The organism is Vibrio sp. Vf1514 (genome assembly GCF_052076135.1).
Taxonomy (GTDB): domain Bacteria; phylum Pseudomonadota; class Gammaproteobacteria; order Enterobacterales; family Vibrionaceae; genus Vibrio; species Vibrio furnissii.
The window spans coordinates 1,152,932-1,210,029 of sequence record NZ_CP197268.1; the positions used below are offsets into that span (position 1 = coordinate 1,152,932).

The 57,098-nt window shown below is 47.7% G+C and carries 57 protein-coding genes and 1 pseudogene (2 of these 58 running past the window's edge); 21 read left to right on the forward strand and 37 right to left on the reverse strand.

Annotation, left to right across the window (positions count from 1 at the left end):
- From ACS18Q_RS20045 to ACS18Q_RS20100, 12 genes are all read right to left on the reverse strand, one after another.
- Positions 1-1,545, reverse strand: the 5' portion of a protein-coding gene (locus ACS18Q_RS20045) for a phage portal protein (protein WP_441257749.1). Its footprint begins 12 nt before the window's first position; the window shows 1,545 of its 1,557 coding nt (coding positions 1-1,545); the start codon lies at positions 1,543-1,545; its stop codon lies beyond the left edge, outside the window.
- Positions 1,545-1,754, reverse strand: coding sequence for a gpW family head-tail joining protein (gene gpW / locus ACS18Q_RS20050; protein ID WP_154179654.1), 210 nt, complete (start codon positions 1,752-1,754; stop codon positions 1,545-1,547). The genes ACS18Q_RS20045 and gpW overlap by 1 nt, the downstream gene beginning before the upstream one ends.
- On the reverse strand, positions 1,751-2,728 hold the full coding sequence (locus ACS18Q_RS20055) for a terminase gpA endonuclease subunit (protein ID WP_441258200.1): 978 nt from the start codon (positions 2,726-2,728) through the stop codon (positions 1,751-1,753). Before ACS18Q_RS20055 ends, gpW begins: the two co-directional genes overlap by 4 nt.
- A gap of 66 nt (positions 2,729-2,794) precedes the next feature.
- A complete protein-coding gene (locus tag ACS18Q_RS20060) occupies positions 2,795-3,661 on the reverse strand; it encodes a phage terminase large subunit family protein (RefSeq protein ID WP_441257750.1) in 867 nt (288 codons plus the stop codon).
- Complete coding sequence (locus tag ACS18Q_RS20065; RefSeq protein WP_432581851.1) at positions 3,630-4,211, reverse strand: hypothetical protein; 582 nt, start codon at positions 4,209-4,211, stop codon at positions 3,630-3,632. Before ACS18Q_RS20065 ends, ACS18Q_RS20060 begins: the two co-directional genes overlap by 32 nt.
- Before the next feature lie 128 nt (positions 4,212-4,339).
- On the reverse strand, positions 4,340-4,819 hold the full coding sequence (locus ACS18Q_RS20070; RefSeq protein ID WP_441257751.1) for a lysis protein: 480 nt from the start codon (positions 4,817-4,819) through the stop codon (positions 4,340-4,342).
- Entirely contained in the window at positions 4,777-5,280 is a 504-nt protein-coding gene (locus ACS18Q_RS20075) for a lysozyme (RefSeq protein WP_044363435.1), read from the reverse strand. Before ACS18Q_RS20075 ends, ACS18Q_RS20070 begins: the two co-directional genes overlap by 43 nt.
- Positions 5,267-5,458: a hypothetical protein gene (locus tag ACS18Q_RS20080; protein WP_044363433.1), complete on the reverse strand. Its 192-nt coding sequence runs from the start codon at positions 5,456-5,458 to the stop codon at positions 5,267-5,269. Before ACS18Q_RS20080 ends, ACS18Q_RS20075 begins: the two co-directional genes overlap by 14 nt.
- 125 nt (positions 5,459-5,583) lie before the next feature.
- Positions 5,584-6,249, reverse strand: a complete 666-nt coding sequence (locus ACS18Q_RS20085) for a hypothetical protein (RefSeq protein ID WP_441257752.1) — start codon at positions 6,247-6,249, stop codon at positions 5,584-5,586.
- A 132-nt stretch (positions 6,250-6,381) separates the two neighbouring features.
- Positions 6,382-7,032 (reverse strand): hypothetical protein, encoded by a 651-nt coding sequence (locus ACS18Q_RS20090; protein WP_441257753.1) that lies wholly within the window; start codon positions 7,030-7,032, stop codon positions 6,382-6,384.
- Between the two features lie 133 nt (positions 7,033-7,165).
- Entirely contained in the window at positions 7,166-7,489 is a 324-nt protein-coding gene (locus ACS18Q_RS20095) for a hypothetical protein (RefSeq protein ID WP_441257754.1), read from the reverse strand.
- Positions 7,479-7,859 carry a hypothetical protein gene (locus ACS18Q_RS20100; RefSeq protein ID WP_441257755.1) on the reverse strand — a complete coding sequence of 127 codons (381 nt, stop codon included), beginning with the start codon at positions 7,857-7,859 and terminating at the stop codon, positions 7,479-7,481. The genes ACS18Q_RS20095 and ACS18Q_RS20100 overlap by 11 nt, the downstream gene beginning before the upstream one ends.
- A 364-nt stretch (positions 7,860-8,223) precedes the next feature.
- On the opposite strand from ACS18Q_RS20100, the gene ACS18Q_RS20105 reads away from it, so the two are divergent.
- Positions 8,224-8,799 (forward strand): SOS response-associated peptidase, encoded by a 576-nt coding sequence (locus tag ACS18Q_RS20105; RefSeq protein ID WP_441257756.1) that lies wholly within the window; start codon positions 8,224-8,226, stop codon positions 8,797-8,799.
- A gap of 132 nt (positions 8,800-8,931) precedes the next feature.
- Positions 8,932-9,672, forward strand: a complete 741-nt coding sequence (locus ACS18Q_RS20110) for a DNA/RNA non-specific endonuclease (protein ID WP_441257757.1) — start codon at positions 8,932-8,934, stop codon at positions 9,670-9,672.
- A gap of 123 nt (positions 9,673-9,795) precedes the next feature.
- Here ACS18Q_RS20110 and ACS18Q_RS20115 read toward each other — a convergent pair whose 3' ends face one another.
- Positions 9,796-12,240, reverse strand: a complete 2,445-nt coding sequence (locus ACS18Q_RS20115; RefSeq protein ID WP_441257758.1) for a UvrD-helicase domain-containing protein — start codon at positions 12,238-12,240, stop codon at positions 9,796-9,798.
- A gap of 713 nt (positions 12,241-12,953) precedes the next feature.
- On the opposite strand from ACS18Q_RS20115, the gene ACS18Q_RS20120 reads away from it, so the two are divergent.
- Complete coding sequence (locus tag ACS18Q_RS20120; protein WP_441257759.1) at positions 12,954-14,048, forward strand: hypothetical protein; 1,095 nt, start codon at positions 12,954-12,956, stop codon at positions 14,046-14,048.
- 166 nt (positions 14,049-14,214) lie between these two features.
- Here the strand turns inward: ACS18Q_RS20120 and ACS18Q_RS20125 are convergent, their stop codons facing one another.
- The 8 genes from ACS18Q_RS20125 to ACS18Q_RS20160 form a co-directional block, all read right to left on the reverse strand.
- The gene (locus tag ACS18Q_RS20125; protein WP_441257760.1) at positions 14,215-15,213 is read right to left on the reverse strand and encodes a DUF968 domain-containing protein; all 999 of its coding nucleotides are present in this window, start codon (positions 15,211-15,213) and stop codon (positions 14,215-14,217) included.
- Between the two features lie 226 nt (positions 15,214-15,439).
- Positions 15,440-15,646, reverse strand: a complete 207-nt coding sequence (locus ACS18Q_RS20130) for a hypothetical protein (RefSeq protein ID WP_441257761.1) — start codon at positions 15,644-15,646, stop codon at positions 15,440-15,442.
- Positions 15,636-16,631 carry an ATPase gene (locus ACS18Q_RS20135; RefSeq protein ID WP_441257762.1) on the reverse strand — a complete coding sequence of 332 codons (996 nt, stop codon included), beginning with the start codon at positions 16,629-16,631 and terminating at the stop codon, positions 15,636-15,638. The genes ACS18Q_RS20130 and ACS18Q_RS20135 overlap by 11 nt, the downstream gene beginning before the upstream one ends.
- Positions 16,624-16,911, reverse strand: a complete 288-nt coding sequence (locus ACS18Q_RS20140; RefSeq protein ID WP_044363401.1) for a hypothetical protein — start codon at positions 16,909-16,911, stop codon at positions 16,624-16,626. Before ACS18Q_RS20140 ends, ACS18Q_RS20135 begins: the two co-directional genes overlap by 8 nt.
- On the reverse strand, positions 16,911-17,432 hold the full coding sequence (locus ACS18Q_RS20145; RefSeq protein ID WP_441257763.1) for a DNA methyltransferase: 522 nt from the start codon (positions 17,430-17,432) through the stop codon (positions 16,911-16,913). The genes ACS18Q_RS20140 and ACS18Q_RS20145 overlap by 1 nt, the downstream gene beginning before the upstream one ends.
- A gap of 156 nt (positions 17,433-17,588) precedes the next feature.
- Positions 17,589-17,840 (reverse strand): hypothetical protein, encoded by a 252-nt coding sequence (locus tag ACS18Q_RS20150; RefSeq protein WP_044363395.1) that lies wholly within the window; start codon positions 17,838-17,840, stop codon positions 17,589-17,591.
- Complete coding sequence (locus ACS18Q_RS20155) at positions 17,837-18,289, reverse strand: YmfL family putative regulatory protein (protein WP_222730575.1); 453 nt, start codon at positions 18,287-18,289, stop codon at positions 17,837-17,839. Before ACS18Q_RS20155 ends, ACS18Q_RS20150 begins: the two co-directional genes overlap by 4 nt.
- Before the next feature lie 23 nt (positions 18,290-18,312).
- Positions 18,313-18,546, reverse strand: coding sequence for a helix-turn-helix domain-containing protein (locus ACS18Q_RS20160; protein ID WP_441257764.1), 234 nt, complete (start codon positions 18,544-18,546; stop codon positions 18,313-18,315).
- Between the two features lie 107 nt (positions 18,547-18,653).
- Here ACS18Q_RS20160 and ACS18Q_RS20165 point away from each other — a divergent pair, with 107 nt between their 5' ends.
- From ACS18Q_RS20165 to ACS18Q_RS20190, 6 genes are all read left to right on the forward strand, one after another.
- Positions 18,654-19,316, forward strand: coding sequence for a LexA family protein (locus tag ACS18Q_RS20165; protein WP_441257765.1), 663 nt, complete (start codon positions 18,654-18,656; stop codon positions 19,314-19,316).
- A 135-nt stretch (positions 19,317-19,451) separates the two neighbouring features.
- Positions 19,452-19,847 carry a hypothetical protein gene (locus tag ACS18Q_RS20170; protein WP_172559214.1) on the forward strand — a complete coding sequence of 132 codons (396 nt, stop codon included), beginning with the start codon at positions 19,452-19,454 and terminating at the stop codon, positions 19,845-19,847.
- A gap of 39 nt (positions 19,848-19,886) precedes the next feature.
- Positions 19,887-20,705 (forward strand): DUF2303 family protein, encoded by an 819-nt coding sequence (locus tag ACS18Q_RS20175; protein ID WP_154179636.1) that lies wholly within the window; start codon positions 19,887-19,889, stop codon positions 20,703-20,705.
- A gap of 48 nt (positions 20,706-20,753) precedes the next feature.
- Complete coding sequence (locus ACS18Q_RS20180) at positions 20,754-20,966, forward strand: hypothetical protein (protein WP_044363390.1); 213 nt, start codon at positions 20,754-20,756, stop codon at positions 20,964-20,966.
- An 81-nt stretch (positions 20,967-21,047) separates the two neighbouring features.
- Positions 21,048-21,233 carry a hypothetical protein gene (locus tag ACS18Q_RS20185; RefSeq protein WP_044363388.1) on the forward strand — a complete coding sequence of 62 codons (186 nt, stop codon included), beginning with the start codon at positions 21,048-21,050 and terminating at the stop codon, positions 21,231-21,233.
- A complete protein-coding gene (locus tag ACS18Q_RS20190) occupies positions 21,212-22,429 on the forward strand; it encodes a tyrosine-type recombinase/integrase (RefSeq protein WP_441257766.1) in 1,218 nt (405 codons plus the stop codon). The genes ACS18Q_RS20185 and ACS18Q_RS20190 overlap by 22 nt, the downstream gene beginning before the upstream one ends.
- A gap of 270 nt (positions 22,430-22,699) precedes the next feature.
- On the opposite strand, the gene ACS18Q_RS20195 is transcribed toward ACS18Q_RS20190, so the two are convergent.
- From ACS18Q_RS20195 to exaC, 6 genes and pseudogenes are all read right to left on the reverse strand, one after another.
- Complete coding sequence (locus tag ACS18Q_RS20195; protein ID WP_441257767.1) at positions 22,700-25,660, reverse strand: AAA family ATPase; 2,961 nt, start codon at positions 25,658-25,660, stop codon at positions 22,700-22,702.
- A 1-nt stretch (position 25,661) separates the two neighbouring features.
- Complete coding sequence (locus ACS18Q_RS20200) at positions 25,662-26,255, reverse strand: ABC-three component system middle component 1 (RefSeq protein ID WP_233952828.1); 594 nt, start codon at positions 26,253-26,255, stop codon at positions 25,662-25,664.
- A 1-nt stretch (position 26,256) separates the two neighbouring features.
- Positions 26,257-28,152 (reverse strand): ABC-three component system protein, encoded by a 1,896-nt coding sequence (locus ACS18Q_RS20205; protein WP_441257768.1) that lies wholly within the window; start codon positions 28,150-28,152, stop codon positions 26,257-26,259.
- A gap of 567 nt (positions 28,153-28,719) precedes the next feature.
- Positions 28,720-29,751, reverse strand: a complete 1,032-nt coding sequence (tdh, locus tag ACS18Q_RS20210) for an L-threonine 3-dehydrogenase (RefSeq protein WP_004727000.1) — start codon at positions 29,749-29,751, stop codon at positions 28,720-28,722.
- Positions 29,752-29,830: 79 nt separating this feature from the next.
- Complete coding sequence (locus tag ACS18Q_RS20215) at positions 29,831-31,024, reverse strand: glycine C-acetyltransferase (RefSeq protein ID WP_441257769.1); 1,194 nt, start codon at positions 31,022-31,024, stop codon at positions 29,831-29,833.
- Between the two features lie 255 nt (positions 31,025-31,279).
- Positions 31,280-32,799: pseudogene (gene exaC, locus ACS18Q_RS20220) on the reverse strand (acetaldehyde dehydrogenase ExaC).
- A 295-nt stretch (positions 32,800-33,094) separates the two neighbouring features.
- Here exaC and ACS18Q_RS20225 point away from each other — a divergent pair.
- From ACS18Q_RS20225 to gloA2, 3 genes are all read left to right on the forward strand, one after another.
- Positions 33,095-34,843, forward strand: a complete 1,749-nt coding sequence (locus ACS18Q_RS20225) for a sigma-54-dependent Fis family transcriptional regulator (protein WP_441257770.1) — start codon at positions 33,095-33,097, stop codon at positions 34,841-34,843.
- Positions 34,844-35,277: 434 nt separating this feature from the next.
- Positions 35,278-36,207 carry a LysR family transcriptional regulator gene (locus ACS18Q_RS20230; RefSeq protein WP_004727005.1) on the forward strand — a complete coding sequence of 310 codons (930 nt, stop codon included), beginning with the start codon at positions 35,278-35,280 and terminating at the stop codon, positions 36,205-36,207.
- A 3-nt stretch (positions 36,208-36,210) separates the two neighbouring features.
- Entirely contained in the window at positions 36,211-36,594 is a 384-nt protein-coding gene (gene gloA2 / locus ACS18Q_RS20235; protein ID WP_441257771.1) for an SMU1112c/YaeR family gloxylase I-like metalloprotein, read from the forward strand.
- A 59-nt stretch (positions 36,595-36,653) separates the two neighbouring features.
- On the opposite strand, the gene ACS18Q_RS20240 is transcribed toward gloA2, so the two are convergent.
- The 5 genes from ACS18Q_RS20240 to ACS18Q_RS20260 all read right to left on the reverse strand — a co-directional run bounded on the left by ACS18Q_RS20240 (position 36,654) and on the right by ACS18Q_RS20260 (position 40,577).
- Positions 36,654-38,099, reverse strand: coding sequence for a PepSY-associated TM helix domain-containing protein (locus ACS18Q_RS20240; RefSeq protein WP_441257772.1), 1,446 nt, complete (start codon positions 38,097-38,099; stop codon positions 36,654-36,656).
- Positions 38,100-38,207: 108 nt separating this feature from the next.
- Positions 38,208-38,564 (reverse strand): hypothetical protein, encoded by a 357-nt coding sequence (locus tag ACS18Q_RS20245; RefSeq protein WP_055465740.1) that lies wholly within the window; start codon positions 38,562-38,564, stop codon positions 38,208-38,210.
- Between the two features lie 106 nt (positions 38,565-38,670).
- Entirely contained in the window at positions 38,671-39,057 is a 387-nt protein-coding gene (locus tag ACS18Q_RS20250; RefSeq protein WP_004727008.1) for a cytochrome b562, read from the reverse strand.
- 115 nt (positions 39,058-39,172) lie between these two features.
- Positions 39,173-39,928, reverse strand: coding sequence for a phosphatase (locus tag ACS18Q_RS20255; RefSeq protein ID WP_004727009.1), 756 nt, complete (start codon positions 39,926-39,928; stop codon positions 39,173-39,175).
- A gap of 199 nt (positions 39,929-40,127) precedes the next feature.
- On the reverse strand, positions 40,128-40,577 hold the full coding sequence (locus ACS18Q_RS20260; RefSeq protein ID WP_441257773.1) for an SRPBCC family protein: 450 nt from the start codon (positions 40,575-40,577) through the stop codon (positions 40,128-40,130).
- Positions 40,578-40,930: 353 nt separating this feature from the next.
- On the opposite strand from ACS18Q_RS20260, the gene ACS18Q_RS20265 reads away from it, so the two are divergent.
- The 5 genes from ACS18Q_RS20265 (at position 40,931) to ACS18Q_RS20285 (ending at position 48,036) form a co-directional block, all read left to right on the forward strand.
- On the forward strand, positions 40,931-43,807 hold the full coding sequence (locus tag ACS18Q_RS20265; protein ID WP_441257774.1) for an HD domain-containing phosphohydrolase: 2,877 nt from the start codon (positions 40,931-40,933) through the stop codon (positions 43,805-43,807).
- Positions 43,808-44,099: 292 nt separating this feature from the next.
- Positions 44,100-45,602 carry a glucose-6-phosphate dehydrogenase gene (gene zwf, locus ACS18Q_RS20270; RefSeq protein WP_004727013.1) on the forward strand — a complete coding sequence of 501 codons (1,503 nt, stop codon included), beginning with the start codon at positions 44,100-44,102 and terminating at the stop codon, positions 45,600-45,602.
- Positions 45,599-46,315, forward strand: a complete 717-nt coding sequence (gene pgl, locus ACS18Q_RS20275) for a 6-phosphogluconolactonase (protein WP_441257775.1) — start codon at positions 45,599-45,601, stop codon at positions 46,313-46,315. The genes zwf and pgl overlap by 4 nt, the downstream gene beginning before the upstream one ends.
- 14 nt (positions 46,316-46,329) lie before the next feature.
- Positions 46,330-47,778 (forward strand): decarboxylating NADP(+)-dependent phosphogluconate dehydrogenase, encoded by a 1,449-nt coding sequence (gene gnd / locus ACS18Q_RS20280; protein ID WP_143679949.1) that lies wholly within the window; start codon positions 46,330-46,332, stop codon positions 47,776-47,778.
- 120 nt (positions 47,779-47,898) lie between these two features.
- Positions 47,899-48,036 carry a hypothetical protein gene (locus ACS18Q_RS20285; protein WP_004727016.1) on the forward strand — a complete coding sequence of 46 codons (138 nt, stop codon included), beginning with the start codon at positions 47,899-47,901 and terminating at the stop codon, positions 48,034-48,036.
- Between the two features lie 88 nt (positions 48,037-48,124).
- Here ACS18Q_RS20285 and ACS18Q_RS20290 read toward each other — a convergent pair whose 3' ends face one another.
- The 3 genes from ACS18Q_RS20290 to ACS18Q_RS20300 all read right to left on the reverse strand — a co-directional run bounded on the left by ACS18Q_RS20290 (position 48,125) and on the right by ACS18Q_RS20300 (position 51,326).
- Entirely contained in the window at positions 48,125-48,367 is a 243-nt protein-coding gene (locus tag ACS18Q_RS20290; RefSeq protein ID WP_441257776.1) for a CG2 omega domain protein, read from the reverse strand.
- A gap of 182 nt (positions 48,368-48,549) precedes the next feature.
- A complete protein-coding gene (locus ACS18Q_RS20295; protein ID WP_441257777.1) occupies positions 48,550-50,289 on the reverse strand; it encodes a methyl-accepting chemotaxis protein in 1,740 nt (579 codons plus the stop codon).
- Positions 50,290-50,423: 134 nt separating this feature from the next.
- Positions 50,424-51,326 carry a LysR family transcriptional regulator gene (locus ACS18Q_RS20300; RefSeq protein ID WP_238809942.1) on the reverse strand — a complete coding sequence of 301 codons (903 nt, stop codon included), beginning with the start codon at positions 51,324-51,326 and terminating at the stop codon, positions 50,424-50,426.
- Between the two features lie 108 nt (positions 51,327-51,434).
- Here ACS18Q_RS20300 and ACS18Q_RS20305 point away from each other — a divergent pair, with 108 nt between their 5' ends.
- From ACS18Q_RS20305 to ACS18Q_RS20320, 4 genes are all read left to right on the forward strand, one after another.
- The gene (locus tag ACS18Q_RS20305) at positions 51,435-52,295 is read left to right on the forward strand and encodes an MBL fold metallo-hydrolase (protein WP_441257778.1); all 861 of its coding nucleotides are present in this window, start codon (positions 51,435-51,437) and stop codon (positions 52,293-52,295) included.
- Positions 52,289-52,918 carry a DsbA family protein gene (locus ACS18Q_RS20310; RefSeq protein WP_441257779.1) on the forward strand — a complete coding sequence of 210 codons (630 nt, stop codon included), beginning with the start codon at positions 52,289-52,291 and terminating at the stop codon, positions 52,916-52,918. Before ACS18Q_RS20305 ends, ACS18Q_RS20310 begins: the two co-directional genes overlap by 7 nt.
- Before the next feature lie 178 nt (positions 52,919-53,096).
- Positions 53,097-54,017 carry a homocysteine S-methyltransferase family protein gene (locus ACS18Q_RS20315; RefSeq protein ID WP_283513973.1) on the forward strand — a complete coding sequence of 307 codons (921 nt, stop codon included), beginning with the start codon at positions 53,097-53,099 and terminating at the stop codon, positions 54,015-54,017.
- Positions 54,018-54,021: 4 nt separating this feature from the next.
- A complete protein-coding gene (locus ACS18Q_RS20320) occupies positions 54,022-55,353 on the forward strand; it encodes a basic amino acid/polyamine antiporter (RefSeq protein ID WP_394625059.1) in 1,332 nt (443 codons plus the stop codon).
- Here ACS18Q_RS20320 and ACS18Q_RS20325 read toward each other — a convergent pair.
- Together ACS18Q_RS20325 and ACS18Q_RS20330 are read right to left on the reverse strand one after the other, a co-directional pair.
- Entirely contained in the window at positions 55,350-56,249 is a 900-nt protein-coding gene (locus ACS18Q_RS20325; protein ID WP_394625058.1) for a DUF6279 family lipoprotein, read from the reverse strand. The two genes, ACS18Q_RS20320 and ACS18Q_RS20325, sit on opposite strands and share 4 nt — an antisense overlap.
- Positions 56,250-56,418: 169 nt before the next feature.
- A protein-coding gene (locus ACS18Q_RS20330; RefSeq protein WP_143679941.1) for a radical SAM protein crosses the window boundary here: on the reverse strand, positions 56,419-57,098 show its 3' portion. It continues 205 nt past the right edge of the window; only the last 680 of its 885 coding nucleotides appear in the window; the start codon falls outside the window, past its right edge; the stop codon is at positions 56,419-56,421.

Sequence of the window (57,098 nt, forward strand, 5' to 3'; positions counted from 1 at the left end):
ACTCTCAGTTGGGTTATCAGGAGCCAGCGCCTGCAGCTTCATCCAGCTTGGCGGCGGCAGTCCTTTGGATTTACGTTCATTCATCTCAGCTACTTGCTGTTCGAAGATCTCTTGATAATCTTCACCCAGCAGGGCCAGCTCTTTTTCGTAAGTCGACAAACTGCTATCGATACGGAGCACCGCTTCTTTCACCTCTTTCAGACCATCAATGGCCAGTCGGCCAGAGCCGATCCAGTCGCTTTTGGTCCACGCGTAGCGACGTTCGTAAAAGTTAAAACGTGCATTGCGAGGCAGAGTGATGTAACCACGCAGCAGCATTTCTTCGAAAATGAGCGCGAAGATCTGGCTGGCGAAACGGTTGGCGATGATTTTTCGGCGCCCCATGAAATAACGCCATGAATCGTTATGAGCGGCGCGAATGGTGCTGTAAGACATCTGCGAATAGTTACGCGACAGTTGAGCGTAATCCACACCCAGCCCCGCCGCGATATAACGCAAGATGGACTGCTCTAAGGCAGAAAAACCGTTGTCAGCATTTCCGGCCGTATGCAGGTTGAGCTTATCCCCCGGCATCAAGTGTGGGAGTTTGACGCCGTTGAACTTGATTTCGTTAGCGGCGTAGTAGTCGCCATACGTCATCAGCATCTTTTCTATCGCGCCATCTTGTGATGCGCCAAAGATGTATTCCATCGCTTCATTCGTACCGAGTTCGGATTCGATGCTGGCCGCATACATCGCATTCACGACCGCGCGTTGGAGCGTGGTGTTTTGCAAGGTATCGAGCATCTTGAGCTGCTCTAAACTCGACATGAATCGGTTCACGCCGCGCGTCTGTCCACCTTCACAGGGTTCAAAAATGTGAATGAATCCCGTGCGGCCAGATGGGTTGGTCTTTTCAACGCGACGCCAAGTGCGGCTCAGCCCGAAGTTATCCGCCCCTTCTTCGACGTAATAAGCCACCGCTGCGCCATGGCGATTGAGTTCTACCCCGCCGCGACGGTCGGGTTTATCCATGCCGTGATTTGGGTTGGTAACTTTGCGCGGTGACACCATGCGAATCGCGGTAGCAAACGGCGAGTGGCGATCGTTAATCCACTCTGGTTTTGCCATGATGTCACCTGTCATCGCGTGAGTTTCCACGGATTCGCGCATCAGCATGGTGAACGTGCGGCGACGCTCGGCGTCAATAAAGCAACCCGGGTCTTCGGCAATGTCACGGAATATCGCTTCCACATCCTGCACAAAGCCTTTGTCCGGCTTAATGCCCAGCAGACGCCAGTTGGGTTTGTAGCTCAGGCGAAATTCAGACCCAATAATGTGGTCCTTATGCAACTGAATCCCGTTGGCGGCGATGCCGTTATTGCGTACCACATCATCCGTTCGGGCATTAGCAAGTTTTCTTACTGGCAGGAAGGCTGCATCGACCGATTGCGCCGGTGGCGACCACCCGCGCAATTGACCACCGAACCCCGCACCGCCAGCTCTGAACACCGCCTCTCGAAGTGGTGTCTGGCCATCTGCGGCCAGAAGTCCAGTATGTTTCATTAAAACCCTACCCTTGCCGGACGGCGACGACGCGTATTAGACAAACCCAGCTGCGCTTTCAGGTCTTCAATGTAGGCGCGTAATTCGTGAATGTTCGCTCGGTTATAATCGACCTTGCGATCCCCTTTCTGAATAGAAACCGCCATCGTGCCTGTCTGCAACTTGTGATAGGCGGCTTCGGCTTCTTGCAGCATTTCTTGTGTTGTCATGATCTTCCACCTTTGAGGCGTTCTGCCAGCGCAGCTATACTACTGCTGGCTGGTTTGCTGACGGTTTGAATAGGTTGAGGCTCATCCAGAGCCAAACCGAACTTCTGAACAAGAATGTTGAGCGCGGCATAGGCATAGTTCCAACCATCCAGCGCTTCATCGAAGGCGTGGTACTGCTTTATCCAGCGCCAGACCTCACGGCCACTCTTGTCGTATTCCAACTTCTTCGCGGCTGAACACAACTGTTTGAAAAACTCGTCGTTGGCCAACTCATCATCGAGCGGAAAGTGAATACAACCGGGAACCGGCTCTGTGCCGTTTGGCATCAGGTTCAATCGGCTGTAAAGCCTTTGTTTAATGCCATCGGTACCCAAGCGGGTCAGGTACACTTTTTTGTTGTTCTTCTTGCGCGGGAAGTTTTGGATTGGCTTTCCATATTGGTTTTCACCCTGAATCGGGATCACCCACATGACGCCATAGCGGCGGCTCATTTCGTACACGTCATCGGTCTTGTGACCCATGGCATCCCAGCACCACAATTTAACGTCCATGGCTTCGCCACTGCGTTTTTTGTAGGTCTGGTAAAGCATACGGCCAGCCGTATCCTTCAGAACCTGCGTCGATAAATCGCCCAGAAGCACAATGTGTGAAACCAACCAGCACTCTTCGCCAGCGCCCCACGCCCAGACGAACATTTCAATCCGGTCATCCTGCGTATCAATGCCACCCGTGAGAACCACGGCGCGATCCGGTACCGGGTTATCCACCCGCTTGCCTGACCACCATATCTCGCGGCGCAATTTGAGCACTTCCCAATCCAGCTTGTCGCCGTTCTCCCCTTCCCACAATTCACCAAGGGAGAGGTTCACGAACGTTTTCAGCCGTGTCGGATCGTCTTTCTTCTTCAGAAACTCTTTGACGATACCGCGCCAGCCTTCACTCAGTTTGGTGTTGTAACCAGACCAAATGTGTATGCCGACAGAAGTCGGAGTGGGGGCTGGATTTCCGGGTTCATCAAAGAAGGCATGGCCATCTTTGGTTCACGTACCATCTTCGGCCATCCAGCGGCCAGCCAGCTCCATTTTGTACAGGTGCTGATATAGGATGGGGTCATCACAACCGATGCACTCGTAATAGACCGATTTGGCTTTGGTATTGAGTGTGGCTTGAGAGTGATCCCACTTAAAACCGTATTTGGTCTCTTTGCTGCCCCATTCCAGCACCTGTTCAGTGCCGCAATGTGGACAAGGTAAATAGAATCGAAAGGTCAATTCCATGCGCGCCATCAGGCGCTCAATGTGAGACTCACCTTTATTAGTTGGCGTGGTTCCCCACCGGGCCATCGGGAAGGCGGCACCTTCCAGACGCTTGTATGCTAGGTCAATTGGGTTACCTTCTTTACCGACTTCCCAATCCCAGCCATCAATCTCATCTCCGAACAGCGCCCCTTTGGTTAAAGCGCGCATGTTGCGGGGGGTCGATGTGCCTAAGATGTGCAGCGCCCAGCCGATACCCTTTTTATAGGTCACGGTGTTGTTCTGATCTTTGGCAAACAGAGCAGGAAATATCCGATGCATGATGGGCATTTCCTGCCAAGCTGCATCGATTTCCGAGACCGAGAGGTTTTTTGCGTCACTCTCGGTCGGGACGTAAATCACCGAGTTGGTCTTGAACTGAGCATGCAGGCAGCTATCAGCCGCAACAATCAGTTTCGTCCAGCCAACACGCGCCGATTTCTGAAAAGCGATTTCCGTGATGGCTCGGTTACACATCATATTGAGCGGAACCACCTGAAGTGGCAGCGTTTCCCAAAAGCCCTCTTCCTGAGAAGAACCGGCTGCTAACCGGAAATGCTTGTTCGCCCACTCTGAGGCTTTAATCGGCGCTGCTCTCCTCAGTGCTGCCAAGCCAATCCGGACCTTCTTCCGGATCGCTGTCCATGTAGTCTGAGAGATTGGGTTGGACATCGGCACACTCATTCAAGACAGCAGCAATCACGGTCTCCAACACTTCCACCGCTTCCGGCGGTAAGTCGGGCCATGCGTTTTTGAGTTTAGGGAGAAGGGTATCGAGGCGTGTACTGACTCTCGCGGCAACTTGCTCAAGTGCATCAATGATAACTTCTAGAGGTGCATAGCTCTTTTCGAATAGCACCCGCTTGGCTTTCATCATGAACACTTTTTCGCGCCGCTCTTCGAGTTTGAGGTCACGTTCGATTTTGGCGTACGTTTCCTCATTTTCACGGTCGGTTTCCGGATCTTTTTCAGCCGGATTTGACTGGCGAAGGAAGGCTGCGTAGCCGTGAATACACGCCAATGGATTCATGCCTTGCTTACCAATGGCAGCAGGCACAACGCCTTTACTGATAAGGTTTCGGACTTGTCTATCGGATATCCCAAGAAGCTCGGCTATATCCGACTGCGTGAACTTCTTGTCTGGATTGAATAGCTGATTCATTCATGGTTTAAAACCGGAAACCGGAAACCCCCAAAAGTAAAAAAAATTTTAACGAGCGACTTCGTGCGAGGTAGAAACCCCGTGGTATCTCAGGGCGCCGGAAAGGACCCATTAAATATCCATATAAATCAATCAACTAAGCATTGCTCTCTGATGTAATCCTGCAGGTACTTAGTCTGCTGCAGGTTCTCCGCCATCATTCGCTGGAGGCGTAGATAATCTTGTTGAGCTGCTTCGGTAAGTCGTGGGGAGACTTCATCGCCCATGCTTCTGGCGCTGGTGGTAAAGGGCATTGAGGCTGGACAGACTGCTTTGACGCGCAGCCTGACATTGGCAGAGCGCAAACTAGCGCCAAGACGATCAATTTCTTCCTGTGCGGCTGATAGTTCTGCTGCATGTTTTATCCCCAGTTCGTTGTAAATTTTGATTTGAGCGATTTGTTTGCTGTTGAGTTCGATAAGTGAGTTACGTTGTGCGACTACCTGATTCAGTTCGAGCTCTGCCGACTGGCGGCGCTCTCGCTCGATAGCGAACAGACCGGATAACGACGCGATAATTGCGGCGATTACTCCGATGACAATGACTTTCCAATAAGCTGCAGTTGGCATACTTCTTCCTCAATCTCTCTACGAGTAATCAGGCCCTTCCACTTTTTCCCACCAGCGTAAATCCATCGTCGTAGTTGCTCACATGCCGATGCGTATTGGTGGCCATTTAGCAACCTGAGAAGCGTAGAACGGGAGAAATTGCCGATACCGACGTTGTAAGTGAATGAGTAAAGCGCTGCACGAGTAGCTTTAGGTATATCTACATGAATCAAAGGATCAACCTGAGCCTGTACTTTTTTAAGGTCAGCATCGAGCAACTGTTTACACTCCAATTGGGAATAGTTTTTTTCCTTTACGATGTCATCGCCTGTATGCCCGTAACAAACGGTAAGAACACCAACCACATCGTAATAAGGCTTATATTCAACTCCTTCAAAAGGAATCACCATTGCAGCTGCGATAGCGATAGTGGACGCTCCCGCGGCTAGCAGGTTCTTAACCGTGCTGTTAATCCTGCTCATCACCAAACTCCGCAGTGAATCGCTTTTTCTGCCAATAGTTGTTGATAAATGCCGTGAGTAACATACCAACAAGTGCGATGATCACCATATAGGCATCTGTCGATATTGAGCCAAATACACCAATGACTGCATTCCACCAATAAGATAGAGAGCTGGAGACTTTTTCATTCATACGCATACCCACCCCCTGCAGGAGTGTCCTGATTATTTAGAGTGAGAGAAGAAATTTGAAGCATAAAAAAACCGCCTTGAGTGGCGGCTTTTAAATTCTGGATGCATTAATCCAAACTAGGAATTTATAGGTTAATTTGTTCCCATTTTGTTTTCAAGTTCAGCTCTGAACCTTACTTGTGCGGCTACATCATAACCTACGAGGATCGTACGAATACACTCAATGTGCTCTTCCCAGCGTTCCCAATGCGTCTGATAATAGCGAGTTCGTTTCTTCTTGAAACCTTCACTGTTCTCTCCTTTTTGCTGGCAGTCATAATCCACCAGCAAAGCAATCAGATGGGCCTTAGGTACCAAGGGTAAGTAAACTGGGTGATCATTCTGTTGTTGTACGGATGGTCCTGATAGTTGTTCTAAAGCCATCCCACCAGCAATGAAAGGAACGATTACGGAAAACTTCTCGAATGTCCTTTTCTGAATCGTAACGCCTTTCAGACTTTGGGCGATTACCCAATCATTCATCAAACACTTAATCAAACGTTCTTTGTTGGAGTTAGCATTCCAACCAGGTGACGCGTAGGCAAATAAACTCCAATCAACTAAATGCCTCTCTCTACGCTTTATCCGCTCGAGAGCCGCTAAAACTTTTGCACCGTCTAACTTTGAGCCAATTTCTCTGTCAGCAGCGCCAAATCCACCACCGCCAACACCAGAATTGTAATTTGCTTTAACCCCTTCGGTCGCAAGCGCTATTGCCGCCGACATTGGCCAATGTTCAATCGAAACGACTAAGCCCATATTGTTACCTATCGTAAATGAAATAGAAGGAATTATAGGTTACTTAATATGGGCTTAAAGAAAGCTTATTGTTACAGCCGTAATGGCATTCATAAATGCTGGGCTATAAGCAAAAGTGGCCAATGCAAATAGCTATTCAGCGACGAATGCAGAATGCCCTCCTGCAACCTTCAATTGCCCTTCTACGATCCGCCAAGAACTTGGAACAAAAGAAGGGTCAGCTCGAACATCGGACTCCAAACGGAACTCAGTTTTTCCATTGACAATAACGGAGACATACTCTGGAGGTAGCTTAGTGAACATATGTTGATCGCTATGGCCATGTATCAAGGTCAATCCTAAACCTTCAGGAGCAAGAGCATCAAGTAAATCACGTTTATGTTCTATTTCACCAACAGCTACAGAGTAATCAAGTTCCGGTGCATCTAAAAGAGAGGCAGAACTACTTTGAGGGTGTGTGCAATGTCGACAAGCACCAGAATGACCCGTACAGTGGCTGCAGCTGTCCGTCCCTCCATGAACGCAACTACTATCTTTTCCATCAACTCGACCAAACCACCCTATAGGCAATGCATCATCAGTGTTTTCAGTTGGACTAATAGAAATAACAAGATCACGCTCAACCTGCGAGTATCCCTCAAGCATCATTTTAATTGTTCCTTGATCCTCAAATACTGGGACATGAATGCCTATGTCACTGCCATCAAGTTGACTGAGTATGTCATTCAACTCACCAGAGTTAATTCTGTTAATAATATTTTTAACTTTACTTTCGACTTGCATATTTATTTACCTGTTTGTTTTTAACATACTATACAGTTAATAACGCGTTCATCAGATAAGTTACAACTAAAACTTTACTAACCAACTTTAACTTTCTTTTCCCATTTAAATTATTGATGTTATTGACATAATGTTACGTATGGTGAACTTTTTGCATAAATGTATTTACCATTTCTTCCGCCATCCATCCATGAGCTGCTACTAAAGCTAATAATAAACAATCTTTCATTGCGAAAGGCTTGTCTGCTAATAGATCTGCATAGGTACCGATAATGATTAAACTTCCAATAAATACTGTTGCAACTATACGTGATCTAGATATCTGGGTAATTCCTCTATCTCTAATAAATAGATAGTAGGCAAAATTGAATGCGCCTGTAACCGCAACAGCCCAAAATAGAGAAATAGCTTGAGTATCAGTCAGTTGAACAACTACGCTCCCTAGATTAATTTCCATTGCTACCTCCTATAACGTCCTTGACAAGTACCTGCTGGCCTTTTCCTTCAACGCCTCCGTATATCCACAAGGGCTTTCCTTCTACGGATTTCAGATTATCAATGGGTTTTACCTGATACCACACATTTACCCCCTCAAAACCACCATATGTTTTTTTTCCTATAACTTGAACCTGTATATCTTGTGTAGTGTTTTCAATAGTTTGACCAACAAACAAATTAAAAAGCCCATGAGGAGGAGCATCTTTTATAGGTGTATTGGACAATAGCGTTGCTACAGCATTTACAGGAGATGCATTTCTATCTAGTTCCGAACTAGCTGTTGCATTTAAGGATAGAAGAGCAAAAACACAAATAATCGATCTATTCATATATCCTCCTTGTCATAAAGAACAGACTCACTTAATAACCTTATTATGAAAACTGGGCATGAGTTTGACTTCCATAAAAAAACAAGATGCATATCACAACAAATAGGTCATCACACTGAATAATAAGAAAATTCATGTTTTAAACGAAATATATTATTGATTTCATGTAGTTATAAGAAAACAATCAAATCTAGAAGTGTTGGTTCCATTCTTAGTTGAAATTAAGTGGTTTAGTTGATTCATTGAAACAAATCCATTGGATACGTACTGATGCGTACAACACATTCTCATACTCATCCAAAGATTAGATCTTCGGTAAATTAAGCAAATACAATGTCATCGACTATAGTTCTTGTAGCATTAAATGGAACCGAGCAACATGTGTGGACGACTAAACGTAATCGATGACCCGCTTTGTCGTGTTGTATGTGAGAGGCTTGGCATTAAGTTTTCAACACCAACGAACAAGGATTTGCGACCGTCTGAAATGGTATCCACCGTTATCTATGAACACGGCGCCTTCCATCAGCTAGACCTACAATGGGGTATAAAACCCGACTGGTCTAAGAAGCTCATTATCAACGCTCAATCGGAAACCGCGCACATCAAACCTACTTTCAAGCGTGCTTTCGAAACTTCGAGAGTGATTATTCCCTGCTCTGGATGGTATGAGTGGTCGGAAGTAGCTGGAGATAAGAAAAAATTCTTGTTCAGTGCCGGCTATAGCAAGCCAGTGTATATGGCTGGCTTAGCCTATAGAGACACAAAACAACTCGTTACTCTCACTATAAAACCGACTTTGCAGTGTGCGGCCTACCACAACAGAATGCCTCTAGTTATAGCTGATTCAGATATAGAACATTGGTTAACCGGCGCACTCGATATCAATGAGTATCCACCAGCCCAAGAGACACCATATATTATTGAGCTGCATTCTTGATAGACCTGCGCGCATCGGTTTCTTGCTGGGCTCATGTCTTCACTAAAACCCAATGAGATAATTGCAACTGGTTGTGTATCGCCTATTATTTATTCGGCTTTCGAATCCTAATAACTCAATAGGTTACTCACCATGAAACTTTGTCATACGCTAGGTTTACTCAGTATATTGTCACTCTCAGTTCAAGCTGAAATCCTTTCGGTTCATTGTCCCCTTGGTTGCCCTTCCAATCCAGAATCCAATGATCTCGTTTTCACCCACATCTACGCCCTTTCCAACAACCCAAATACCAAGTTCGCTGATTGGGTAGCATATGAAGTTAATCCAATTAACTACGGCGTATCACCAGGTCGCAATTGGAATAGTGATCCGCTGATCGATGAGAGTAAGACTCTAGAACCATCCGATTATACTGGAGCCAACGCCAGCGATTTAGAAGCTGACAGGGGCCACCAGGCACCCCTTGCTAGTTTCGCTGGTTCTCGCTACTGGTACGAAGCAAACTACCTAAGCAATATCACTCCACAAGATGAAGATTTAAATCAAGGACCGTGGAAAATACTAGAGGATAAGGTCAGGGACGTTGCTACTTACGAAGAGCCACTATACGTAATTACTGGCCCACTATTTAATGCCCAGATGAGCAAGTTGCCGAAAGCAGATGAAGAGCATGTTGTCCCTTCCGGCTATTTCAAGATCATCTACAACCGTAAAGGAGCTGTCGGTTTCGTGATGCCTCAAAGTAGCGGGAGGAATGACAACTTCTGCTCCAAGATATCCTCGATTAACAATATCAATATTCAGACAAACTTCAATATCCCTAACTTTAGTGACAATACGGATCTGAGAAAACAACTTGGGTGCAGTAGTTAATATTGCTTTATCGTCATTGTGTTAAAGAAGAGCACTTCAAAAGTGCTCTCTTATGCTTCCTAAATAAAGGGGGATATAACGAATTAAAAAGAAACTGGCTTGTAGATCAGCATCAGCTATTTGCTAAAAAGCACTTTCGGCAGCATATCGATTTTTTTCCGCAAATCTTTTCGCAATATCAAAACTCCCACTCGAATCTTCTGGTGTAACCCACCATACTTTTTCTTTGGCACGAGTTACTGCAACGTAAGCAAGTCTCATTGCTTCTTCGGTTTGAGCCTCATCATAAGTCTTCTTAAAGCCAGCCAATTTATACAGATAGTTCTTTGCATAATGTTGAGTATCATATTCACAATCTTCGACTAAAAGGCAATACCTAGCTTCAAGTCCTTTACTTCTATGAAATGTCTCAAACTGAACCTTAATATTGGAATTAGTCTGGTACTTCATATGATTTTTATATGCTCTTTTAAGCTTGTCGTTAACAGCATTTGTCTTTGACATGACTAGAAGATCTGTACCATCATCTATTCTTTCCTCACTTTCCAAAGCTTGTTGTATTGAGGCGAGCAATCTCACAGCAGGCTTTATTGTTGGATTCACAGGACAGTTCTTCGCAGGACCAGATTGAACAAAAAATAATCTTTCTTGTTCGTCAACATTCACACATTCACCCGTTTTATTAAAGTCTTTGGCATACATCAAACAACTTTCAGCTGTATCTACTATTGATTGATAACTCCTATAATTTTGACTCATAAACACCTTATTGGTATTTAACGACGGAAATTTCGTTTCATAATCTGATAGGAATTCTGTTGAGCTGCCTCTCCAGCCATAGATAGATTGAAAATCGTCCCCAACACACATCAATGAACTTTTAAAACCTTCCTGTGTCAGTGTACGAAGAGTGGCGTTTATCCATAGTGCCACTTCCGGTGAGATATCTTGAAACTCATCAATGATTATATTGGTTAAACTACGCTTTGCTTTGTGTGAAAGAGCTCTAAAAGCCTTATTACCAGGCGTCGAAAAAGTTTGAAATAAGTTATTGAATCTTATTACATTTTCTTCAGACAACACTTTGTCGAACATTTCCCAAAAATATCCAACTGATTCAAGCAGCAATTTATCAGTTTCGGACAAATGCGACGCTTTATTTGTATGAATAGCTACGTGCTCAAGTTTAATCCCAATGCTTTCGGTAAAAGTAGCAATTTCAAAGAAGACGTCAACGATAGGTTTGTATGAAAAGTCACCATCAAATTTAGTTGTAAAACGAGGACAAGTCACATCTTCATTTTTTTTATCATGTCCCAATAATTTGTTGTTCAACAACATTTCTAATGCCATGACATCTTCTTGGTCTGACACAACAAACACATTGTCTTTAGCATAGCGAACACCAATAAATGCTTTTCGCTTGGTTAACGCACTTAATCTTTGTTTAAATCCATCGACCTCTAACTCCACATCCAAATTTTTTAATTTCAATAACTTACTGTTTGGGGCAAAGATTACATGCAGATTAAACCTTGGATAATAGGCATCACTAGTAAGTTTTAGTTGACTAAATTCTGAGTTTCCCAAATCAAGCAAAGTCCCCGAGCACGCTCCTTCGCCTAAGTCAAAGAAGCCTGACATCAAAGGAGCTAGTTGACTTTCAAATTTGTTTGTCTTCCTGATGATGTTTATGTGAAAGCTTGGCTCTGTAAGTGCCATTTTTAACTTAAGTTTAGCGATAAACAACTTATCCATGTTTTTACGAAAATCATCGTTTTCCAGATAACATCGGTCTAGAGATTTATACAATAAATCATTTTGAGCACTGTTTAGTTCAGAAATCACAACCACTTGCTCATTCGCTTCTTTAATTGCTGCTTTGTAATTGGTTTCTGTATCATCAGAGTCGTAGTCTCCGTCGACCTTGTCTTTAAGAAACTCAAAAATCTTAAACTGACCTTTTAAAAATGAGGCGCGCGCCATTTCAAGAACTTTGGAATGAAATGTCCTGATAATCTGTTCACTTTTCTCTGGTGTTACTGTAATGCCATTCGCACCAAACACTTCTATAAGCTTTTTCCTAAAGTCCGCTACAGATGCCCTAGTGAACGAAAAGACTGTAAGCTGATCGAGTTGAACACCACAAACCTTATGCAGAAATAATAGCCTGTTGATAAGAGATGTTGTTTTACCTGAGCCTGCTCCTGCAACTGCTAATGTGTTTCTTGTAGTAGAAAAAATAAGTTGATGCTGGTCTCGGTTTGGTTGTCTACTTTTCACTTGTGAGCCGAATACCTTTTCGTAAAATAACTCAACATCTTCTTCTCTGAAGTCAATAGGCTCGGGGGGGACAACATGATCCGAAGGTATCACGTCATATTGAGGTTCTTTCGCATAGGCATGTTCAATTACATAAGTTAGTTCGTTTTTTGCTGACTTATAGCCATTGCGAAACCCCAATTTATGGTAGTGTTTTTTGAAACGAAACGCCGTTACTTTTCTTTTGCTTCTTCTTGTTATATTTAAACTCTTAAAAAATTTTTTTAAATGAAATTTAAAACTCACTCAAACGCCTCTCAATGAAAATCATTCCGCGAACAACCCACAACACATTGAATTTAAACAATTTATCAAGATTACAACACTAATAACTGTTATATAAACAAGATTTCAATAAGGGGAAATGTCTGGACAATATATCTTACGCAATACCTTTTTATCAAAAAAAGTTAGTACTCCCTTCGGATACTTAAACATTCATTGTGTGGATTGCTTGAGACAATGAATGTGTTTCTTTATCTTTCAAGAAAAAATGCCCCGGAAAGAAGTCCGGGTAATTTACAGAGTTAGCAATTAAGCTGCGTTGTTCAGGTTATTGTAATACTCAATAACGCCTACAGCCTTACCAGCTGACATAGCTGATTGAATCTGCTCTGTTGTTATATGAGACCCTTAGGCCTCTTGACATCCCCCCTGAATCTACTTTAGGATCGGCAACGTTGGTCCCCGACCCAGCCATTTAGGTCGTTAGCAGTCGGGTGTGTTAACAATGGTGCGAACGACCTGTCTCTCGCTTACTCCTCCGTGGAGGCCCTTAAGGGCAAGGCAAACAGCGACATGCTTTAAGTATGTATAAGATCTCCGATGTGTACTTACGCGTCTCGCGTAAAGTACGACTTAGCTTTTGTCTTGGACTTTCCCAAAGAAACCAGCTGACGCTAGGATGAATAGAGCGAGCATCTCACTGCAAGTCAGCGATTGTTTCTATGGAGACACCAATGACACATCTAAATACTAGCAATCACCAAACACTAACCCGCAAGGGTGATCGACGTCGCCCTGAGCAATTACTCCGCGATCTAGCCCTGAATGAAGCCAATGGCTTTCAGGATATAATGGCTCTTGTACGCCAATTTAGTGAAACACAACTAAGTACCCCACTCAAAGACGGCAAATGTCGAGAAAAAGCAGCCGCCTTACTTGGTTACCCTAAATACAGTCTCTTCCGAAAGGATTACATGGCTAAGCACGCATTGCGAGCTGCCATTAGCAAACTAAATCTGGATGAGCTGCGCCTCACACTGGATAAGACATACCGGAAAAACATAGATATGTATCTGGAGTCTATCACCCAACCGTCTAACCAATTCAATGTTAAGCTCCGTGAGGTTTATTCAGAGTGGATCAAGCGACTGGAAAAGACAATGGAGCAACGTGACATACAGGCCGATGGCGAGGCCATGCTTGACTATCTGAGCCATCTTTGTGGCGTTACACCCCGGGTACGAATCAACGAAACCCAGTTCTTTAAGCAGTGCAACCCTGAACAGTTGGCAATGGATCACATCCATCACCATGGCTTGTTCCTGTCACCCCGAAATCAGGGGGAAGGGAAACAGAGACATGATTCAGAGAACGACTTTAAAATTGCCGTTTGCCCCAATGCATTCTTCCTCCACAAGTCAGATGCTATTTTTGGGCGTTGGAAAGACGAGCATAACAAAACGTGGAGACTCCATATCCATGCTACCGCCGATAATATCCTTACCCTTTCGACACTGCAAATAGCCCTCAATCAGATCCACCTGCTTTGCCCAGCGCTGGAACAGTGCTACCTCTTACCAGAGCATATCCCGGAGACGTTGACACAATTTTTTGATGGCAAACCGAAATACCTTACGTTGCAATATACAGTTCCAGAACACGGTCAAGCTCCTAAATCGGTAGTGCTGGGCTTTGGTAGAAGAGACTTGATGTTTTTCCGTCACGAAGAATACATATTTGCCGGTCATGTGAATATCGAACCTCAACCTATACCCGTAAATACAAGAAGACACACACACATACAGCCAGATTACCCTATCCTAGATTAACCCCCAAAGGAGCTGAGGCACATTGCCTTAGCTCCTATGTTTATGGAATATAAGCAGTTTATATCCAATAGCTATTATCGAAACCAGCAGTTCGACAGCACGAACTAGTCATGACTAACCGTCTTGTGAAGATGTATCGTTCCACTCCTCACGGCCTTATTAATCATTAGACCAACGCCCCCAGTTCCAACGCTTTCTTGATGGTTTGCTTTACATAAAACAACTGGCTAGCATGGCGCGCTTCCCAACCTTTGGGGTCATCATGAAACCGACGGTGCTCATCGGCCGCAAGTGGCATCGTGAACAGGTCATGCGTTTTCCCACCCATTTTCCCTTCACCATGACCGATGAGATGATGGGCCACAACGCCTTCTGTTTTACCCGTGATGACACATGGAAGCGATCGAACAAACTTCAGGTACTTCTCCGAGTGCCAGGTGATTTCTTTTGGCCTCGCCATGAACATTGCTGGTGGTTCGTCATCGACCGTTAAGCAGATCGACTTCACCCGTTCCGCTAAGATTGATTTTGAATCCAGTTCAAAACGTTCGTCACTTTCGAAACGCATCACTACCCCAGTCTTCTTAGCTTTTTGCTTCACTGCAAACATCTCGTCTAAGACGGTACGCGGCAAGCATTCATACACGCCGTTTACTACACTCCACCAGCAAAGTTCAGCGAGCGTGACAGGAGTGGATGACCGCAGTTGCGACTTCACGCAATCTAACCCCCAAAGCAATACGTTTCGTTTGGCAATGATTTTGCTCTTGTCCGTTGGTTCGTTACGTTCTGCGTTGTCATGGTGCCAACAAACCCGAACCGCTCCATCAAGTATCGTTAGGTTCTTATCGCAGAACTCTCCATCCGACAGCTGGCAATGTGGAATACGCACCAGCCAATGTTCAAAGCTGCCGAGTTTTCGCTGAACATCAGGATGTCGAAAGAACTCGAGTAAACGCTCGTCGCCAACAAGCGATTTAGAACTGTCCGGAAATACCGGACGGTTCAGCTTACCACTAGGGACATTCAATAACTCTTCTGGCAACGGCATCACCACTAGCCGATTGCCCTGACTCATTTTTGCGAGCTCGCCGAGCAGCGTTTTCCCCGGTTTGAACATCATCAAGCCGAGGTCATGTTGAAGAAATGGCTGCAGAACTAACATCAGAACAGAGCTCCTAAATCTTTCCAAACTGGTTCTAGATGAGCGACTAACCGAGTGGAGTCCCCTACTCCCTGAACATCCAACGACGTGACAAAGAACGCCCGATCACAATGCCTATACACGCGCTTTTTTGCATAACAAATGCAAAGAGCATCGGCGGCTTTACTGTCAGGAGACACTCGAATGTCAATCGCTGCACTCTCCTCACTTTCGAAAATGCCCATCCTTATGATTCCTCCAGAAGCCAGTACTTGCTTGTATATGCCGTATGTTTTCCAAACTCACACTGCACATCGGCGCCTGCTTTTCTGGCGGCATTCACCAATAGAACCAGGCTACAAACGTGAATACCCAATTCCTCGCAGATTTCAGCCGGTGACCAAAGCCGCTTTCGCGAACTCATCAGGCAAATCAAATCTCGTTCATTCGCCATCGAGCCTCCTTAACTCCTGCAGCCATGCTTCTCGCTTGGCCATAAGCTCTTTGATTTTTCGCTCTGAGGATTTTGCCGCTTCCTGTGATGCCGGAGACTTGCGCTGCTGAAACGAAATCAACGCCGCGTTTTCGTTGTTGATGTCCATTTCGATTTGGCGGATCTTGCGTTTCAACACGTCACGTTCGTCAGTACACGCCGCTTGTGTTTGAACTGTGCCGGTATAGCCCTTGTCCTGCTCTTTGCACAGCCAAGCGTGAATAAATCGTTTGATGCCCGATGCGGTTTTCTGCCGTGTAGGATTTGCTTTGCACCAACCGATCATGTTTCGCAGTTGCTGGCTTGCGTCGACCGCTGGGTACAAGTCACGAAATTCGAACAACTCAGATTGTGTTACCTGATACACCGCTTGTTTTCCCTTCAAAGGGATTTCAAACAGAATCGGTTCTGCGGGTTTGTCGGTTTCGAGTTCGCTCGGAACATCAAGGATCTGTTTGTTTGTATCTGGTTTGGATCTGTTAATGGATTCGGGAAAATTACCACTTCCATGGTTCTGGGAATTCTCCCGATTCGATTCGGTAATATTCCCATTTCCATCTGGTAAAATTACCGATTCCATTTGGGAAAAGTGTTCAGTTCTAGGAAACAACATTTCGACTAAGCAATCGCCGTTGATCAAGTAATGAGTCGTCGGAACACCATTGGCCTTTTTGACTCGGCTCTGAATCACCTCACCTAAGCGTTTCTTCAATTGACGAATCGCGTAACGAACCTGATCAACTGACAGACACAGTTCCTCGGCCAACTCATCATTGGCCTTGTAGAACCATTCACCATCAGGCTTAGTGCTGGACCAGAACACAAGCTGCGACAGTACCGCAGCATGCGTATGGTTACCTTCACAGAACTTGATGTAAGGACGTGGGATGCTGATCGAAGCTGAGTGGCCGGAGAGTTCTCTTACCACATCAAACAATCTAGCCATTTGTGCCTCCAAACCCGAGAGCTAAGCGCCAAAGCGGAGCAAGTAAATACGGGCGACGAATCGCCACATATTCAGTTTTCCGTCCAACCTCTGGATCTTTGTTTTTGACGTTCTTTGCCTTAGACGCGCCATGACGTTCAAACAACCCCGCGCTAACGGCTTGCTCCATCGTCATTTTGCGTTTGTTCAGCCGGTTACTCAGCGTGTGTGGGCTCATTCCGTAGGCTTCGGCAATGGCTTTTAGACCTTTGTGGCCGTTGTATTCGTAGGTTGTTGGCATCACTCAACCTCTTCTTTTTTCAAAGTCCAGAACGCTGGGTGCTTTATCCGGTTTCCCCGGTCCCAACATATCCAGTCATATTCAGAGTTATCGCTACCACCATGAACAAATGACGGACGTGGAGTAAGGATGAGCAAGTTAGTCCAAGGGAATGAACGCCAAAAGTCCGCGCGCTGTTTACTGCCCAACATGGAAAGACGTAAAAGGAAACACATGGTTCCATCTTTGGCCAAATCGCGAGTCATGGCCGTCGCGATAAATTCCTGCGCGAGGCTAAACGGCAGATTGGTAACAATCACATCCGCACTCATATCCTTTTTCGGGTTCAGGTAGTCTATGCCTTCAGCCAGCTCGGCGTATTTAACCTTGTGACCAGCAGGAAACTCACTGGTTATGCGGCCATCACCACGACAAGGTTCCGATAGAACATCACCTTCTCGAAACTCAATACAGCCCAGTAATGCCTTGACGCACCATGACGGGGTTGGATAAAAGTCACGCTCAATACGTTCTTTAGCCACGAAACATCCCCTCATAAACAGCGGTCACGTATAAGCGCTTTGCCTCAAACAAATCCGCCAGCTCATCGTGCGTGATTTCTGTACGCATCCCCTTTTCCACCTTGAACAAACGCCATTGGTGGTTCTCTATACGGGCGCTTAGTGTTATTCTTCCCATCACTGCTTCTCCGAAGTGGTATGTGAAATTTCCTCGCAAGGTTTTTCACTCGGCTTTAGACCGTTGCCGCGGTTTAAAGCCACTTCCTCATCCAATACCAATAACTGACGCTCGCACTTCTTAAGCAAGCAACGAATTTGGTCTCGTTCAAAATGATGTGTGTCCTGCCCTTGGCTTGTTGCCACTCGACATGAACTAGTCGTTATGTCTGCCATCTGACAAACCGTTACCCAAAATTCACCTGTTTTCATTTTGCCTCCGTATACAGTGCTTCCATCTTCAACATGAATGCTTCAAAGGCCGCTTGGTATTCGCCTTTTAACTTCGCGATAGCCTGACGTTCCCGTGCATCAAAAACTCCATCCGCTTTCGCTTCTTCTATGGTTTGGTCTAACAGGCCTTTCACGGCATTGAGGTGTAAGTGGCAATCGAACATGTCGACGCTATCCAGCTCGTTAATGCGTGGACGTTCTACAACCATGCAACTAACTCGATGAGCAAAGTACTCAGCTACGTACGAAGTACTCGTTAGCTCAGCCATCTCCACCAGCTCATCAACGCTGAAGAAGCGAGAACCCTTTTTCTCGTAAAGGTGATTGTTGAAGCTGTCGACAGACATCCCCAACACCGCCGCGACCGCTTCTTTGCCGCCAGTGACACCTGCAATGGTTCGGTTGACCATCTCTTTCTTATTCACCATTTGCTCCTTTGATTGGTGGTTAACTACGAAGATCGTTTATCGCTATTATGGGAGTGAGGATTAGGAAAGACCTGCTCAAAGCAGCAGTCCGCGCCCAGCTCATTTAAGGCTCGAACAATTTCCCAACAGGTTTCGATATCAGGTTTCCGCGTAGAGGCTTCGAAGTTAGCGATTCGCGATGGAACACTATTTAACTTTTCAGCTAAGCCAGATTGAGAAACCCCGATTAATTTACGTATTGCAGCTATTTGATTCATGTATGCTCCTTAGATAGACACAAAATACACATTTCGTGAATTTAACTCAAGTTAATATTCACGATTAGTGTGTTATGTGAATTCACGGAGCGTGATAAATTAATGAAATGGACAAGAAAACAGAAGTTGGGCTGAGACTTAAACAGCTCCGAGCGAAAAAAGGCGTTAGCCAAAAAGACCTAGCCGATCTCTGCGGTTGGGGGCCTTCGCGTATTAGTAACTATGAGTCAGGGTTGAGAAGCATAAGCTTGGATGATGCTGAGGTATTAGCTAAGCATCTAGGGTTGAAGCCTTATCAAATACTATTTGATGAAAAGCAACTCGCCGAGATCTCGAATGTTAGTTCAATAGACATACAGCCAACATTTAAGAATGATTTTCCTGTATTAAGTTCAGTTCAGGCAGGAGCTTGGACTGAGGCTTGTGAGCCTTACTTGAAGGAGGAGATCAGCGAATGGTATTGCACGACAGAACGAACGAGTGAACACTGTTTCTGGCTTAGAGTCCAAGGTGACTCCATGACTTCACCAAATGGAATCAGTTTTCCGGAAGGTACTTTGGTGTTAGTAGATACTCAGCGAGAAGCGGAGAATGGCTCTCTTGTCGTCGCAAAGCTAACCGAAGTCAATGAAGCGACTTTTAAAAAGCTAGTAATCGACGCAGGCCAAAAATACCTTAAGCCCCTGAATACATCATACCCACCGTTACCCATAAATGGGAATTGTAAGATTATTGGTGTAGTAGTCGACGCAAAAATGAAGCTGTTCTAGATAACTATCCTTTAAACACTGAGCCGCCTAGATAGGCGGCTTTTTTGTACTTATCAAAAATTCACAATATGTGTTGACTGGATATTCACACTTCGTGTAATTTAAATTACACATTTCGTGATGCGAGGAAAACACATGTCAAAGCAAGAAGCAGGTAACCTCAGTCTTGAGGACCGAACCACTAACTTTCCAAAACTCATGCAGGAACTGGATGGCGGCGTTATTTCTAATGTCGTTGGTTTAGCTCTATCCAACGTCGCACGTGCTGTCTCGTACAGCGACAAACAAGGCAGCGTTAAGATGGATCTAAAGCTCAAACCCATGGGAACCAACAATGAAATGGTCGAAATCACTGTCAATATGTCTGTGAAAGAACCTAAGACGGGTTTTGGTACCAAATCCGAAGACTTCCAATACACCTCCATAGCGTACGTAGGAAAAGGCGGCAAACTGACCTACGACCGACCAAAAGAAGACATTCACGGCCAAGCGGCTATCGAAGAAGGCATGCTACGCGAAGTTCGCGGCTAATCCCCTCAACTTTTACTCACTGATAAAGAGACAAACAACATGGATAAATCAGCCATTCAGCAGATTCAGGAAACAGCCAATACACCTGAGTTTCTTAAACAACTTAATGCAGTCGGGTTCCCAGTAGCGGCTTTACCAGAATCGTTATCTCTGCATGATCTGGAAAAGTACATGCTTAATCGCAATCAGTTCCGCGGTGTCATGCAAACTGCCAATATTGATGAGTTTGTTCGTTACCACGAACAGTACCAACTAGTTGGCAATCAATGTTTCATCAATGCAGACAACATGGCAGCACAGACTATCTTCGACCTTGGTACTCAATCACATCCTGGTCATTGCAAACATCAGGCAAAACTAGCGCTACGTAAAACAGCGGCCTTTAACGCTTTGCTAAGCATCAATGAAGAACGATTGGGGCAAAAAAAGCTGGCAGAGTGGGTCGAAGATTACAGCGACTTTATTCAAGTGTTCTCGACCACCGGTGATCTCATCGAGAATGCCGTCGCGTCAGCAGCCATTCGCAATATGAAGTTTGAAGCTAAAGCTGGCCGAGAATCGAACGTGGATGACTTTAGCCATCATCAGTCGGAATATGAGTCGATTGCAGTCCGTACAAAGGAAGAATTTCCGATGCCAGCCGTTTTCAAATTCACGTGTGAGCCGTTCCTCGGTTTAGCAGAGCGGACATTTGAAATGCGCATGAGCACCATCGGAAATGAAACTCTGATCTTACGTATCAAGAAGATGGAGCAACATCAAGAGCAAATGGGCGAAGAGTTCCAAACCAAACTCCAAGCCTGTTTCAAAGATGAAGATATCGAGATTGATACGTTCATCGGTTCATTTACGTCTTAATGATCACCGCGCCCTCTCCGTGAGGGCGCGTCTTGCGAGGAAATATCCATGGCGGCAACCATCGATACCCAATACGGAAAAGTGACCACATCGGCGCCCTACTTTAGCCATCAGCTTATGTGTCTGGTGCACAACCTGACTCTGGTTAAGCCAGAGAACGAAGAGAACGGCTGGGGCATTAGCCGAGAATGCCCTGCCAATATCACCCTTACCCCTGAATTCCTAACGATGTTCGCCCGAGATGCATCCGCAGTGATGTAAGTCGGGCTCTGTCAACCACCAAAACCAATCTCGTTTGGTGGTTACTCAAAGCCAAACAAAACGCTATATAGGTTGGAAATTATGAGTAGAGCTCAAATTGCTATTGTCACGCTTAAAAAGGCCGCCGAAGAAATTGGCCTGAGCACCAAGACATTAAGAGAGAAAGCTCTTGACGGTCAGTACCCATCCACCGTCATGAGAAAAGTTCGCGGTACTTGGATGGTTGATATTGAGGAATGGAACAGATGGCATCGAATGCAGGGGTAGATAAGCTCCCTTCGGGAATTGAAATTCATAGCGGAAGTGTGCGCATCTGCTTTTATTACAAAGGTAAACGCTATCGAGAGTCACTTGGTCTCAAACCAACAAAACAAAACATCAACTTTGCCAAGCAGAAACGTGAGGCCATGCTATATGAAATCAAGATTGGTACCTTTAACTATGCGGCGCACTTTCCCGATTCGAAACACGCATCAGGGACACCAAGACCACTAGACCTCGCCACTCTGGCCAAGCGTTTTCTTGAAGCCAGAGCACACGACATTCGTAAATCAACCTTACAGCGTTATGAGTGGGTGATGCGCGATTTCCTCGCCCTTTACGGCGCAAACCGCAGCTGTGAAACCCTATCACCACGTTCACTCACACAGTTTCGCCAAGAGCTGGTCAAGGGTCGTAGCGGTCGCACCATTAACCGAAACTTAGTCACCATAAATGCGTTTTTGGCGTGGATCCACAAAATGGAATACATGGGAAAGGACCTCTCCGACGTGATGGCCAGAGTGAAAGAAGGCGAAGTGGATATTCAGCCTTTCTCGATGCACGAGATAAACAAAGTGCTCAAACACTGCCACCAGCTACAACACCGAAACATGGTTATCGTTTTGGTTTACACCGGACTACGCAGCGGCGAACTGTGCGCACTGGCATGGGAAGATGTCGATTTTGAAAACCGGACACTCCATGTAAGGCGCTCCACCTATGACAAACGTGGATTGAAAACAACGAAGACAGACAAAGAGCGATTTGTCGATCTGATGCCACCGGTGTTAGAGGCACTCAAAGCACAGCGCCACTTAACTTACCTTTTCCCCGCAGAAGAACACGATGTTGAGTTGCCAGGCAAATCTTACCGCAAAGAAAAGCTTCGCTTTGTGTTCAATCCCAAAGTGGTACGAGAACAAAAGTGTAGCGACTATAGCTATTACGGGAAACGGGCATTAGGTCGTATATGGTCTGAGCTTTGTAAAAAAGCGGGCATTGTGCACCGCAACCAGTACCAGTTGCGCCACACCTACGCCAGTTGGATGATCACGCATGCCAATGTTAATGTGAGCTACCTCGCCCAACAAATGGGCCATGCGGACATCACCATGGTAGCCAAGGTTTACGGCAAATGGCTAACGGAGTCGAACAAGAAAGAGTCCGATCGTGTTTGGAAAGAACTGCAGAAGGTCAAGTGACCTTCTGGCTTATTTATGGACAAAAATCAGTTTTGGAAAATTGAACATTAGCAATTTACAAATAACTTCAGGTATGGCAAAACTTGGATGTTATGCATAGTCACAGTAGGCTTAGTATTGTGTGCATAGACAATAAAGTTTAGTCCTTAAGAAATAGGTGGAGGGCGTGATATCTCCACCCTTGGGCACAATCAAATTCTTGTGGCTTATTCTTTTTGTATAGAGCCAAACACTAGTCAGAATGCTATGAGTAATGTATCAAATCATTAGCTACACCAAAGACTTCGACTGGTTTAGGATACATCTAACCCCATCGGATGACGGTACTAGGTTAACTATATTGACATCTATACCGTCATTTTCTAACTTTCTTCTCAGAAAGTTAGCTTGTACTGGATCATGTGTAGTCATCAAGAGTTGGAACTTATACTCTAAGATATAATCCCTAAGCACATCAAATATTGCAGATGCATGCACCAAATCATGATGTTGAGTAGGATCATCTAGCAACAGAGCCCTCCAAGGAGACCAAGTGTTTGCTAATGCCATTGACAAAAGAAATGTCAGTTGAAGATCTGTTTTTTGCGCTTCACTAGCAATTTTTGATGCACTAACAGTTGTATTCGATAAAGGAACACTGACTCTAGCATGTGCCTTATTCCATTTTCTTTCAATTTGTAGACCAGTCTGACTAAACCTAGATTCTCGAACAATTCGGCTAAGAAGAGCTTGCCAAAGCGGCTCTATACTCGCTACCTTCGATTGTATTTGATCGATTTCTTGATTTAGTTCAGCTTGAAAACTATCAAGAGTAGCTTTCTTTTCATTTAGTATAGAAAGCTCCTTTGCGCGTTCACTGAATACACTTGCTAAGCGTGCACGATGAGTGTCTTCATTTATATTACCTTTTATCTGATCAATTTTTTTCTGAATTACTTTTAAGTTTTCCGCACCTTGAAGCTGTGCAATTTTTTTCCTTAAACTATCCAATGACTCACAAGCATTGTTGAGTTCATCTACAGATTTTTCTTGCTCCGTAATTTTATCTTTCAAAACATCTAAATTTGGCTCATTGATAAGCCCTTGCTTTTCCCAGTTTCCTTGCATATTACTAAGAACATTACGAGCTTCGTTTAACTCAGCTAAAAAGTCACTTGTTTGCTTTGTAATCAAACTCAGTTTTTCTTGCTCTCGCTCTACATCTAATTTTAAAGCCTGACTCGTTGCTCTTTTTTGAACTAGGAGTTCATTGAGTAGTTTGATTTCATCATCAATGTTATCACTAACAAGATCTTCTCTAAGCTCAGAACTAAGTTGAGCTTTGCTAAATCGAACCTCTTCTACTATTTCTTGCAACCTAAAAATGGATTTCTGAAGTTGCTCAAACTTATGCTCAATATCTTCTAAAGCCTGTTCAGCTACAGACAACGCCTCAGCCGTGGGCCTCTCTGATAGTCTTGAAGCATCAGATGCAATTTGCTCTTCTCTAACCAGAAGCTCATTAGTCAAACCAAGTATCTCTTGCTCTACGTCTTCAATCTCTAAAGACTTAAACAACGGGTCTAAACGACTATTATTAATTCTAATTTCACTCTGATTTATAAGCTCATTTTGTTCTTTTATTTGAATCGAGATTTGATGCTCATTTTTAACAGATATATCATATTCTTGATTATACTTTGCAACATCCCCTGTCAGTTGAACATCTAGTTCTGATAGGAGCTGTAGTTCAGGATCTACGCCCTTCAACTGAACCCGCATCCGCTCCTCAAGTCCATCTATACCATGCTCCTCTCCACAAACAGGACAGTCTCCTCGCTTGCCTGATATGCAAGCTGCTATTTCTGCTACGGCTGAACGCACCTGATCTGAGCTTTTTTGGAGTGAAGTTAACTGGGTTTTATTTTGAATCGAGCTTTCTTTAGCTTCATCAAGCTTTGCTTTTGAAGATTGAGATGCAAGTTTTGCAGCTTCAAGATCGTATTCGAGAACTGATAGTTTCTTCTTATATGTATCTACATTGCCCACTTCTTCTTTCCAAACTGCTAGTGAGCTTTGTCCACTGTTAAGCCGTTCTTGCGATGATACTAAGTCCTTCTGACGAGCTTCTACTTGCAAGTGTTTAGACAATTCAGTTCTTAAGTTTACCAGCCTATCTTTTGCGCCAGCTTTGGACTTTTCATGTTCTTGGAGTTTTTTAAGCTCTTCAACTATCTGCTCTTTGGCTGTGTTTTCCTTTTGGTTCAGAGTGTTTAATTTTTCAAGTGTTCTTTTTTCGGACAACCTTCCGTTCAACTCTGTAAATGTCTTCTCACAATCTCTTTCACTTGCCTGAAAATCTGCAAGTTTGCTATCCCTCTCAGCTAGGATAGAAGCCTTTGTATCCAAAGAAGAAGCATGCATCGTACTAAGGGCTTTCTCTTGTTTTTTAGACTCGTTAAAAATTTCACACGTTTTGGTTAACTGAGATAGAGCAATTAGGGTTCCTTTAGATTCCAATAAGTTAGAACTAACGCTACTTGAGCAAACACTATGTTCTATTGCCAACCGTTCCAAGCTACCTAACTCGTAGCTACGACTATCATCCATAAACGGTATTAAATCTTTGGACAACTCTTCTAGAGAGATATTCTCCGTACCTGCGCGTTCTTGCGCGAGTTTGCGCTCTCTAACTAACTCATCCCATTGTTCTAACTCATGCTGAGCTTTTTCCTTTTCCTGCTCCTTGTCTGAAAGTAGTCTAGCTATAGGCCTACGTAACTTGGGCATCATAGACCAAAGCTTTTGAGCCTCTTGCCCAATTGGTAACTTAGTTAATAGAGAACCAGCCTCTTTAGCTTCTTCCTGAACAAACCAATTTTTGTCTCTCTGATCTAATAGGTGAGTGAGCCTCAATAGGTAGCTTATATCACGGACTTGTGCACTGCCATTTATTATATCCGCTGGATTCCAGTCAATTTTCCCATCACTTGTAACCGTTGCCTCTTGACGGAAATTGTCAAAATTTAAACTTACACTAGCAAATGCTTCATTATCTTTAATCAAAGCAAATATATCATCATCTAGCCTAGCTACCTGACCAGTAATTGCTAACTCAATTGCCTCAAATAGTGCTGTTTTTCCTGTGCCATTAGGTGCAAGAAAGATCGTGGCTTGGGGAGATATCGGAATGGATACATCCGAAGCAAACCGTCTAATGTTGCTAACTGTTATGTTTTTTAAGATAGGCATCTTAGTCTCTCGAGTCTAAACCAAACAACTCATCGACTAAGTCTTGAGCAGTATTATGTGATAGTAGTATTTGGTGCCAAGCTTTTTGCTCTTCGTGTGAGAGCCATTTGTGCTTTTCTGCTGTTCTAGATAAGGAAATGGATATAGGGTCAGATAACTCCTCTATTTCACCTTTACTCATTGGCAGAGCCAAGAATGTTCTTGAAAGAAAATGCTGCGAAGTTTCATTAGGTCTAATCACATATTTTCGACAATAGAGTTCATCCGCTTCTATCCGATTACACTCTTCAATTGACGTATTGTTGATATTTAGAAATAAGTATATATCTGAAGAATTGGGCTCAGGGGTCATATCTCGAACATTCGCAGCCCAGTGAATAACTACCCCTACTTCTTGAATAGTGTTTACCGAGGCTACGAGTACCGTCTTAAAGCTTTCACATCCAGCTTCCTTTCTTTTCAAGAGTAATACATCACCTGAGACACCTTCTGGAAGAGCTTCACTTATACTTGAACAGTAGCCACATAAATCGAACTGGACATAGTGCGGTGGAATCATTGTTGTTAGTTCATCTAGCCAGCCTTTAGTCTTCATTTTAATACCCTGTTGTTAGAACATGGATGTGTTCGTCTCGTTGCTCTTGACGCTTATTAATCACGCTGCCTACATAATTTTTCAAACTTTCAATTGTGTTCTCATCTATGGCAGCATTAAATGCCATAGAGCGCGTTATTACTATTTTTGGAGTTCTTGCATCAGCGATACGGTCACCACTATTTGGGTCACCAGCTAGACTACAGCCCAAGACTTCTGAAGGACTTGAATAAGCTTGCGGTAAAACAAGGATTCTTGATGTTTCTTTCCCAAGAAGAGTTCTCCTATCATCCAAGTTGTCATCGGTAAAAAAGTTTCTTGCTCTATTTGTGTTTCCTGTCGGCTGCGCACCGCACCAAACCGCCAAAGCAATCGTACGTAGGGAGAATTTCGATTGAAATTCTGTCCAGCTCATAGAATCAGCCTCAAGCCCTATTGCGATAAAAAGTAAAGTTTCAAATGCTTCGCTCAAAATATTTACAGTATTAAGCCCCGCTCTTAGTTGGCCTATTAACTGATTGTTTTCAACGATAGCATGTAACATGTCGCACATTGTTTCACTCTGGATTTTGAGATCTGTTCCAATCGTAGCTTTCCAATTTAACCAAATATCCTCCGCCGCATCCTGAACTTCCCCTTCCGCCATCTCACTAATTATTTCATCAACAGTCTCTTTGACTCTACACCATGTAATAAAGTCCATACTCTCATGCAACAAATCTTTTTCTTTTTTAACTTCACAGTTTCTTGATAACTGCCGAGACTCTGAAATACCACTTTGTTGTTCGCTATTAAAGACTTTTAGTCTTCTTAAATCTTCCTTTGTAGAGCCTAGTGAACAATGGATCGCATTGGAGATACTTGCTTTCCAAGTTAAAGCCTCATTATGGCGAAGCACCACAGAGCTTGGAGAATGAAGAGCTAGCCTGATAAGAGACAAATCAAGAAAACAAGGTCTAACGTCATTAACATGCTGATATAATTGCAGTTCAAAACTACGATTAGCCTTGTCATCCCAGAGAGTTTTAACTACAGTGTTTGCGGGCTCAATTGTCGATGTTTCACCTGAAAGTGTTCCAGATATATTCCAGTTAAAAGCTCCTTGCTTCTCATAACGAACCCAAGAAGGACGCTCTCTTTTGATGTAATTTCGAATATGATTAGCAACTAGCCTTGGAGTAACTGAGTGGTTGGATGATGCATTATCTACAAGGAATTGCGTTATTAATTCTCGAACTGTATCGACATCTTGATACCAGTTAGATAGGGCCATGTTACACAAGCTATTTATCTGCTCTTCATCCCCTAAATGATTAATTTCTACGCATCTTAAACAGTTAAAAATCGCTTCATCACTTTGAAAGTTACACCATGTTTTTAACCATGTTTTGACCAACCCCGTATGTTTGTCTTTTGTACCAACAAAATCTTCAAGTCGCGCTCCTGACTTTTTCCATTCAATGCATACATCTTTTAGGATAGCTAGGGTTATATCTTTTTTAACTGATATTTGCGGGGATGGTGTAGATAGATGAAAGCTTTTATCTAAGACTTCAACGTCGGTTATATTAAAAATATTGGCTAAACTAGCAAAGGCACTGTCAAGGGGAGACAACTTGTGCTCCTTACCTTTGTTTTGGCCTTGTTTAATGGTTCTATCGCCGTAATCTCTATTGCAGAAGGGCGTCATCTGCCTTTTTACTTGGCAATAAATCGTTTTTCCATTTAAGTCGTGAAGAACTATGTCATCCCATTCAGGCACGTCGCCCTGTTCGTTACCGATTCTTTTACAGTGCGGTCGACCATCGAGATGAGCAATTACTGCTTCGATAGTATGATAAGTGGTCACTCGTTCATCATACTTATCAGCTCTCTTGAGGTTTAATTTTTTTAGCATTTTTTTTGCAAACCAAGACTCTGTACTAAAAGATAGAAGCTAAATTGATAGACACTCTCCATTGAATACAAGAACACATCATATCAATGGTGCCAAAGAGTATTAATGCGTTCTGTCACATATGTGAGTGTAACTTTTGAGCTATCAAAACGGCAAGAGCTTTTAAACCTAGCAAAGCCTTACCAAAAACTGGATTACTTATTTCGTAATCTATTTTGTCTAGTGGCTATTGAACTTTGTGATGTGTCTTTTAAGGGATATTTTACGGATAAGAGCAAGGATCCCTGAGGGTATCTACCATGCGAACTCGGATGACTTTTGGTAGGGCAATACGCTTACTAACAAGATATGAAGAAGTATTTACTCTAAATGATAATGGGGCAAATGTAAGGTTGTAAGGTAGAAAATTCTGGGGGCGCTTTTGGGGCGTTAGCTTAAGGAAGTTTTCCATTTGGGGGCTAGAAAGGGGCTATATTAGGAGCTAAAAGGGGCTTTATCTTCCACTCTACTGTATATACATTCATGAGCACAGAGACTAAAAAGCGCCCCTTTAGAGCGCTTCATTTTTTATTCCCAATCAAGGATAACTTTACCTGAAGCCCCGCTACGCATAGCGTCGAAGCCTTTTTGGAAGTCGTCAACTTTGAAGTGGTGCGTGATGATTGGTGTCAGATCCAGGCCAGATTGAATCAGGCTTGCCATCTTGTACCAAGTCTCGAACATTTCGCGGCCGTAGATGCCTTTGATCACCAAGCCTTTGAAGATCACTTGGTTCCAGTCGATCGCCATGTCTGATGGTGGAATCCCCAACAGGGCGATGCGACCACCGTGGTTCATGGTTTTTAGCATGGAACTGAATGCGCTTGGTACGCCAGACATTTCCAGACCAACGTCGAAACCTTCGGTCATGCCCAGTTCAGCCATCACGTCTTCCAGCTTTTGCTCAGCAACGTTCACTGCGCGGGTGACGCCCATTTTACGCGCCAGATCCAAACGGTATTCGTTCACATCGGTGATCACCACATGACGTGCGCCCACGTGTTTTGCAACCGCTGCCGCCATAATGCCGATTGGGCCTGCGCCCGTGATCAGCACGTCTTCACCCACCAAATCAAACGACAGTGCCGTGTGCACAGCGTTGCCGAACGGGTCGAAGATGGATGCGAGATCGTCTGAGATGCCTTCTGGGATCTTGAACGCATTGAATGCTGGAATCACCAAGTATTCGGCAAATGCGCCTGTGCGGTTCACGCCGACACCGATGGTATTGCGACACAAGTGCGTGCGACCACCACGACAGTTACGACAGTGACCACACGTGATGTGGCCTTCGCCAGAAACACGGTCGCCGATGCTGAAACCGCGAACTTCCTGACCAATCGCAACCACTTCACCCACATACTCATGGCCGACCACCATCGGGACTGGAATGGTTTTTTGTGACCAGTCGTCCCAATTGTAGATGTGGACGTCTGTACCGCAGATCGCGGTTTTCTTAATCTTGATCAGCAGATCGTTGTGGCCCATTTCGGGTTTATCCACTTCGGTCATCCAGATGCCTTGTTCAGGCTTTAGCTTCGAGAGCGCTTTGATTTTCATACTATTCACCCAATATTGCCCCGCTCAGTGCGAGGCAAAAAATTCCCTATTCTTCGTTATCACTAATGGCCGTGAAAACTTAGATGATGCCCATGTCTTGACCGACTTCGATAAAGGCATCAATCGCTTTATCCAGTTGCTCGCGCGTGTGCGCTGCAGACATCTGAGTACGGATACGAGCCTGACCTTTTGGCACCACTGGGAACGAGAAGCCAATCACGTAGATGCCTTTCGCCAGTGCGCGCTCAGCAAATTCCGCTGCGACTTTTGCATCACCTAGCATGATTGGGATGATCGCGTGGTCAGCACCCGCCATCGTAAAGCCCGCATTCGTCATGCGCGTGCGGAAGTGCGCCGCGTTGTCCCACAAGTGTTTACGCAGATCGCCGCTTTCTTGCAGCAGATCCAGCACGCGGATCGATGCAGATACAATCGCCGGCGCCACAGAGTTCGAGAACAGGTATGGACGAGAGCGCTGACGCAGCCAGTCGATCACTTCTTTCTTACCTGAGGTGTAACCGCCTGAAGCGCCGCCCATGGCTTTGCCCAGCGTCCCGGTAATGATGTCGATGCGGTCAATCACGTTGTGGTATTCGTGCGTACCACGACCGTTTTCGCCCATAAAACCAACCGCGTGAGAGTCATCAACCATCACCAGCGCGTTGTATTTGTCTGCAAGATCACAGATAGCCGGTAGGTTTGCGACCACGCCATCCATTGAGAATACGCCGTCAGTGACGATCAACTTGTGACGCGCGCCTGCGGCATCAGCGGCAATCAGCTGCTCTTCCAGTTCTTGCATGTTGTTGTTGCTGTAACGGAAGCGCATCGCTTTACACAGGCGAACACCGTCGATGATCGACGCATGGTTCAGCGCGTCAGAAATGATGGCGTCTTCTTTGTCCAACAGCGTTTCGAACAGGCCAGCATTGGCATCGAAACAGGAGGTGTAAAGAATGGTGTCTTCTTTACCCAGGAATTCAGACAGCTTCTGCTCTAGGGTTTTGTGCGTATCTTGTGTACCACAGATGAAACGCACTGATGCCATACCAAAACCGTGAGAGTCCATGCCCTCTTTCGCCGCTTCAATCAGCGATGGGTGGTTCGCTAGGCCCAGGTAGTTGTTGGCACAGAAGTTCAGGACTTCTTCGCCAGACGCGATGTGCACCGCCGCTTGCTGCTGAGAGGTGATCACTCGTTCGGCTTTGTAAAGACCCTCAGCTTTCACTTCCTCAAGCTGATCGCGAATCTGTTGGTAAAAAGCAGAAGACATTGCATTTTCCTTCTTGTTTTTTCTTTGCCTTGCGGCATGTAGGGTCAGTGAACGGATCCTTTCGGTCGATCCATTTACACTGTAAAAATTCAATTCTTCTAAGTGTAATCCAAGCACCGAAAAGGGATTATCCTGCTTTGCGGAAAAGCATTGGTGATTTAAAATCACAAATAAACTCTATTATTCCTCTATCGCCGAAAAAAGAGACAAAAAAAGCGCCTTATCAAAGGCGCTTGGGTTAGATTTTTAAACGATTTAGAAGAAGCCGAGTGGATTCACATCGTAGCTCACCAACAGGTTTTTGGTGTTCTGGTAGTGATCCAGCATCATTTTATGGGTTTCACGACCGATACCAGATTTCTTATAGCCGCCGAACGCCGCATGCGCCGGATAAGCGTGGTAACAGTTGATCCACACGCGACCCGCTTCGATGTTGCGTCCCATGCGATACGCGAGGTTGGTATCGCGTGTCCACACCCCTGCGCCCAAGCCATATTCCGTGTCGTTGGCAATCGCCAGCGCTTCCGCTTCATCTTTAAAGGTGGTGATCGCAATGACCGGACCAAAGTCTCTTCTTGGAACACGCGCATCTTGTTGTGACCGGCCAGCATGGTTGGCTGAATGTAGTACCCTTGGCTGATGTCGCCCTGTTGCTGCGCAACTTCACCGCCACACAACACTTGCGCTCCTTCCTGACGGCCAATTTCGAGGTAGCTCAGGATCTTATCAAACTGCTCTTGTGAAGCCTGCGCGCCCACTTGGGTATCGCTGTCTAATGGGTTCCCTTGTTTGATGGTTTTCGCGCGCTCCACCAGCTTGGCGATGAACTTGTCGTAAATCGATTCGTGGATCAGCACACGCGACGGACAAGTACATACTTCGCCCTGATTGAAGAAGGCCAGTAACGTCCCTTCCAGACATTTTTCCAGATACGCATCTTCGTGATCGAACACATCGGCAAAGTAGATATTCGGCGATTTACCGCCCAGCTCCACCGTCGACGGAATCAAGCTCTCGGCGGCGCATTTCAGAATGTGGTGTCCGACATCGGTTGAACCGGTAAACGCCAGTTTGGCGATGCGATTACTGGTCGCCAGCGCCTGCCCCGCTTCTGCGCCATAACCGTTCACCACGTTCACCACGCCCGGGGGCAGCAGGTCCCCAATGGTTTCCATCAGCACCAAAATCGACGTCGGCGTTTGTTCTGCTGGCTTGAGCACCACACAACACCCGGCGGCAATCGCAGGCGCGAGTTTCCACGCGGCCATCAGCATCGGGAAGTTCCATGGAATGATCTGCCCGACCACACCAATCGGCTCTGGGAAGTGATACGCAGCGGTGTTGGCATCAATTTCTGCCGCACTGCCTTCTTGAGCGCGAATACAGCCGGCAAAATAACGGAAATGATCGACCACCAAAGGCAAGTCTGCGGCGAGCGTCTCACGAATCGGTTTGCCGTTTTCCCACGTTTCAACAAAAGCCAATGTCTCGAGATTTGCTTCCACGCGGTCGGCGATTTTGAGCAGAATATTGGCGCGCTCCGCCACGCTGGTTTTGCCCCACTGCGCCCGGACTTCGTGCGCTGCATCAAGCGCTAAGTTAATGTCTTCGGCACTGGAGCGCGCCACTTGGCAGTAGGCTTGCCCGTTCACCGGTGACACGTTGTCAAAGTACTCACCGTTAACCGGTTTCACCCACTGGCCACCAATGTAGTTATCGTAATGGCTCTTGAAGTTGAAAATCGCATTGCTGGTTCCTGGTTGCGCATAAATCATCGTTCGATCCTTCTCACTTTCTCATTCACGTTAGGTTGTTGTTCGGGTGTCGCGTTTTCCTTTTCATTCTGTCCCTTAGGGGAGTGTTTAAAACAGACAAACGGCGCACCTTCTTCACTCCGTAACGCAAATCACACGCCAAGACGCAAATTCTTGTTGTTAATAAGATGTAAAACTATGATTAACAAAATGATTAAAAGATCAGTGCTGAAATGGAATCGCTGTTCGGGAACTGCCACCCGATGTTCCAGTGTCCCAAAATGACACACAGCCACTGTGACAACATGGAACAGTTATGCAAATTCAAACCGTTAACCAAGATTGGCTCACCACATCTTGGCATCGCAGCCACGAAGCCGGGCTGACACAGCGAACTCAACCAGAACATGTTCGCCTACCAAACGATGAGTTGAAAGAACGTCAATGGCGCGCCACATCGCTGCTGTCTGCCGTCGAGCAACACGCGCTGCCGCTGTTCAACCAAATGTGCGCGCGCAGTGACAGCCGATTAATTCTGACCGATGGCGAAGGGGTGATTCTGGCCACTTGGGGCCAGCAACGTTTCCATGAAAAGCTGACTGAAATCTCACTCGAGTCCGGCGCGTGTTGGCAAGAGAACATCAAAGGCACGAATGCGATTGGCACCGCGATTGTCGAAGCGCGCCCCGTGACCATCATCGGCAATCAGCACTATATTCGTCAGCATCATTTCATCAGCTGTTCGGCGTGTCCGCTGTTTAATCATCATGGTGAATTGCTCGGTATTCTCGATATCACCAGCGAGCAACAGCAGCACGATCTCTCCACGCAAGTTCTGGTGCAGAATATAGTTCAGTTAGTGGAGAACCATCTATTGTGTGACATTCCGCAAGGCGCAACGCGCATTGATCTTGCCTACGATCGCTCACTGCTCAATAGCGGCTGGCAAGGTATCGTCATTGCCGATGAAAGCGGGAAAGTGCTGGCTCATAACCACATCGCCGCGCAGCTATTAGCGCAAAACTCGGTGGTGGGACATACCATTGAAACGCTGTTTGATACCCAACACAGCAAGTTTGTGTTTGAAAAGCATGCGCTCAACACCAAACCGCGTCGCACTCAGGCCTATTCAGCCGCCTGCGATCTGCATTTTGGTGACAGCAACGTCGAACAAGCGTGGCAACAAGCCAATAAACTGATCGATAAAGACATTCCATTGCTGATCCTCGGCGAAACTGGGGTCGGCAAAGGCGAGTTTGTGAAAGCATTGCACAAACGCAGTTCGCGCCACAGCAAACATCTAGTCAGCGTCAATTGCGGCGCACTGCCCAAAGATTTGATTGAATCGGAACTGTTTGGCTATGTCGCGGGCGCCTTTACCGGCGCCAACAGCAAAGGCTATCAGGGGAAAATTCGCCAAGCCGATCAGGGCATTCTGTTTTTAGATGAAATCGCCGACCTGCCGTTGGAAGCGCAGTCGCGTCTGTTGCATGTACTGCAAGATAAGGTCGTGGTGCCTGTGGGATCGAATCACAGCTACCCAGTGGACATTCAAATCATCGCTGCAACCCACAAAGATCTAGAGCAAGCGATGACCGAAGGTCGTTTTCGTCAGGATTTGTATTACCGCCTCAACGGGTTGATTCTGCAACTGCCGCCCCTGCGTGAGCGACAAGACAAAGCCGCACTGATTGAGCAGATACACCACAAATATCGCATTGGCGCGCAAGCACTCTGCCCTCACCTGATGACGCTGCTGTGCAGCTACCCTTGGCCGGGAAACATTCGTGAACTGGATAATGTGATGAAAGTGTCGTCGCTGCTCGCTTGTGATGAACCCCAATTACGCCTTGAACACGTGCCCGGTCATATGACGAAATCACTCACGTTGAGCAGCTCCAAGGGTGACACGCCGAGGGTAAACGATCTAAAATCAACCGTCGACGACACATTATTGCAGGCCTATCAAGCCAACCAAGGCAACATCAGTCGAACATCAAAAGTGTTGGGTATCAGCCGAAACACGCTGTATCGAAAACTCAAATCGCTGGGCATTTTGACCTGATCCACCCCGAGCGTGAAATTGCTGTTTTTACCCGTCAGGCTCACTTTTCAGCGCGAGCCTATGGGTTTGTACAAAGTTGACATTTTCGCGCAAATTCGCGCTTTTTAATGGTGATATTTATGACTTCAATTCACCAATCGAGCATAATAAATTTTATCCTTATCAATTAGATAGCCCTCAACGGTCGTTCTATCGGCTCGATGAATACAATTCTTTGGCACAGCGCACAGATTGAGATATTAAAAACGATACTCGGACACGCATTGGTCATAAATCTGCCAAAATAATGCACTTTTGTCACACTAACCGCACGATTACCGATAAACTCGTCGGCTAGCTGTTTGCCACTCTGTCCCGTTGCACAAGGAAACTGTGGCAGCAATAGAGAACATTTGAACCATGAATTTTTTGGCAATTGAAGAAGTAGAAAGACCATGCTAAATACTAAACTCATTGGCCTACTTCCTGACTTAGCGACATTTATTTTGGTGGTAAACGAGGGCAGTTTTACCGCGGCTGCCAACAAGCTTGGGGTGACCCCTTCCGCACTGAGTAAATTGATCACTCGTCTGGAACTGGCACTGTCCGTCAAGCTGTTTGAACGCACCACCCGCAAACTGATCATCACGCAGGCCGGACAAAAAGTGTACGACCAGTGTTTGGTGATGGTGAACGCCGCCCAGCAGGCTGTGGAGCTGTCCAGTTCGGACCACACCGAACCCTCAGGCGCACTGACCGTCGCGGCGCCAGAAGCATTTCTTAACTCGGTACTGCAACCGTTTGTGGTGCCATTTTTGAAAAAATACCCGCAGATCCAGTTGAAATTACGCGCCGCCGATGGCGAAATTGATCTGTTCAAACACAACATTGATGTGGCGTTTAAACTGACTGATAAACCAGACGAAAATCTGGTCTTGCGCGAGCTGTGCAAAACCAACTTGGTTTTGTGTGCCAGCCCAGATTATCTGGCCGAACGAGGCACGCCTAAGCACCCCACCCAACTCACTGAGCACGATTGCTTGTATTTGGCCGAAACCGACAAAGATCACCTGTGGGATTTTCTCAAAGACGATGAGTTTCACACCGTCCCTGTGAGCGGGCGCTATGCCGTCAACCATTCGCAAATGCGTTTGAATGGGGTGAAAAATGGCTTGGGCATCGGCATCTTTCATGACTTCGTGGTACAAGATGCGTTGGCAGAAGGCAAAGTGGTGCAACTGCTCAAAGATTGGACCATCAAAAGCAACTATCATGGCGCCATCGCCATGCAGTACGCGCAAACCAAATACATGCCAGCTCGCCTGCGCGTGTTCATCGATTATGTGATGAAGCACCTCAGTCCGAAGCTGAACGAAAAAGGATAATCCATGCTGAAACGGATTCACCATGCCGCCATTATTTGTTCTGACTATGCTCGCTCAAAAGCTTTCTATACAGAAGTGCTGGGGCTGAAGATTGTTGCAGAGAATTACCGCGCGGCACGTGATTCCTACAAATTGGATTTAGCGTTGCCCGACGGCTCGCAAATTGAGTTGTTTTCGTTTCCGGATTCACCGCAACGTCCGAGTTACCCAGAAGCACAAGGTCTGCGCCATCTGGCGTTTGCTGTAGACGATGTGATGCAGGCTAAACAGCATCTCGAAGCGCAAGGCATTCATGTTGAACCCGTGCGCATTGATGGGTACACCGGACGCGCATACACCTTCTTTCAGGACCCGGACGGCTTACCACTCGAACTGTATCAGGCATAACGACACAAAAAAGCCAGAGGATGAACTCTGGCTTTTTCATTTCATGACAGCATCAAGGCTTATTGCAGGGCATTGCGTAGCTTTTCAACTCGGCTGAAGAGCAGCCAATCACATAGCAGTACGGTCACAATCGTTGCGCCCGCCAGCGGAAACGCCACACCAATCACCACCAGTGTCACCAGCCCCACTTTCCAGATGCCCGCTTGCGCAAAACGCGGCGGCACGCCCAGCTTGCCTTTCCCAACCGGGCGACGAATCCACCACATCACGATGCCACTGAGCGCAATCAACGCAAACGCGACACAAAATGCGACGTTCAGGTATTTATTCAATGCACTGAGATCGCCCTGATGAAGTGACACTCCCGCCGCCATCGCTTTGGCAAGCGGCGTGTAATCTTGCCAGGTGACATCCATCAGCAGTTCACCGGAGTATTGATCAAAATGCGACGTGCGATCGTTGCGCGGGTCAGTAATATCACCCGCCATGGTGTTCGCCGCCACGGTGTACACGCCGGTTTCATTCTTAGGGAAGTAAACGCGGTAATGCGCAAACCCTAACGTTGTTGCTTTGGTGATGATGGTATCGATGTTGACCGCGTTCGAAGCCATCATGTGCGCCGCCTCCATGCCCATTTTGGAGTGGTCATGCGCCGCTTCAGGTTCAGCCGATTGCGGCATCGGCGTGTGTTCCAAGTTCCATGGCATCTCTTCTTCTGAGCCGTGATTCAAACTGGCGTGTGTCACCAGTGTTGAGGTCGGTTTTTGCCCCCACGTGTAATAGGTTGGAAACGTGTTCCATGCCTGCACCAGCGTTTTTCCCCACAAACCGGTCCACGAAAGCCCCGAAATCAAGAAGAACAACAACACAATCGACAGCACGCCACCCAAATTGGCGTGTAGGTTCCGCATCACGATGCGTGTACCGCTGCCAAAACGAATTTTCAGAAACCCGGCCTTGCTCGCGTTATCCCGTGGCCACCACAGGTACAAACCGCTTACCAACAGCAAAATGCCCAGGCTGGCTGCGATTTCTAACAAGTAATCGCCGGTATCACCAATCAGCAACGTGGCGTGAATCGAGTTCGCCAGTTGATACCAACTTTCAGAACGATCGATGGTTCCCAGTACATGGCCTGAATATGGATTGACGGTCACAAATCGTTCGACGCCGTCAGCCATTTGCACGGAGAATTTATTGGCGATGTCTGCAGATGTCGACGGCAAAAACTGGGTGACCACCGCATCGGGAAATGCGTTTTGCACCGCCATCAACTGGCGAGACACCGCCACACTGTGATGCTGCGGAATAACGTGCAACAGTTCGCTATAACGCGCTTGTTCGATTTCATCATCAAACAACATCACCAAGCCCGTCAGAGAAAGAATCAACATAAATGGGACGACGAACAGGCCAGCATAAAAGTGCCAGCGCCAAGTGAGAAAATAGAGCGATTTTCCGCGCGACGCAGAATCGGGTTGAGGCTTTGAAGCGTTGCTCAACATGAGTTTTCCTTTTGAATAAACGCAAAAACACCCTCTTCAATACTAGATTGAAAGGGCGCCATACGTGTGACTTTACTGATTTATTTATAAGTATTATGACAATGATTTTTACGAGGTAGCGGACTGGGGCGGGCCGCGAGGCACCTGCCGTTCAAATCGTACACTTAGAGCCAAAAAAGTGTAGCGGTCTGAAATGACAGCGCTCTGTGTGGTGTTGGGTCGTGTTGTTGGAAGCTTGTCAGTATGAAAATTCGAGAAATGGGCAAACGGACATGGTTTACCGTGTTGCGTTTGCGGCTTGCCATCGTCCACCTTCACCAGTTCAAAACCGTTGATGGTACAGAGGGTTGCCCAAACGCCCGCGTGACTGCCGTGCGCATTAATCACAGGCATGAGTGTCACCAATATCCAACTCAGGATACTGGCACGTAACATCATGCGGTGAAATGGCCGGTGGCGGATCATATCGATTCTCAAATCAAATGGTCCGCCACTATATCGGCTCATCAATAAAATAACAGTGCTAATACCCAGAAATTTAACAAAACCTGCGAATTTCTAAGGATATTCATTAACCAAACAGACGTTGCCAGATGCTGGGATTGCGCTTGTCGTGGTACTCTTCGCGTAAACCGTCCACCTCTTGCAGGCTGGTTTTCGCGGCGTCAAACTCACCATTATCCAGCTCGTTTTCAATCTTATCTAACGTTACGCTCAGCTTGTTGAAGCCTTCCAAATACACATCCTGCTTCTCAGGTGGATACTCGCCCTGCTTGGCCTGCGCAACCAATTGCGTCAGTTCTGCGATCGGCGCTTGCATCGCTTCACTGGTTTGCGCTTCAGCGGCATGCTTAAACGCGGTTTTCATCTGTTTCATGATCTGCTTGAGATCCGAATCCGCAGCGAACGCCTGTGTGGCCATGAGCAAGCCAGCCGCCAAAATCATTGCTTTTTTCATTGTTTTTCTCTTCCTTTTTTAGGGTTGGGGACAGTCTACGCCATCCCTCTGGTGATGTTCAGCGCGAAATTGTTTCAAATGCTAAAGCATCGGGTATGAATCACCGGGCTTGCGATTAACGCTGTGCATGCAACGCTTGGAACTCGTCGATCGGTTGACGGCCGCGCGTTTGCAAAAATTGCAGGAACTGACTGGTGGAATGGGTAATCACTTTCTCGGGGGCGATGCCAACCTTGTCGAGCAGCTCGCTGGCTAACGTCAGGTTGCCCACATCGTGGCAGAAATGCGCATCGCTGCCGGTGGTGATCCACGCGCCGGCCGCTTTCGCCACTTCAGCGATTTGGTAGCAGCGATCCACGCTGCCCACGCGGCTGTGTCCTTTCAGTGTACTGTTGTTGATTTCAATGGCGACATGGTGCTCTGCCGCGCAGTGAATCACGCTGTCAAAATCAAAGTCGAAATGAGGATTGCCTAAGTGACCCAACGCATCCACACGGCCACTTTGAATCACGTTCAGCAGCGCTTCGGTATGATCGCGTTTGTCTGATGGGCGAAAAACAGGTTCATGAAAACTGGCGATCACCCAATCGAGGTTTTGATCCACGGAAGGATGGAGATCGACCTCGCCTTTGGTGTTCATGATGTTAGATTCCACACCACGGATGATGGCAACCCCTTCCAGAAAACGAGGCAGAATGCGTTGGTTGGAGAAGAACCAGTAGTGCGGCGCACCGGGCATCGATTCGGCGTGATCGGTGGTGCAGAACATGGCCAATCCGCGTTCCGAAGCGGCTTTGGCATTTTCGATTAACGTGCTGTAAGCATGACCACTGGCATAGGTATGAGTGTGTGTATCGACGGCTAATTTCATTTCGCTATTCCCTGACTCCATAATGAGAGCAGTTTATCAGCCACGTCCGGTGGTTACCAATAAACCAAGGCACACGCGCAGAATTCGAGCGAACGCCTCAATGCCCGCCAGTCGATACATTCATCAAAGAAATGGGATTGAGCGATTCTGCTGGCAAAACCGTCTGTTCGCTCCATCTGCTGTTCACTTCGTCTGTTGTTCACTTCGTCCGTTGTTCACATAGCAGCTTGATCATCGGTAGCGCCTTTTCCCACCCATCATTAAACATGCTGACGAAGTCTGCATGCGTGGTGACCGTGACGCGCAATAGCACGCTGCCCGCTTGCGGAATGATGTGATAACACTCCGTCGACCCAATCCATTTGCGCGCCATGTCACTGTCAATGTCTTGAACGTGCTCTGGCGTGAAGATCGCCACATGGTGATACGCCAACGACTGACCCGGTTCAACCGTATCCAGCACCGCACGCGTGCCGCCGAGTTGTGGATCAAAAAATTTCATGTCATCGCCTTCGCGCCATTCCCCGCTAAAACGCGATTGCGGCGAAAACGCAGTCGCCCATTGCGTGTAGAGTTCCAGCTCCGTCAACATCTGCCACACTTGGTTTGGGTCGGACTGAATTTCAATCTGGTAGTTCAACGTTAACATGCCGTTTGCCTCACTGATTCCGTGTGTCGATCACCTTGGGTTTCCTGCCCGATTCTTCGTACTCGTTTCTTCAACATCCCATCGATTCAACATCCCTTAGTTTAACGAATTGGTTTAACGAATTGGTTTAACGGATTGGTGTGATGAATGAATGTGATGGATTGAAAAATCGTCGCTTGGGTAAAGTTATAGATGACGCGGACAACAAACCGAGCGGTTTTCATTCGCTGCACCCGATATCTGTGAACCCATATGGGTTTTTCTCAAAATTGAACGCACGCAATATGCTGATATTTTTGCAAGTTACCTAAGTTGAACAATACTTATACCATCGTTTAACTATGGAATGGTTTATGACGAAGCGCCTCTATCCGCTGAGCATTCAAATCAGCAGCTTATTTCTGATATTAGTCACATTGATCGGTGCTGCTCTGATTGCCATCAGCTACCAACATTCACAACAATTATTGACCACCAGTGCGAAAGAAATCAGCCACGAAAATAGTCGAAAACTGGAAGCGGCGTTTCGCCAAAGCGCTTCCCCCATTCTGGCCACATTGGACTTTATGGCGTTCAGCGATTTTATCGACAAAGAGCGCCACGCCAATGACGAAGCGCGCTGGCTCGGCTCGTTAAAGCTGGTGTTTGAGCGCAATGAAGACTTGGTTGCACTGTACTTTGGCAACGATGACGGCGATTTCACCATGATTCGTCCGCTATTAACGCCTGAAGCGCGCGAACGCTTTGAAGCACCACCAGAAGCCTCGTTGTTTATCAACCAAACGAAAGTCGATGGCACCAACAACATCTACTTCCTCAATTCAGAATTTGAGCTGATTGACCAACGCCAGATGCGCAACAATGAGTACGACCCGCGCCAGCGGCCTTGGTATCAATCGGCACAAAATGACGGTGCCATTCGCCTCACCGAACCTTACTTCTTCTACTTCCTCAAAACTCATGGGGTGACACTGTCGCGCCGCTCGGTCGATGGAAAAAAAGTAGTCGCAGCCGATTTCACGCTGGATTCGCTCTCCAACCAAATTGCGCGCATTGGCTACTCGGCCAACACCAAACTGGCGCTGTTTGACCACCAATTCCGCCTGCTCGCGGAACATAACACGGCGATGGCCGTCGGCGACGACGCACCAGACACCAAAACCAAGCTGGCCTCTGGCATCTTTGCCTCAGTCGCCAATCGCATCAGCAGTCAAACCTTGTATGAAACCACCGACTTTGAAGGCGAGGATTGGTCAATCACCCTCACGCCCGTCACACTCAACAATCACGTGCATCTGCTGTTAGCCGAAGCGACGCCGCAAAACGATCTGCTCGCGTCGTTGCTATCGATGCGCGACAAACAAGTCGCCGTCGCGATTGCGCTGCTGGCCATCTGCTTTGTGTTGGTGTGGTTGGTGGCGACCCGTTTGGCCAGCCCATTGACCAATCTGGTGATTCAGACCGACAACATTGCACGTTTTGACTTTAAAAAGACGCGTTACCCCAAAAGCGTGATCAAAGAGGTTGCCGACTTAACCCAATCCATCGAGCTGATGGAACACACGCTGCACGATTTGTTACGCTTGCTGCGCGATACGGCGTCGAACCAGCAGTTTGATGTGTTGGCCAAAACCATCACGCATCAGAGTTATTTGGTCACGCGTGCAGAAACCATTCTGCTCTACACCTACTCCAACGAGAAACAGCAATTCGCCACCGTGGCCAATCACGCCATCATTCCGTTCAAAATTGATCTCAATGATTTGGTGCAAGACACGCCGTGGCTGCTGGCAGAGCTACGCAAAGGCGAAATTGTTCACCTGACACGCGACGACAACATTCTGCGCAAACATAAAGATCAGCTCTACAACAGCGACATTTACCTGTTCCCGCTGCTCAATCGCGCCAAACAGTTGGTCGGTGTGCTCAACCTCGGTTATGAACGCACCACCACCAAAGCCCAACTCGACAAACACGCGTTTTTGCGTGAGGTGCTGAGCTTTGCGGAAATCGCCAAAGACAACATCGACAAGATGCAACAGCAAAAAGACATGCTCAATGCCTTTATTGCCCTGATTGCATCGGCCATCGATACCAAGTCGCCATACACGGGCGGCCACTGTCAGCGTGTGCCGGAGCTGACGAAAATGCTCACCGAAGCCGCCGCCAAAGATAACCACTACTTTCCCCATTTCAAAATGAGCAGCGAACAGTGGGAAGAGCTGATGTTGGCCGCGTGGATGCACGATTGCGGCAAAGTCACCACACCCGAATATGTGGTCGACAAGGCCACCAAACTGGAAACCATTTACGACCGCATTCACGAAATTCGCATGCGTTTTGAATTACTCAAATTGCAGGCAGAAAGCGACTACTGGCAAGCGCTCGCGAGCGGCGGTGATGCCAACGCGTTGAAGGCCGAACTGGATGCCACACAAGCCACCTTGGATGAGGAGTTTGCCTTTGTCGCCAACTGCAACATCGGCGGCGAATTCATGAGTGATGAAGACATTGAACGCCTCAGTCAGATTGGCCAACGTCAATGGAAACGCACGTTGGATGATCAACTCGGTATTTCTTGGCTGGAAAGCGAACGCTGCGACGAAAAAGCCGAGTTGCCCGTGATGGAACATTTACTCGCCGACAAAGCGGTGCATTGCGTGCCTTGGGAGGCCGGGAAACGCCCGCAAGATGCGTGGCTGGAAGAATTCATTCTCAAACCCGGGGCACTGCAACACAACCGCGGTGAACTGTACAACCTCAGCATTCGCCGCGGCACCTTGACCGAAGAAGAACGTTTTATCATCAATGACCACATCGTGCAGACCATTGTGATGCTGCAACGCCTGCCCTATCCAGAGCACCTAAAAAATGTGCCTGATATTGCCGGTGGTCACCATGAACGCATGGATGGCAAAGGCTATCCGCGTGGGCTCCATGAAGATGAGCTGTCGATTCCAGCGCGCGTGATGGCGATTGCTGATGTGTTTGAAGCGCTCACCTCCAATGATCGCCCGTACAAGAAAGCCAAAACCCTGTCGGAATCGATTAACATCATGACCAGCATGGCGACCTCCGGACATATCGATCCCAAACTCTACGTGCTGTTCCTCGAAAAAGGCATTCACCAGGCGTATGCCGAGCGTTTTCTTGACGACGAACAGCGCAATGAAGTCGATATCGCCGAGCACATCAAGCGCGTCAAAGCCTACATGAAAGCGCAGTTCTGACTAGAGTAATCACTCTATATGCAATCAAAGCGGCCAAATTCGGCCGCTTCCTTTAAAATGAACCACTTACCTAAAAAACGACTCAATATTTAATCGATTGCGTTATCAATAGTTGATGTGTGTCAAATAGTCGTAGACAATAGACACCCGGGCGAGATCGCAAATCTACTTGTATTTGTGATCTCGCTATCGGTTTTGTCTATATGAATGATAGGCACGGCCTTCTTTCTATTTGTGTATTGCGCTGCTAGGGTTGGCGCATGCTAACTACCTCGTTTTTAAGGGAAAGATGATGGTAATACCTGAAAACAGCAGCATCGTGATTTTTGGTGCTTCGGGAGACTTGACGTACCGCAAGTTGATTCCTGCTCTGTATCACTTGTATGCGAGCAAACAACTGCCAGAATCCTTTGCTATTTTGGGCGTAAGCCGAACTGAATACAGCGATGAGTCATACCGCGAGAAGTTAAAGCGCTCACTCAAGGAACTGGAGAAGACAGAACCTGAGATTCTTGAAGCCTTCTGTGAACATCTTCACTATCAAGCAATCAATACATCCGATGTGGATGATTACGCGAAACTCACCACTCGCCTTGATCAACTTGCTGACAAGTACGATCAAACGGAACGCAATACACTTTTCTACCTTGCGACCCCACCAAGCCTTTACGGCGTGATTCCTGGGTGTCTTGCCGCTCACGGATTGAACGAAGAGAAAAACGGCTGGAAACGTCTGATCATCGAAAAACCATTTGGTTACGATCTGAAGTCGGCGCAAGAGCTGGATATCGAAATCCACAACCATTTCAAAGAGCACCAGATCTACCGTATCGACCACTACTTGGGTAAAGAAACGGTCCAAAACCTGCTGGTGTTCCGCTTTGCCAACGGCATGTTTGAACCTCTGTGGAACCGCAACTTCATCGACTACGTTGAAATCACAGGCGCGGAATTCCTTGGTGTGGAAGAGCGTGGCGGTTACTACGATGGGTCAGGCGCGGTACGCGACATGTTCCAAAACCACCTGCTGCAAGTCTTGGCCATGGTCGGTATGGAGCCCCCAGCGGCGATTAACGCCAACTCGATTCGTAACGAAGTCAACAAAGTGCTGCAAAGCCTGCAACCTTTGTCAGACGAGGACCTGCGCAAAAACTTGGTGCTGGGCCAGTACACCGAATCGGAAGTGCGCGGTCAGTTCCTACCGGGTTACCGAAATGAGCATGGCGTTGCAGAAGATTCACGTACCGAAACGTATGTGGCGCTGAAAATGTTCATCAACAACTGGCGTTGGAATGGCGTGCCATTCTACGTGCGCTCGGGTAAACGCCTGCCAACACGCGTGACCGAAGTGGTTATTCACTTCAAACGCACGCCACACCCAGTCTTTGGTCAAAACGCACCGGAAAACAAACTGATTATTCGTATTCAGCCGGACGAAGGCATCCTGATGAGCTTTGGTTTGAAAGAGCCAGGCGCAGGCTTCAAGGCGAAAGAAGTGTCGATGAACTTCCACTACACATCGCTTGAAGAGACCACGATGCTGACCGCTTACGAGCGTTTGCTGCTGGACGCGCTGAACGGTGATGCGACTCTGTTTGCCCGTACCGATGCGGTGGAAGCGTGTTGGAAGTTTGTTCAGCCAATTTTGGACTTCAAACAAGACCCGCAATCCCTGTATGGTTATGCGTGTGGTACGTGGGGGCCAAAAGAGTCTGACGAGCTGTTGACCAACGACGGCCGTGACTGGCGTTACCCATGTAAAAACCTGACGAACACGGACTACTGCGAACTATGATCAATCATAAGATCTTTCCAACTGCCGATGCGGTGGTTGAATCCTTAGCGAATGACATGAAAGCGTACAGCGAGCTCGGTCGCCCTGTGCACATCTCACTGTCTGGCGGCAGCACACCTAAAATGCTGTTCAAACTGCTGGCTTCTTACGCGTACGCCACTACAATTCAGTGGCACAATCTGCACTTCTGGTGGGGCGATGAACGCTGCGTTGCACCAGACGATGCCGAGAGCAACTACGGTGAAGCCAACGCGCTGCTGTTTAGCCACATCGACATGCCTGCAGCCAACATTCACCGCATTCTGGGTGAAAACGAGCCACAAGCCGAAGCGCAGCGCTTCGCGCAAGAAATGGCAGACATCATTCCATCAGAAAACGGCACCCCGGTGTTTGATTGGATTCTGTTGGGTGTTGGCGCCGATGGCCATACCGCATCGCTATTTCCGGGCAAAACCAACTACGACGATGAACATCTGTCGCTGGTTGCAACGCATCCGGAATCCGGCCAGCTTCGCGTGTCAAAAACGGCGAAAGTGCTGGAAGCAGCAAAACGCATCAGTTATCTCGTTCTTGGCGCCGGTAAAGCCGAGATCGTTTATGAAATTCACACAACTCCAGCCGAAGATCTGCCTTACCCGGCAGCAAAAATCCAGTCCACGACTGGTGAAACGGAGTGGTATTTAGATTTAGACGCAGCAACGAAGATTGCGTGAAGGAGAGAAATAAAATGAAAGGTGATATCGGTGTAATTGGCTTGGCAGTAATGGGCCAAAACCTAATCCTGAACATGAACGACCACGGTTTTAAAGTGGTTGCGCACAACCGTACTGCGGCCAAAGTTGACGAATTCTTGGAAGGCCCTGCCAAAGGCACCAACATCGTTGGCGCTTACACGCTGCAAGAGCTGGTCGACAAACTTGAAACACCACGTAAAGTGATGCTGATGGTGCGTGCTGGTGCCGTGGTTGATGCGTTCATCGATCAACTGGTTCCTCTGCTAGACAAAGGCGACATCATCATCGACGGTGGTAACACCAACTACCCAGATACCAACCGCCGCGTTGCTGCGCTGCGCGAAAAAGGCATTCACTTCATCGGTACTGGCGTATCCGGCGGTGAAGAAGGTGCACGTTTCGGACCATCGATCATGCCTGGTGGCGCACCAGAAGCATGGCCAGCAGTGAAACCTATCTTCCAAGCAATCTCTGCAAAAACTGACTCAGGCGAGCCATGCTGTGACTGGGTGGGTAACGACGGTGCCGGTCACTTCGTGAAAATGGTTCACAACGGTATCGAATACGGCGACATGCAGCTGATCACTGAAGCGTACCAGTTCATGAAAGATGGCCTGGGTATGACTGCAGAAGAGATGCAAGCCGTATTTGCAGACTGGAACACCACCGAACTGAACAGCTACTTGGTAGAAATCACCGCAGACATCCTTGGCTACAAAGATGAAGACGGTGAAGCGCTGGTTGAGAAAATTCTCGACACGGCAGGCCAAAAAGGGACCGGTAAATGGACAGGTATCAACGCACTGGATCTGGGTATTCCACTCACGCTGATCTCTGAATCTGTATTTGCGCGCTGCCTGTCTGCACTGAAAGACCAACGTGTTGAAGCCGAAAAACTGTTTGGCAAAACCATCACGCCAGTTGAAGGTGACAAACAAGTGTGGGTTGATGCACTGCGTCAAGCACTGCTGGCTTCAAAAATCATCTCTTACGCACAAGGCTTTATGCTGATGCGTGAAGCATCAAACGAAAACGGCTGGGATCTGAACTACGGTAACGTTGCGCTGATGTGGCGCGGTGGTTGTATCATCCGTTCTGCATTCCTGGGCAACATCCGTGATGCATACGAAGCAAACCCAGACCTAGCATTCCTAGGCTCTGATGATTACTTCAAAGGCATCCTGACAGGTAGCCTAGCCGCATGGCGTAAAGTGGCAGCGAAATCGCTAGAAGCGGGTATTCCAATGCCATGTACCACATCTGCACTGACCTTCCTAGATGGTTACACCACCGCTCGTCTGCCAGCGAACCTGCTGCAGGCGCAACGTGACTACTTCGGCGCGCACACCTATGAGCGTACTGACCGTGCACGTGGTGAGTTCTTCCACACCAACTGGACCGGTACAGGCGGTGACACTGCGTCGACAACTTACGACGTATAAGACGTAACTTGGGGCCATATCACCCCCAAGCCTACGCCTGACAATAGAGCATCAAGGAGGATGTTAACATCGTTAACATCCTTTATTTTTTGCTCAGATTTCCTACTTAGAGAACTAACAATGACCTCAAATATTGACTATGTTTTCGTTCCAAAGGGTTTGGAACAAGAAGCGGGTAAGGAAAAAAAACCACTGTCTGAGCAAGAAGCGAAGCGTCTTGCCATGGTGCAAAAAGCACAACAACAAGGCGGTTTATAAGTAAACCCACACATGAAAAAAAGCACCCTTGGGGTGCTTTTTTATTTGGTGCGTCGCGATGAACTCTGAGCGGCCATCCGCCGCGCTTTCATCCTTTGTGCTTTGGCTTGTGTCCTTTGCCCGGATTGTTTTTGCCTTTGAAACTACGATGTTCAGGTGGCTCAGCCTTGGGCTTTTTGCCGTCACACTCACCCGCCCCAATCGTGACGCCTTGGGTCGACACTTCCAAGCAATCCGCCGAGAGCGTCACCGGCTCATTGATGAGTTCGACCTTTGCTTGCGCAGCGCCACACAGCGTCGTGAGCACCATAACCATGCCAATACGTTTCATTTCTCTTCCTTATCAAACAGACTCGCACGCATTGAACTCGACTCTCATTTTCGGCTCAATATGCCGCTCGAACCCTGACAAGAAAATCACGTGCTACACACCGTTCGCTAAAAACCGTGGATAAAAAACGAGCGCCATGGGCGCTCGTTGTCATTGAGGATGATGAAAAATGCTCAGCACATTTAATGTACTTTAAACTGCCCGACAACGTGCGATAGGCCGTTCGACGTGTCTCCCAATTCACGGCTAATCACATCGGTATCCGACGCATTGTGATTGAGTTGACCAATCAGGTTTTGAATCGCCGCCATATTGCGGCTGATTTCCCCGGTCACTTGGCTTTGCTGCTCCGCAGACGTTGCCATCAGCGTGTTGAGGTCGTTGATTTCCACTACCGACGTGGTCACCGTGTTGAGTGAGGTCATCACCTTGTGCGTGCTATTCGATGTGGCTTCACAACTGCGACGCGTCGATTCCATCTTGGTCACCACGTTGTCGCTGGTTTGACGCAGTTTCGACAGCATATCGTTGATCTGCGCTGTGCTTTGCTGCGTGCGCGCAGCCAAGGCGCGAACTTCATCAGCCACCACCGCAAAGCCACGGCCCTGTTCACCCGCACGTGCCGCTTCAATGGCTGCGTTGAGTGCCAGCAAGTTCGTTTGCTCTGCAATGTCGCCAATCACTTGCAACACGGTGCTGATCTGTTTGGTGTCCTCGCTCATTGCGCCAATGGTGTGCGACATTTCTGCCACATCCGATTCCAACTCACTGACACTGCTCACGGCATCATTGACGGTGTGTTTCGATTCATCAGCGTACGTATTGGTGCGTTCGGTGAGTTTGGCCGCATCGGAGGCACTTTGCGCAATCGATGCCGCGGTGGCGCTCATCTCTTCAATCGCAGCAATCACTTGCTCGGTTTCCACCGTGTGCGATTGCAACATCTGAACGTTAGACGCCGATTGGCTGCTGAGCTGGTTCACCGCACCATCAATTTGCGACGAGGAACTGGAGACCTGAATGAACATGCCTTGCAGCTGTTCAATAAAGCGGTTGATGGAGGCGGAGATCTGGCCAATTTCGTCTTTCGACGTGGCCTCCAAGCGCTGCGTCAAATCACCGTTGCCTTGTGACAAACCGGCCACCAAATCTTTCAGACGCAACAGAGGTTTAAATGCAAAATGCAGCATCAGCACACTGAGCGGAATGATGATCGCAGCGCTCGCCAACAATGCCAAGGTGATCATCCAGTTCAAACGGTTGGTGTTGCTTTGAATCTTATCCAAATCGATATACCCAGTCAGCGTCCAGTTTTGGTCGCCCACTTTCACTTCGCGAGAAATCGGGAGCAAGTTCGCGCCGCTTTTATTGGAAAAGATCGTGACGTTGTTGCTAGAGGTCAATTCAAGGTAGCTGCCTTCCAGAGAATAGTTCTTCAGCACACTCGTCAGCTCATTCAAATCGAGCACAAAAAAGTTGACCGAATCATCCACGCGTTTGACCGAAATCGTCAGCATTGGATGCCCGTCTTCGATTTCAACCGGGCTGATGGTCGGTTCCATGCCTTGTGTTTCGGCCAACCCAATATATTTCTGCGCTTTGGCATCATCCATTGAGCCGGTGTCATCAAAAGCATATCCGCTCACAATCTTAATGATGCGGTAAAAGCCGGAGTTCTCTTTGGTATCGACGATGTCCATCATGCTGAAGTTCAAGCTGCTCGCGAGGGCAATTTTTGCGCCCAGTTCGCTATTGAGCTTGTGATCAACCAAGTCGATGTTGTGGGTAATGTTTTTGGTGTCTGACTGATAAATGTAACCACTGATAAAGTGGTTCACGCTCAGGTATGAGACAAGGATGGTGACGGTAATGATCGAGACTATTAAAAGTATTAATTTATTTTTAAACGAAAAGTTTTGCATGACACTTTACATCCATCAAAGTGATCTTAGTCCATGGGTATCCTACACATTGCAGTGCATCTGAAATGTAATGAAAATGTTTCTTATATTCATCTAAACAACATGCTATGCGAGCTTTGTTTTTCATGCAAATACTAAAGTTTAATATTCTGCCACTGATTGTATTTAAAATAGTCAACAAGGTGATCAATTAAGCTGCGCACGGCCGGAGCCAAATGTTTGCGCGATGGGTAGAGTGCATAAATATCCATCACATTCGGTTGCCATTGCGCTAACACCGGCACCAACTCGCCGCGCGCCAACGCGCTCTGCACCAAATAGGTCGGTTGCATGCTCACCCCCATACCCAACACGGCGGCACTGAGCAACGTGGTTGCTTCATTGGCGGTCAGGGCGCAGTGCACTTCCACCGCGGCTTGTTCACTTCCGCGGGTCAAATTCCACACATGGCGATCAAAGTTTTTGTACCCCAAGCAACGATGCTGCGCTAAATCGGCAGGCGTGCGAATGTCACTGGCGTTTGCTAGGTAATCAGGCGAAGCCACCAGCACCGAATCACAGCGCCCGATGCGACGACCAATCAACGACGGATCCGGATTGGCTGCGATACGAATTGCCAAATCTATGCGTTCCGTTACCAGATCTGCGGCTCGGTCTTGTACATCAATGTCGATCTCCACCTGCGGGTGCTCAGCCAAAAACGAATTGACCGCAGGGATCAATTGTGAAAAGCCAAACGACATGCTGGTTGCCACCCGAACTTTGCCTCGCAGCTCATCGCGATTGAGCAAACGATGTTGCAACCCTTCCGCTTGATCCACCCAAAGTGCCACTTCCGCCAAGCACTCTTCACCCGCAGTGGTTAACGACACTTTGCGCGTGGTGCGATTGAGCAATCGTACATTCAGCCAGCTCTCCATCGCATCAATGTAACGCGTCACCATAGGGCGTGACATCTCCAAGCGATCCGCCGTGGCGGTAAAACTGTTGGTTGTCGCCACATCAATAAACACTTTGGCCGCAATCAGTCTGTCCATAATTAGCTCGATTTAAGAAACAATGATGCTAATTATTCGCTATATATCCGAACAAGTCCAATCCGTACACTGCGCTCATCAACTCAACGAAGTGAATAGGACAACAACATGAAAACCACAATCGCATTAAGCACCACACTCCTGATGTCTGCTGGCACAATGGCAGCACAACCTTTGACGCTGGATATCTACAACGCCGATGGCAACAGCTTCCATGTCAACTCAACTCTGGTGTACGGTGAAACCGAAGCGATGGTGATCGACACTGGCTTTACCAAAGCCGACGCGCTGCGCATCGCCGCCAAAGTGGCCGATTCAGGCAAAACACTGACCACCATCTTTATTAGCCAAGCAGATCCGGATTACTACTTTGGCGCGGAAGTGCTGCATGAACTGTATCCGAACGCAAAAGTGCTGACCACGCCAGCGGTGCGCGCCACGATTGAAGAGAACTTGGCTGGCAAACTGGCTTTCTGGGCACCGAAAATGGGCAGCAACGCGCCGGTGAAACCGGTATTACCGACGGCGTATCACGGTCACACCCTGAATATTGATGGTCGCACCATTGAAATCCGCGGCAGCGAAGGCGAACTGAATCATCGCCCTTACTTGTGGATTCCAGCCAATCAGGCGATTCTAGGCAACGTGGCCGTCTACGGGAACGTACATTTATGGATGGCCGACGCGCAAAGCGATGCAGAGCGTCAGGCGTGGACTCAGCAGTTGTCTGACATGGCCGCGCTGAAACCGAAAATGGTCATTCCGGGCCACATGATGCCAGGCACCAAAACCGACAACAGCGCGATCAAATTCTCACAACAGTATCTGGCTGATTTTGCGAATGCGAAAGCGCACAGCAAAAATAGCCAGCAACTGATTGAAATCATGAAACAAGGTTACCCGACCGCTGGCTTGCCAATGGCACTGGAAATCGGCGCGAAAGTACATACAGGAGAGATGCAATGGTAACGGCTCACTATATTTTTGACCCAATGTGCGGCTGGTGTTACGGCGCCACCGCATTGATGGAAACCTTGGCAGCGCATCCCGACGTGAACTTGGTGATGCATCCGGGCGGCATGATGACACGCCGCCCCCTGAGTGATGACTTTCGCCAACACATTTTGGAAGCAGACCAACGCATCGCGGGCCTCACGCGCCAACCATTTGGTGACGCTTACATCGCCAGAGTGCGTAGCGGCGAAACCATCATGGTCGATTCGTACCTCACGGCGCAGGCGATTTTGGCCGCCGATATCGCAGAGCAATCACCATTTGCGATGTTAAAACGCATTCAGCAAGGGCATTATGTGCACGGCTTTGCGGTTGCAGAACGCAACGTACTTGATGGCATCGCCGCTGACATGGGCATCGACGCCGAGTCATGGCAGCGCGCCATGCAAGCAGCAGAAACATCGTTGATGGCGGAAATCGAGCGCACGCAAATGCTGATGTCACAATGGGGGCTGGGCGGTTTTCCATCCTTGGTGTTAGCACAAGACGGGCAGTTCAAATCCGTGCCAGTCAGCCACTATTACGGCCGCCAAAACGATTGGCAAGCCTTGTGGCAATCCATCACCGCCACGGCTTAACCCACACCTCACAACGCACCGATCTCGGTGCGTTTTTCTTTTGATTGCTCCTGTCCAAACAAACTTTTTTTGAATCCAATCACTTTTTCTGTTGAATCTGACTACACGAACCTTTACTTTAATAGACGTCTAAACGTCCTTACGTTTAAACATCTAATAAAAATAACGAGGTATTACTATGTCAAATCATGCTGTCAGTGTTCTCGACGGGGGAATGGGTCGAGAGTTGGAAAAACGTGGCGCGCCGTTCCGCCAGCCTGAGTGGTCCGCACTGGCAATGATCGAAGCACCGGAAATCGTACGGGACGTTCACCGTGCGTTTATTCAGAGTGGCGCCGACGTGATCACCACCAACAGTTATGCGCTGGTTCCTTTTCATATTGGCGAAGCCCGTTTTCACCAGGAAGCACAACTGCTCGCACACCGCGCAGGCGATGTGGCACGCCAAGCGGTTCAGTTGGAAGGCCAAGCAACGCGCGTTGCGGGCTCTATTCCGCCGCTGTTTGGTTCTTACCGCGCCGATCTATTTGATGCATCACGCGTTGCGGAGATTGCCACACCGCTGATCAACGGCTTAGCGCCGCACGTCGATTTCTGGCTGGCAGAAACGCAAAGCCTGATTGGGGAATCGGTCGCGGTGAAAGCGCTGTTGGATGCGCTGGATACACAACACAAACCGCTGTGGGTATCGTTCACCCTTGAAGACGCAGAGCCGACCGATGTGCCGCGTCTGCGTTCGGGCGAAACCGTGGCCGAGGCAATTCACGCCATGATTGCCCTCAACGTGAGTGCGATTCTGTTTAACTGCTGCCAACCCGAGGTGATTGAAGAAGCGCTCGCGATCGCGGCCAGCATTCTCAAAACAACCGGCGCGCAACAGATTCAATTGGGCGCGTATGCCAACGCGTTTCCTCCTCAACCAAAAGATGCGACCGCCAACGATGGCCTCGACGAGCTTCGCGCCGATCTCACCCCGCCCGCTTATTTGCTGTGGGCTGAAAAATGGCAACAACAGGGGGCGAGCTTGATTGGCGGCTGCTGTGGCATTGGCCCAGAGCACATCGCGACGCTCAGCCAACACTTCAGCCACGCTGGGTGATGGCATGCAGAACACACAAAAAATTGGTTTAACAGCGCTCACCGCGCTGGTATTTAGCTCCATGGTGGGCGCAGGCATTTTCAGCCTGCCGCAGAACATGGCCGAAGTGGCAGGCGTGGATGCAATTCTCACGGGTTGGCTCATCACCGGCGTGGGTATTTTGCTGCTGGCGGGCTGTTTTCTTCATCTCTCGCGCTTAAAGCCGGAGCTGGATGGCGGCATTTACACCTATGCGCGTACTGGCTTTGGTGACGTGGCGGGCTTTCTCTCCGCGTGGGGTTACTGGCTGTGCGCCACCATCGGCGTGGTTGGCTATTTGGTGGTGGCCTTTGCCGCCATTGGCGCGTTTGTGGACACCCCCGACTCGGTATGGTTTGGCGATGGCAATACGCTCGCGGCGTTCATCGGTGAATCCATCATTTTGTGGTCGGTACACTATTTGGTGCTACGCGGCGTCAAACAAGCAGCGTTCATCAACCTACTCGCCACGCTGGCCAAAAGCCTGCCGCTGATTGCGTTTATCATTTTGGCGTATCTGGCGTTTGAACCCGCGACGTTCAATCTCGATCGTGCAGGCCGCTCACTCGACACCCCATTTATGGATCAGGTGAAAAGCACCATGCTGATCACGCTGTGGGTCTTCACCGGCATTGAAGGGGCGATCGTATTGTCGATTCGAGCCAAACGCCGCGAAGACATCGGCAAAGCAACCTACCTCGGCGTGATCTTCGCGCTGGTGTTGTACGTGGCGATTACATTGCTCTCTCTCGGTGTGATGAGCCGTGGTGATGTCGCGGCATTGAGCAACCCGTCGATGTCTGGCTTGATGGCGCACATGAGTGGCAGCCTCGGTCAATGGTTCATTAGTCTTGGGTTGATTGTGTCCGTGCTGGCTTCGTATTTAAGCTGGATTCTCTACTCCGCCGAAGTGCCTTGTACCGCTGCACAGCACGGCGCCTTTCCGCGCTTTTTTGCCAAGCAAAATGAGCAAGGCACCTCGACTGCATCCCTTACCCTGACCAGCCTAACCGTACAACTCTGCTTGGGGCTGATTTTATGGACGGGCGAGAGCTACAACACCTTGGTGTTGGTCTCTACGTCGATGATTTTGGTGCCGTACTTTTTGGTGGGTGCTTATCTGGTGAAAGTGGCGTTTGAACAACGCTGCCGCTGGCGTATCAAAGCCATTGGTTTGGGGGCCAGCGTCTATGGATTGTGGTTGATTTATGCTGCAGGGCTCAACAGTTTGGCACTCTCGACCCTGCTCTACATTCCAGGGTTGATGGTGTTTTTCTACAGCCGTCGTAAGCATCGCCAACTGGCGCTGCAACCTTAACCCTGTTCTTTCGTTTGCTCTGCCCTTTGCTTGGTAAAGGGCAGACGCGCACTGCTCTTGGCATCGGCATTTAGCTCCTGCGCCAACTGCTTCCAACCCTGCACTTCATTGCGAAAATAGCGCACTTGCTTGGGTGTTGCCAAACGCACGATCTTCACCACATACGCATTCCCGACGCCATCGTTATACGCCTGTTTGGCTTTCAGCACCGGGCTGTAGTACTGCTCTGGCTCAAACAACAAGGTTTGCAGATGCACAGTAAATCTTGCTTCATCATGGCGTTCATCGAGCAGCAGGCGGAGTTCATGACGCAAACGGGTTTGAAACGCCATCCAGTCGTGGGGCGTCACCTGCACCTCACTCGCCCACTGGGTCACCAATGTTTGCTGCACTGGCGTCAAATCGCCCAGCCACTGCGCCATCCGTTCGGAGAGACGTTCGACATAATGATCGCGGATCTCAGGCTCGCTGAGTCCCTGATATTTATCGGCGAATTTCTGATGGCGCTTGGCCACCCCCTGCAAAAACTCCTCAGCTTGCGCCTCGCTGAGGGTATTGGCAAGCTGATACACATCGGGCAAAAACTTCACCAGTAAGCGTTGGTAGTGCTCATTGATCAACGCTTGCTGCTGCTGGAGATCGCGCTCGGTAAAATGTGTTGGATCGAGCGCCAACCACTGCTCCAACTGGTCAATGTAGGCCGGTAACTCCGCGCTTTGATGCCACTGACTAAGCAGCATAATGCGATCGCTGAGCCGATCTTCCTGCGCGTCGGTCAGATCGACGTAATCTTCCAGATAGTCGATCACGAACCAGTCGATGTTGTGATACACAAATTTAGTGCCGCATCCCACCAGCAGCATTGTGCTGAGCAGAAGCGTTGTCCATTTCGCCATGCCGTTTTATCCCTGTTGCTTTGTGAGTAACCATAGTCACTGAAATCGCATGATGCGACTTTCGCACACGCTGATGAACTTATGGCGACATGGCCGAAGAAAGCAAGCCCCCTCGTTCGATGTACACTCCCTTGCGTCCACTCGTTGTTTTGTCGTGCGCTGCCGAGCGTTAGATATTGATTAACGACTCACGATAAGCACGCAGCGAGCGTTCATCTTGGTGCGTAAAACGATGGATGGTGGTTTTGAGCATTTGTGTCAGCGGTTCATAATCGTCTGGCAGTGTGGCAATGAAGTTTACTGGGTTAGCCACGCTTTGCCCCAACAGCACCATCGGATTGGTCAACTGTTCTATCAATGACAAGGTTTCTTCAATTCGCTCCTGCTCACTCGATTCCACAAAACGTCCTTCCAGAATATCCTGATACAACAAAGACTCCGGTTGCACCGCGACAGACGTCATATACATATGTGTGGGATGCAGCTGGTTGAGCACCTGCGCAGTATGACGCGCGTTTCGTTCGCCATTGCCTTTTCCCGCAAGCCCGCCAAGAAAAATGACGCGATAAGCGATGCCAGCTTGTTCAAGTTTCTGACATTCGCGAAGGATATCGGCAGACGTGTAGCCCTTATCCATCTGCGCCAGCACGTCATCATCACCACTTTCAATCCCGATCACTAAATCGTTGATGCCTTCGGCTTTGAGTTGCTTGAGATCGTCAACGTCCTTGTTGAACATGCTATCCACACGCGCATACATGCCGATGTTGATGGTGGGAAAATAACGGCGAATCATTCGAGCGAGATCGACTAACTTGGCAGTTCTCAATGTAAAGGGATCGCCGCCAA

Bases quoted from the DNA above. Each gene is read 5' to 3' on its own strand.
- ACS18Q_RS20325 (WP_394625058.1), bottom strand. From the start codon at position 56,249: ATGGCGAAATGGACAACGCTTCTGCTCAGCACAATGCTGCTGGTGGGA.
- ACS18Q_RS20120 (WP_441257759.1), top strand. From the start codon at position 12,954: ATGACACATCTAAATACTAGCAATCACCAAACACTAACCCGCAAGGGT.
- ACS18Q_RS20300 (WP_238809942.1), bottom strand. From the start codon at position 51,326: ATGGACAGACTGATTGCGGCCAAAGTGTTTATTGATGTGGCGACAACC.
- ACS18Q_RS20160 (WP_441257764.1), bottom strand. From the start codon at position 18,546: ATGAATCAAATAGCTGCAATACGTAAATTAATCGGGGTTTCTCAATCT.
- ACS18Q_RS20230 (WP_004727005.1), top strand. From the start codon at position 35,278: ATGCTAAATACTAAACTCATTGGCCTACTTCCTGACTTAGCGACATTT.
- gnd (WP_143679949.1), top strand. From the start codon at position 46,330: ATGAAAGGTGATATCGGTGTAATTGGCTTGGCAGTAATGGGCCAAAAC.
- ACS18Q_RS20295 (WP_441257777.1), bottom strand. From the start codon at position 50,289: ATGCAAAACTTTTCGTTTAAAAATAAATTAATACTTTTAATAGTCTCG.
- ACS18Q_RS20265 (WP_441257774.1), top strand. From the start codon at position 40,931: ATGACGAAGCGCCTCTATCCGCTGAGCATTCAAATCAGCAGCTTATTT.
- ACS18Q_RS20190 (WP_441257766.1), top strand. From the start codon at position 21,212: ATGGCATCGAATGCAGGGGTAGATAAGCTCCCTTCGGGAATTGAAATT.
- ACS18Q_RS20200 (WP_233952828.1), bottom strand. From the start codon at position 26,255: ATGAAGACTAAAGGCTGGCTAGATGAACTAACAACAATGATTCCACCG.
- ACS18Q_RS20135 (WP_441257762.1), bottom strand. From the start codon at position 16,631: ATGGCTAGATTGTTTGATGTGGTAAGAGAACTCTCCGGCCACTCAGCT.
- ACS18Q_RS20290 (WP_441257776.1), bottom strand. From the start codon at position 48,367: ATGAAACGTATTGGCATGGTTATGGTGCTCACGACGCTGTGTGGCGCT.
- zwf (WP_004727013.1), top strand. From the start codon at position 44,100: ATGGTAATACCTGAAAACAGCAGCATCGTGATTTTTGGTGCTTCGGGA.
- ACS18Q_RS20075 (WP_044363435.1), bottom strand. From the start codon at position 5,280: ATGAGCAGGATTAACAGCACGGTTAAGAACCTGCTAGCCGCGGGAGCG.
- ACS18Q_RS20195 (WP_441257767.1), bottom strand. From the start codon at position 25,660: ATGCCTATCTTAAAAAACATAACAGTTAGCAACATTAGACGGTTTGCT.
- ACS18Q_RS20105 (WP_441257756.1), top strand. From the start codon at position 8,224: ATGGAACCGAGCAACATGTGTGGACGACTAAACGTAATCGATGACCCG.
- ACS18Q_RS20285 (WP_004727016.1), top strand. From the start codon at position 47,899: ATGACCTCAAATATTGACTATGTTTTCGTTCCAAAGGGTTTGGAACAA.
- ACS18Q_RS20320 (WP_394625059.1), top strand. From the start codon at position 54,022: ATGCAGAACACACAAAAAATTGGTTTAACAGCGCTCACCGCGCTGGTA.
- tdh (WP_004727000.1), bottom strand. From the start codon at position 29,751: ATGAAAATCAAAGCGCTCTCGAAGCTAAAGCCTGAACAAGGCATCTGG.
- ACS18Q_RS20315 (WP_283513973.1), top strand. From the start codon at position 53,097: ATGTCAAATCATGCTGTCAGTGTTCTCGACGGGGGAATGGGTCGAGAG.
- ACS18Q_RS20170 (WP_172559214.1), top strand. From the start codon at position 19,452: ATGTCAAAGCAAGAAGCAGGTAACCTCAGTCTTGAGGACCGAACCACT.
- ACS18Q_RS20155 (WP_222730575.1), bottom strand. From the start codon at position 18,289: ATGGTGAATAAGAAAGAGATGGTCAACCGAACCATTGCAGGTGTCACT.
- ACS18Q_RS20090 (WP_441257753.1), bottom strand. From the start codon at position 7,032: ATGCAAGTCGAAAGTAAAGTTAAAAATATTATTAACAGAATTAACTCT.
- ACS18Q_RS20150 (WP_044363395.1), bottom strand. From the start codon at position 17,840: ATGAAAACAGGTGAATTTTGGGTAACGGTTTGTCAGATGGCAGACATA.
- ACS18Q_RS20310 (WP_441257779.1), top strand. From the start codon at position 52,289: ATGGTAACGGCTCACTATATTTTTGACCCAATGTGCGGCTGGTGTTAC.
- ACS18Q_RS20180 (WP_044363390.1), top strand. From the start codon at position 20,754: ATGGCGGCAACCATCGATACCCAATACGGAAAAGTGACCACATCGGCG.
- ACS18Q_RS20165 (WP_441257765.1), top strand. From the start codon at position 18,654: ATGGACAAGAAAACAGAAGTTGGGCTGAGACTTAAACAGCTCCGAGCG.
- ACS18Q_RS20110 (WP_441257757.1), top strand. From the start codon at position 8,932: ATGAAACTTTGTCATACGCTAGGTTTACTCAGTATATTGTCACTCTCA.
- ACS18Q_RS20225 (WP_441257770.1), top strand. From the start codon at position 33,095: ATGCAAATTCAAACCGTTAACCAAGATTGGCTCACCACATCTTGGCAT.
- ACS18Q_RS20080 (WP_044363433.1), bottom strand. From the start codon at position 5,458: ATGCGTATGAATGAAAAAGTCTCCAGCTCTCTATCTTATTGGTGGAAT.
- ACS18Q_RS20100 (WP_441257755.1), bottom strand. From the start codon at position 7,859: ATGAATAGATCGATTATTTGTGTTTTTGCTCTTCTATCCTTAAATGCA.
- ACS18Q_RS20215 (WP_441257769.1), bottom strand. From the start codon at position 31,024: ATGTCTTCTGCTTTTTACCAACAGATTCGCGATCAGCTTGAGGAAGTG.
- gpW (WP_154179654.1), bottom strand. From the start codon at position 1,754: ATGACAACACAAGAAATGCTGCAAGAAGCCGAAGCCGCCTATCACAAG.
- ACS18Q_RS20085 (WP_441257752.1), bottom strand. From the start codon at position 6,249: ATGGGCTTAGTCGTTTCGATTGAACATTGGCCAATGTCGGCGGCAATA.
- ACS18Q_RS20125 (WP_441257760.1), bottom strand. From the start codon at position 15,213: ATGTTAGTTCTGCAGCCATTTCTTCAACATGACCTCGGCTTGATGATG.
- ACS18Q_RS20255 (WP_004727009.1), bottom strand. From the start codon at position 39,928: ATGAAATTAGCCGTCGATACACACACTCATACCTATGCCAGTGGTCAT.
- pgl (WP_441257775.1), top strand. From the start codon at position 45,599: ATGATCAATCATAAGATCTTTCCAACTGCCGATGCGGTGGTTGAATCC.
- ACS18Q_RS20095 (WP_441257754.1), bottom strand. From the start codon at position 7,489: ATGGAAATTAATCTAGGGAGCGTAGTTGTTCAACTGACTGATACTCAA.
- ACS18Q_RS20305 (WP_441257778.1), top strand. From the start codon at position 51,435: ATGAAAACCACAATCGCATTAAGCACCACACTCCTGATGTCTGCTGGC.
- ACS18Q_RS20185 (WP_044363388.1), top strand. From the start codon at position 21,048: ATGAGTAGAGCTCAAATTGCTATTGTCACGCTTAAAAAGGCCGCCGAA.
- gloA2 (WP_441257771.1), top strand. From the start codon at position 36,211: ATGCTGAAACGGATTCACCATGCCGCCATTATTTGTTCTGACTATGCT.
- ACS18Q_RS20140 (WP_044363401.1), bottom strand. From the start codon at position 16,911: ATGCCAACAACCTACGAATACAACGGCCACAAAGGTCTAAAAGCCATT.
- ACS18Q_RS20250 (WP_004727008.1), bottom strand. From the start codon at position 39,057: ATGAAAAAAGCAATGATTTTGGCGGCTGGCTTGCTCATGGCCACACAG.
- ACS18Q_RS20260 (WP_441257773.1), bottom strand. From the start codon at position 40,577: ATGTTAACGTTGAACTACCAGATTGAAATTCAGTCCGACCCAAACCAA.
- ACS18Q_RS20240 (WP_441257772.1), bottom strand. From the start codon at position 38,099: ATGTTGAGCAACGCTTCAAAGCCTCAACCCGATTCTGCGTCGCGCGGA.
- ACS18Q_RS20070 (WP_441257751.1), bottom strand. From the start codon at position 4,819: ATGCCAACTGCAGCTTATTGGAAAGTCATTGTCATCGGAGTAATCGCC.
- ACS18Q_RS20175 (WP_154179636.1), top strand. From the start codon at position 19,887: ATGGATAAATCAGCCATTCAGCAGATTCAGGAAACAGCCAATACACCT.
- ACS18Q_RS20065 (WP_432581851.1), bottom strand. From the start codon at position 4,211: ATGAATCAGCTATTCAATCCAGACAAGAAGTTCACGCAGTCGGATATA.
- ACS18Q_RS20245 (WP_055465740.1), bottom strand. From the start codon at position 38,564: ATGATCCGCCACCGGCCATTTCACCGCATGATGTTACGTGCCAGTATC.
- ACS18Q_RS20130 (WP_441257761.1), bottom strand. From the start codon at position 15,646: ATGGCGAATGAACGAGATTTGATTTGCCTGATGAGTTCGCGAAAGCGG.
- ACS18Q_RS20205 (WP_441257768.1), bottom strand. From the start codon at position 28,152: ATGCTAAAAAAATTAAACCTCAAGAGAGCTGATAAGTATGATGAACGA.